Origin of the sequence: Microbacterium sp. 1154 (assembly GCF_031455375.1) — a bacterium.
In the GTDB taxonomy this organism is placed as follows: Bacteria; Actinomycetota; Actinomycetes; order Actinomycetales; family Microbacteriaceae; genus Microbacterium.
Genome location: NZ_JAVDSN010000005.1, coordinates 1 through 54661 on the forward strand (window position 1 = coordinate 1; position 54661 = coordinate 54661).

A 54661-nucleotide genomic window follows, 5' to 3' on the forward strand; every position below is an offset into this window, starting at 1 on the left:
GCGGGGGGCCGCCCCGGCCCCGGGGCCCCCCCCCCCCCCCCGCCGGCGCCCGGCCGCCCCCCCCCCCACAAGCGCTGGCCCAGTGACCACAGGCGGTCCGCGCGCCCCGAGATCGCTTCCGACAGCGCGAACGCCTGCGAATCGGTGAGGGATGCCACGTAGTCCACGATCCCGCGGGATCGCGCGCGCGTCTCGGCCTCGGCATCCGAGGGTCGACGCTCGGCGGGGAGGGTCGCATACTGCTCCCGCGCCAGGGCGATGAGCTCACGCAGGCGGCGGGGCGTGCGGGCGCGGTCGAGGTCGTCGTCGAGCCATTCGCCGAGTGCGCGCACCGACCGCGCGAGAATGCGGCTCATGCCGCGCTGCTGGATCGCCAGGTCGGGGCGGCTCAGCACGAAGCGCTTGTGCACGAACTTCAGCACCTCGACGTGATGCCAGGCCCAGGGCGAGAGCACGACGGGACCGGCGCGGGGAGTGTCCAGGGGCCGCAGCTGCGCCGACTCCTGGAACCGGCGGATCCACCGATCGGTGAAGGCGGCGAGCCGGCGCTCGGCCGTCAGCGAGCCGTCGAAGGGGCGGGCGAGCAGGTCGGTGACCATCTCGGCATCCACGTCGCTAACGGCGGCGAGGAAGGCCTCGTCGTCGGCGATCCACGGGTCGTCGCGGCGCATCTTGCGACGCAGGCGCTCGAGACCGGCCCCGGGCATTAGCTCGGCGCGCACCTCGGCGTCGTCGCGGTCGCGCCACTCGAGCACGTCGTCGAGCCAGCCGCGGAACTCCGCCGCGATGGGCGCGTGGTCCAGGATCCCGGCGCGATAGAAGTCGTCGACGTCGTGCACCGAGTACGCGATGTCGTCGGCGAGGTCCATCACGGCGCCCTCGATGCTCTGGCGCAGGGGCGCGGCATCCACCCCCTGTCGGGCGGCGTCGAGGTCGGCGAGATCGAGGTCGTACGCCGAGTACTTGTGCACCCGGTACGCGCCGTCGGAAGAGCGCCGGATGCCACGGGGCGGGCCGATCCGCTCGACGTCGGCCGCGTCGACCGAGGGCGCCCACGGGTACTTCGCTGAGGCGGCGCGGACGGCCGCGGTGAGGTTGAGTCCGCGCGGAGCGTTCTCGACCACGTCGAGGGCGGTGAGGATGCGATACGTCTGCGCGTTGCCCTCGAAGCCGTCGGGAAGGCCCAGCTCGTCGCGCGCGAGGCGGTCCAGGGTGGATTCGCCGAGGTGACCGAACGGCGGATGGCCGAGGTCGTGGGCGTAGGCGGCGGCCTCGACGACCGTGGCATTGCAGACGTCGCCCTCGCCGGCCTGCCGAGAGCGGGTGTTCAGCTGGAGGGCGACGACACGCGCGATCGCGCTGACCTTGAGGGTGTGCGTGAGCCGGTTGTGGACAGGGGCCCCGCCGATCGAGGGCGACACCACCTGCGTGACGGCCGAGAGGCGCGAGAAGTACGGCGAGAACTGGATGCGCTCAAGATCGATCGACCACGGGTCGGCGCGCGCGTCGTCGTGGTCGGGATGGATCCGGGATGCCGGATTGTCGACGGCGGCGTCTGCGACGGCGTTCAGGTGCTCGGCGCGCGCGTCGGCGGCCGGGGGAGTGGTCTCGTTATGGAGCAAAGCGGTCCTCTCGCGCTGACGTATGTCCACGCTAACGCGCCGTCTCGGCCGCTCGCCCGCCCGTCGGAGCTGGGCGGAGCGTGCGCTCGATGGCGGTGGTCAGGTCGGTCCAGAGATCTTCGACGTTCTCGACGCCGACCGACATGCGGCAGAGCGTCATCGGCACGCCGGCGGCTTCCTCAGCTGCCCATCGGCTGCGGCGCTCGATCAGAGATTCCACGCCGCCAAGGCTCGTTGCGTGAGCGAGCAGGACGAGGTTGGACAGCACCTCGTCGGTTTCTTGCGGGGTGGCGTTCAGCTCGAAGGAGACCATGTTCCCCGACCCGTGGGGGAGAACCCGGGAGGCCTTTTCGTGCTGACTGTCTCCGTCCAGGCCGGGGTAGTTCACCCGAGTCACCGCCGGGTGCTCTCGCAGGCGACGGGCAAGCTCGAGAGCATTCGCTTCGGCGCGGTCGAGGCGAACGTCCAGCGAGCGAAGTCCACGCAAAGCCAAGAACGTCTCGAGTCCGCCCGGGATGGCGCCGTGATCATGGCGGTAGGCGGCCAGGAGTTCCGCATGATCGGCCGATGCGGCCACGGCAACGCCCATGAGCAGGTCCGAGTGCCCTCCGATCAGCTTGGTAGCCGAATGCAAGACGATGTCCGCTCCGTCCGTGAGTGGTCGCTGGCGAAGCGGGGTCGCGAACGTCGCGTCGACGACGGTGACGACGCCCTTTGCGCGTGCGGCGGCGGCGACTGCCGGGATGTCCGTCACCACCAACGTCGGGTTGGCGATCGACTCGACCCACACGACGTCGACTCCATCCAGGGCGGCGATCACGGCATCCGTGTCGTCCGAGTCCACCGTGCGCACGGTGAGTCGGCCGCGCTCTTGCAGTCTGGTGAAGATGTGCGCGACACCGTAGTAGGCCGATACGGGCAGGAGCACGGTCCCCCCGGTCGGGACGAGATCCGCGATCGCTGTTGCCGCGGCCAGGCCGGAGGCGAAGGCGACAGCGTGCCCTCCGTCGAGCGCGCCGAGGGCGGCCTCGAGTGCCCCCCAGCCGTCGTTGCCGTCGCGGCCGTAGGCCTGGGCCGTGTCATGCAGGTAGGTGCTGCTCAATGTGATGGGGACATTCATCGGGGCGCCCGATGTTCGGGCGGGCCGGCCGGCGTGCACCGCGATGGTGTCGGGCCGCCAGGTGCTCCGGGCGGTGGCAGCCGGGGAATGGATCGAGTGATCGTGCATGGTGGATCCTTCGCGATGAGTGGGGGCTGCCGGCGTCAGCGCTTGTTCAGTGCGACCACGTAGCGGCAGGGGGCTGCGGTCGGGTTATGGAAGGTGGAGTCCTGTGGTGGGCCGAACCGCAGAGAGTCGCCGGCTGACAGATCACGCGTGTCCGCGCCCTCGGTCACTCGGAGAGAGCCCGCCAGCACCCAGACGATCTGTTCGATGAACCGGTATGCATCAGCGGGGTAGGACACCGAGGCGCCCGGAGGAAGAGTGACCTCGACCAGTTCCAACGCCGTCTCCGAGGGGCGTGAGACAGCCCTGCGGATGTATCCGGTCGTCGGATCCACCCAGATGTTCTGGTCGTCCGCCCGGGTGAGCCGGTCCACGTCGCCCTCTGCGCGAGCGATGAGCTGGGACAAGGTCATGCCGAGTGCCCCCGAGAGTCGACCCAGCAGCGCTGCCGTGGGCTGAGCAGAGTCGTTCTCGATGCGGGAGATCATCGCGCGCGAAACGCCGGCGCGTTCCGCCAGCATGGCGACGGACAGGCCGCGGCTCGTGCGCGCATCCGCGATCGTTCGTGCCAGGGCAGAACCGAGCTCGTGGGACATGACGCCAGGGTGTCACTATCTGCACGGATTTGTCTACTATGCAAACGAACATCGGGAATGGTTATCCTCGGCACAAGACCGAGCGCAGCGTCTCCAACAGGCAATACCCCACGCCCCTGTCGCTCCACGATGGATGAGGGTGTCGCTCCTCCGACAAGCCGGGGATAGGGAGCCCGCACCTCGACGCACCGGCCACACAACCCGCGAAAGAAGAGTCATGAAGCCCTCCACGGTCCACTCGACGCTGGATGTCGACGACATCCGTTCGCACTTCCCCGCGCTTCGTGGCGGCACCGCCTTCTTCGACAGCCCCGGCGGGACGCAGACTCCGACCAGCGTCGCTGCCGCCATCGGCGAGACGCTTCTCGCGCCGCTCGCCAACCGGGGTCTCGTCACTCAAGCCGAACGCAACGCCACGAGCATCGTCGAGGCGTGCCGGTCCGCACTCGGAGATTTCTTGAACGTCCCGAGCCAGACGGTCGTCTTCGGTCGAAGCGCGACGGCGCTCACGTTCGATCTCTCTCGTGCCATCTCGCGGACGTGGAAGGCCGGTGACGAGGTGGTCGTCACCCGGCTGGACCACAACTCCAATGTGCAGCCCTGGCTGATCGCGGCCGAACGCACCGGAGTGACCGTCCGATGGGTGGACTTCGACCCGGCGACCGGAGAGCTGTCGACGGATGCCGTTCGCGAGCAGCTCTCGGAGCGCACCAGGCTGGTGGCGGTCACCGCCGCATCCAACGTCCTCGGCACCATGCCGGACATCCCCCGGATCGCCGAGGCGGTCCATGGCGTCGGAGCGCTGTTGTACGTCGACGGCGTGCATTACGCCGCACACGCGTTGGTGGATGTCCCCGCGCTCGGTGCGGACTTCTTCGTCTGCTCGCCGTACAAGTTCCTCGGCCCACACTGTGCGGCCGTCACGATGCGATCGGATCTTCTCGGCCAGCTGCAGCCCGACAAGCTGGCGACCTCGCCGAACACCGATCCCGAAAGATACGAGCTCGGCACCCTGCCCTATGAGCTGATGGCCGGCACGACTGCCGCGGTCGATTTCATCGCCGCGATCGGCGGCCCCGAGGGAACCCGCCGCGAACGCCTCGTCCGAGCGGTCGAGGCGATCGACGAGCACGAGACCGATCTGCGAGAAGTCATCGAGACCGGCTTCGCCGCCTTCGACGACCTCACCGTGCACTCGCGTGCCGCGCGTCGGTCTCCGACCCTGTTCGTCTCTGTCGCCGGCGGTCGCGATCAGGAACTCGCCCGTTTTCTCGCCAGCCGCGACATCAATGCCCCGGCCAGTCACTTCTACGCCATCGAGGCCTCACGACGACTCGGACTCGGCGATGGTGGTGCTCTCCGTGTCGGCCTCGCGCCATACAACACGCGGGACGACGCCGACCGGCTCCTGAACGCGACGGCTGACTTCCTGGCATCCCGCCGGCCGTGAAAACCCGAACCCGGCGCCCACGCCGGGCGGCACCGTAGTGACCGTGGCGCTCGCTGGGAAAACGCAGCTCCCTCTTATACGCCTCGATGCTGACCGACGCAATCGTCCGAGTCGCCGAGCGCTCGAAAAGTACCCGGGTTAGCGTTGCGAACATGACGCTGAATCATGTTCGACGCGGGAGTGGCAGCCCACTGCTGCTGGTGCACGGCCTGGGCGCAGGCTGGCGATCCTGGACTCCGATCCTCGATGAGCTGGCCCGGCACCGTGAGGTCATCGCCATCGACCTGCCGGGATTCGGTGAGACACCGCCGCTGCCCGGTGACGTCTCCATTGCCACGCTGACCGACTCCGTCGCGGACTTTATCCGCGAGCAGGGGCTGGACGGAGTCTCAACCGTCGGGCAGTCGATGGGCGGCCGGATCGTGCTCGAGCTTGCGCGCCGCGGAGTCGGCGGCGACACCGTCGCCTTGGACCCTGGCGGGTTCTGGAGTCTCCGCGAGCGTGCTGTCTTCGCCGCCACGTTGCGGCCGTCGATCGTGCTGGTCCGCGCACTGCGCGGCATGCTGCCGGCCTTGCTCGGTAACCCCGTCGGACGGACGGTGCTTCTGGCGCAACTGTCGGCTCGACCCTGGTCCCTCTCGCGAGAAACGGTGCTGCCGGACGTGCGCGGACTGGCCGATTCCCCCTCGGTCGGTGCCGCCATGGACGCCCTCACCAAAGGCCCCCTGCAACAAGGTGCTCCCGCGGGCACGGCGCCCGGCCGTGTCACGATCGGGTGGGGCCGGCGCGATCTGGTGACCGTGCCCAGACAGGCCGATCGCGCCATCCACCTGTTCCCCGACGCTTCGCTGCACTGGTTCGAACGATGCGGCCACTTTCCGCAGTGGGACGTTCCCCACGAAGCGACACGACTCATCCTCGACAGCACCAGCTGAAGCGCGGGGCTGCGTGCGTCACCGGCCGCCACTGCTCGCCGCGCGGTTCCGAGCAGGTGTAAAAACCGGTGCGAGAGCCGATGCGGTGGTCTGTCTCGCACCCCGCCCGCGCCGTCAGCCCCGCCGCACCTCGACCTCGACGATCCGCGCGTCCTCGACGCCCAGCTCGTACGTCGGACCGGTGATCCGCAGTGCCGCCGCCTCGTCGACGTCGGCGCACGAGGACCCGAGCCGCAGCTCCACCTCGCCCGCCTCGATGACGCGCCGCATCGACCGGTCGCTATAGGCCAGCCGCGAGGCGGGCACGGTGAAGCGCACCTCGGCGCTCTCGCCGGGCGCGAGCTCGACCCGCGCGTACGCCACGAGCTGCGCGACCGGTCGGGTCACGCTCGCCACCGCGCGGTGCGCGTACACCTGCACGACGTCCGCCCCGTGCCGCTCTCCGATGTTCGTCACGCGCGCCGACACGGTGAACGCGTCGCCGGCGCGCACCTCGGCAGGAGCTCCGGATGCCGGCACACCGGCGCCCCACTCGGCGCTCAGGCCGACGCCCTCGGCGGGTGCCGCTCCGGCGGACGACACCCCGTCCACCCGCAGCTCCCCACGCGCGAACGACGTGTACGACAGCCCGAACCCGAACGGCCGCACCGGCGTCGAGTCGGTGCTCGTGACCCCCGACGGCCCGCCGAGCAGCGGGTGCAGGTACGAGTACGGCTGCGCGCCGGCGGAGCGGGGGAGCGAGACGGGCAGACGGCCCGAAGGCGTGGCATCCCCCGCCAACAGCGCTGCCAACGCCGGTGCGCCCTCTTCGCCGGGGAAGAACGCCTGCAGCACCGCGGCGGGACCGCCCGCGGTATCGAGCGCCCAGTCCAGCGCATACGGACGCCCGGTCAGCAGTACGAGCACCACGGGCGTACCGGTCGCCACGACCGCCTCGACGAGCTGGCGTTGCACGCCCGGCAGGTCGAGGGAGTCGGCGTCGTTGCCCTCGCCGACGGTTCCGCGCCCGAACAGCCCGGCGCGGTCGCCGACGACGACGATCGCCACCTCGGCGTCGCGGGCGAGGGCGGCCGCCGTATCCAGACCCGAGAGATCGGTCCCCTCGACCGTGCACCCCTCGGCGTACGCGATCTCGCCGAAACGCTCGACGAGGGCTTCGCGCACGGTCGGCAGTGCGAAGCCGAGCGGGACGTCCGGGTGATGCGCGAGCACGTGGTTCGCGAACGAGTAGCAGCCCATCAGCGCCTCCGCGCTGTCGGCGTTGGGCCCGATGAGCGCGATCCGTCCGGGTGCCGCGAGCGGCAGCACGCCCTCGTTGCGCAGCAGCACGACCGACTCCTCCGCGAGGCGGCGAGCGAGCGCCCGGTGTTCGGCATCGTCGAGGTCGACCGTCGTCGGGGGGTGCGAGAAGTCCGCATCCAGCAGTCCGAGGTCTTCCTTCTCGGCCAGTACCCGCGCGACGGCGCGGTCGACGACGGCCTCGGGAAGGGCCCCGGATGCCACCCGCCCGGCCAGGTGCGGATACGCATCGGGCCCGGGCAGCTCGACGTCGATCCCGGCCTCGAGGGCGAGCTGCGCGGCTTCGCCGAGCGAGCCGGCGATCCCGTGCATCGAGCGCAGGAATTCGACGGCGAAGTAGTCGGAGACCACCGTGCCGTCGAAGCCCCACCGGCCCCGGAGCAGGTCGGTGAGCAGCTCGTGCGACGACGCCACCGGCACTCCGTCGATCTCGGTGTACGAGTTCATGACGCTGCGCACCCCGCCGTCTCGCACCGCCATCTCGAACGGCGGCAGGAAGACGTCCTGCAGCTCGCGCCGGCCCGCCGAAACGGGCGCATGGTTGCGCCCGGCGCGAGAGGCGGAGTAGCCGACGAAGTGCTTCAACGTCGCGTGCACGCCCGCACCCTGCAGGCCGCGGACGTAGGCGGTGCCCATGGTCCCGACGACGTACGGGTCCTCGGCGATGCACTCGTCGACCCGGCCCCACCGCGCGTCGCGCACGACATCCAGCACCGGAGCCAGGCCCTGGTGCACACCGACCTCGCGCATGGAGCGACCGATGGCGGATGCCATGAGCTCGACGGCATCCGGATCGAAAGAGGCGCCCCACGCGAGAGGCGTGGGGAAGGTCGCCGCCTTCCACGCCGCGAAGCCGGTGAGGCACTCCTCGTGCACGAGTGCGGGGATGCCCAAGCGCGTCTCGTCCTGCAGGCGCCGCTGCTCGCCCCACAGCCACGCGGCACGCTCGACGGGGTCGACGGGCCGGGTGCCGTAGACGCGCGTGAGGTGCCCGAGGCCGTGCACCGTGGCATCCGTATAGGCGGCGGTCGTGACCTTCTCGCCCGAGAGGGGAGCGACGACCTCGTCACCCTGGTCGACCCAGTAACCGACGAGCTGCGCGAGCTTCTCGTCGAGGGTCATCTCCGACACGAGGGCCTGCACGCGGGCCGAGACGCCGGAAGTCAGGGCAGCACCGACGTCGGTGTTGTGGATGGTCATGGTCGGATCAGCCCTTCACGGCACCGGTCAGGCCGCCGACGATCCGCCGCTCGAAGACGCTGAAGAACAGCAGGGCGGGGATCATCGACAGGGAGGTGAATGCGAGCACGCGCGCCGTGTCGACGGAGTACTGCGAGGCGAACGCCTGCGTCCCCAGCGGCAGCGTGTACGCGGCTTCGTTGTTGAGGATGAACAGCGGGAGCATGTACGAGTTCCAGCTGTTGACGAAGGCCAGGATGCCGACCGTCACCACCGCGGGAACGGCGAGCGGCAGCACCATGCGCCAGAAGAACCCGAGCCGGCCGAGGCCGTCGATCGCGGACGCCTCCTGCAGCTCGTTCGGGATCGCGGCGAGGAACGGCGACAGGATGATGATCGTCAGCGGCAGCGCGAACGCGATCTGCGGCACGATGACGCCGGCGAGCGAGTTCATGAGGCCGAGGTTGCGCACGAGGATGTACAGCGGCGTGATGGCGACCGTCATCGGGAACATCAGTCCCGCGGTGAACAGGGCGTACACCGCGCCGCGTCCGCGGAACCGGTAGCGCGAGAGGGCGTACGCGGCCATGAGACCCAGCGCCACGACGAACACCGTCGTCGCGATGGCGGCGATCGCGGAGTTGCCGACCTGGCCCCAGAAGACTCCGCTCGTGAGCACGTCGGCGTAGTTCTGCCAGTTCCACGTGGTCGGCAGGCCCGCCGGGTCGACCGTGATCTCGGCGTTCGAGCGGAAGCCGCCGAGGATGATGAACACGACGGGCGCGAGCATCATGCCGATGAGCAGCAGCGCGACGAAACCGACGAGCACCGAGCTACCGCGGTTCGCCCCGGCGGGACGCCGGCGCGGGACCCGGGGAGTGACGAGGGTGGCGGTGGCGGTCATTTCGTTCCTCCGGTGAGGGCACCGGCCGTGTCGCGACGAAGCACGAAGCGCTGGTACACGAGGGCGACGGCGAGCGAGATGAGGAACATCACCACGGCGACCGCGCTGCCGTAGCCGAAGCTGCCGGCGTTGCGGCCGTTGGCGACCATGTATGTGGCCATGGTGGAGGTCCCCGCCGTCGAGGCGACGTACTGACCCCAGATGATCCAGACGAGGTCGAACAGCTGCAGTGAGCCGATGATCGACAGGAACGCCCAGATGCGGATCGTCGGACCCATGAGCGGCAGCACGATGTGGCGCTGGATCTGCCAGTACGAGGCGCCGTCGATCGCCGCGGCCTCGCTGAGTTCCTCGGGGATGCCCTGGAGCCCTGCGAGGAAGAGGATCACGGCGAAGCCGATGTACTTCCACGTGATGATGATGAGCAGCGTCCAGATCGCGAGCGCGGGGTCGGAGATCCAGTCGGCGCGGAGCGAACCGAGTCCGATCTTCTCCAGCGCCCCGTTGAGCGCTCCCCCCGACTGCAGCATGAGGCCCCAGCCGAGGCCCACGACGACCTCGGAGATGACGTAGGGCACGAAGATCAGCACACGGATGAGGGATTGCGCCCGCATCTTGCGGTTCAGCAGCAGGGCGAGTCCGAGCGCGAGCGGGCCCTGCAGCACCAGGGACCCGACCACGATGAACGCGTTGTGGCCGAGGGCCTCGTGGAAGGCGGGGTCGGTGAGGATCGTGACGTAGTTGCGGATGCCGACGAAATCGGTGGGAGTGCCGAAACCCGACCACTTGTAGAAGCCGTAGTAGGCCGCGAGGGCGATGGGCAGGATGACGAACGACACGAACACCACCAGGGCGGGGCCCAGGAGGATCGCGAGTTCGCCGCGGATGCGCCAGGCCTCGTGCCGCCGCCGCGGGGGCCGCCCGGCCGAGGGGACGCGCGAGGCGTCCTCCCCGGCCGGGCGGCGCGACCCGGCTTCGGTCGCCGAGGTGGCGAGCTGGGTGGTCATGATCGGTGTCCTCAGCGCGAGGCTGCGGCGTTGACGGCGTCGACGATGCCCTGCGGGCTTCCCTTGCCGGCGAAGAGGTCGACGACGGCGACGTTCAGGGCGTTGCCGACGTTCTGGCCGTAGAGCGTGTCGAGCCAGACCGAGACGTAGGGGGCGTCGGTGTACGCCTTCAGCGCCGACTGCAGGGCGGGGGTGGTCACGGCATCCGTCGCCTCGCTCGAGGCGGGGATGGTCTGGAAGGCGTCGGCGTAGCGCTCCTGGTTCTCCTTCTCGACGACGAAGTTCAAGAAGTCGGTGCAGGGCGCGGGGGCGTTCACCCAGCACGCGTACCCGTCGACGCCGCCCATGATGGCGCCGGGCTCGCCGTCTCCGCCGGAGACCTCGGGGAAGGGGAACCAGCCCAGGTCGGCGAGCGGCTGCTCGTCGGGGGTGAGCGAGGCGATCACGCCGGGGTTCCACGCGCCCATCAGTTCCATCGCGGCCTGGTGGTTGGCCAGCAGGCCCGCCGACGAGCCGGCGCCCTGCTGGGCGGCGGTGGTGAGGAAGCCCTCGTTGAACGGCTGCGTCTCGAGGAACGACTGCAGGTTCTCGCCCGCCTCGAGCCAGCACGGGTCGTCGAACGCGCGGGTCTCGGCCGCGTTGTCGAGCACGTCTTTGGCACAGGCGCGGAGGGCGAAGTTGTAGTACCAGTGGGCGGCGGGCCACGCGTCCTTCGCGCCGACCGCGATCGGGGCGACGCCGGTGGCGCGGATCTTCGCGTTCGCCGCTTCGAGGTCGTCGATCGTCGCGGGTGCGGTGGTGACGCCGGCGGCGGTCAGCAGGTCCTGCGAGGTGAAGATGCCCGAGGGCAGAACGGCGACGGGCATGCCGTAGTTCTTGCCGTCGACCTCGAAGGCGCCGAGCGAGGTGCCGAGGGCGGTCTTGGCATCCGGGGAGATCTTGTCGGTGAGGTCCAAGGCCTGGCCGGCCGCGACGATGTCGGCGAGCTTGCCGCCGCCGCGGGCCATGAACAGGTCGGGGGCGTCGCCGGAGTTGAGGGCGGTCTGGAGCTTGCCGTCCATCTCTTCGTTCTGGACGGCCTGGATCTCGACCGTCACCCCGGGGTTCGCCGCCTCGAATGCCGTGGCGGTGTCTTCCCAGTACTTCTTCCCGTCGCCGGTGGTGGAGTTGTGCCACAGCGTCAGCGTGACCGAACCATCGGCGTTCTGCCCGCCGCCGCCCGCGGCGCAACCGCCGAGAGCGAGTGTTCCGGCGACGGCGAGGGCCGCTCCGGCGAGGATCTTGCGCGTGTTCATGTGATTCCCGTTTCTCTTCGTCGAGGTGCGCCGTGGGACGCGTCGGTGTCGGCTGCTTCGCCGTTCGTGCGCTTCTCGGGGTCTGCTGCCCGCCGAGGTGTGAGCAGTGTCGCCCGGCGTTCGCGGGATCGTCAAACGTTTTCGAAAATGATTTCCACGCTATGGTCGGATGCCATGACCAGGCGAGCCACCATCCACGACGTCGCCGCGGCGGCCGGGGTCTCGGTGGCCACGGTGTCGAAGGCGGTGAACGGCCGCTACGGGGTCTCGCCCGAGACCGTGGGACGGGTCCTGGACGCCGTGAAGACCCTCGGCTACGAATCGAGCCTCGTCGCCAGCAGCATGCGATCGCGCCGCACCGGCGTGATCGGCGTGCTCGTGGCCGACATCGAGCCGTTCTCGGCCGAGATCCTGAAGGGCGTCGGGGGAGCGCTCTCGGACACCGGATACGACCTGCTCGCCTACACCGGTGCGCGCCGCGACGGAGAGGGATGGGAGCGTCGCTCGCTCAGCCGCCTGAGCGGCACCCTCATCGACGCGGCCATCATCGTCACCCCCACGGTCGTCAACGTCTCGGGCGAGGTGCCGATCGTGGCCATCGACCCGCACACGGGTCGCGGAGACCTGCCGACCGTCGAGTCCGACAGCTACACCGGTGCGCAGCAGGCCGTTCACTATCTCGTGCAGCTCGGTCACCGGCGCATCGGCTTCATCGCGGGGCGCCCCGACCTGCGCTCCGCGGTCGCGCGGGCCTCGGGGTACCGCGCCGGACTCGCGGCGGCCGGTATCCCGTTCGACCCGGCGCTGGTCGGCGTCGGGCGTTACGAACAAGACGTCGCCCGCGAAGCCGCCGAGGCGATGCTCTCGCTCGACGACCCGCCCACGGCGGTGTTCGCCGCGAACGACCTCTCGGCGTTGTCGATCATCGAGGTCGCCACCGGGCGGGGGCTGAGCGTGCCCGACGACCTCTCGGTGGTCGGCTTCGACGACGTGCCCGAGGCCGCTCGCGCGCAGCCCGCCCTGACCACGGTCCGCCAACCGATGAAGCGCCTCGGCGCCGAGGCCGTGCGGATGGTGCTGGCGCTCCTCTCCGGCGAGACCCTGCCCGAGACGCACATCGAACTGCCCACGCGTCTCGTCGCGCGGGGGACGACCGCGCCGCCGCGCTCGCGCTGAGCGGCCCGAGTCGCCGGGGTCCCAGCATCCGCACCTGCTCGTATCGAGTGTCCGGAACACGCCGCACGGGCACGCCTCGACGCGGCGTGTTCTGGACACTCCACCGGGGGAGCGCCGCCGGGCGGAGCGAGCGATCGGCGCCGAGTGCGCCGAGGGTGATGCGGCGTCGACGGGAGACCGGCGGACCCTGCCCGCCGCGACGCGAAAACGCCGGCCCCGCCCGTCGCGCGCCGCACCACCCCGCGGCTCGGGTACCGTCGGAGTGTGCCCACCGCCAGCAGTAAAGACGACGAGGTCGACCTCCTCATCGACGCCTGGTCGCAGCTGCTGCCCGACGTCGACCTGACGCCCCTCGATGTGATGTCGCGCCTGCGCCGCGCGGCCTTCCACCTGTCGAAGCTCCGCGCCAAGGCATTCGCCAGCGCCGAGATCGCCGTCTGGGAGTTCGACGTGCTCGCCGTCCTGCGGCGTGCCGGCACCGAGCTCAGCGCCACCCGCCTGATCGCCGCCACGATGATCGGCAGCGCCGCCATGACGAACCGCCTCGACAAGCTCGCCGAGCGCGGACTCGTCAACAGGCGCCCCAACCCGTCGGACGGTCGTGCGATCCTCGTCGCGATCACCGCCGAGGGCATCGAGCGCGTCGACGCCGCGATGACCGAACTCGTCCGCCTCGAGGCCGAGGCCCTGCGCGACGTCAGCCGACAGGACCAGGCCCTGCTCGCGAGCGCGCTGCGCGTGCTGGCCGCGGGCGAGACGCACGAGGCGTGATCGACCTCGCCACGGCTCTAAGGCGGCGACCGGTCGTCCTCGACGGCGGCCTGGGCACCCTGCTCGAGGCGCGCGGCAACGACGTGACGTCCGCGCTGTGGTCGGCCCGGGTGCTGCGCGACGACCCCGGAGAGGTACGAGCGGCCCACGCCGAGTTCGTCGCCGCGGGAGCCGACGTCGTGATCACCGCCTCGTACCAGCTGGGCTTCGGGGGAGTGATCCCGGATGCCGAGGTCGAGGCGCTCCTGCGCCGCTCGGTGTCTCTGGCGCGTGAGGCCGGCGACGTCGTGGTCGCGGCATCCGTCGGTCCGGTGGGCGCGCTTCGTGCCGACGGCAGCGAATACACCGGCGCCTACGGGCTGACCCTCGACGACCTGCGCAGCGCCCATCGCCGTCGCCTGCACGTGCTCGCCGAGTCGGGCGCCGACGTCCTCGCGGTCGAGACGATCCCGTCCCCTCTCGAGGTCGAGGCTCTCGCGCTCGAGCTGGAGGGCCTGGCCGTGCCCGCCTTCGTCAGCGTCTCGGCCGACAGCACCGGCTTCGCGCGCGACGGTTCGCGAGCCGAGGCGCTCCGCACCGCGGCATCCGTCCCGACCGTGCTGGCCGTGGGGGTCAACTGCTGCGCGCCCGCGACCGTGCTTCCCGCGCTCGCCGAAGCTCCCGGCATCCCCCTGCTGGCGTATCCGAACACCGGAGAGCGGTGGGATGCCGCGACGCGCACGTGGCAGGGCGGCGCGGCACCGCTGGCCGATGAGGCCCCCGCATGGGTGGCGGCCGGTGCGCGCGCGGTGGGCGGCTGCTGCCGCTCCACGCCCGCCGACATCGCCGCGATCGCGGCCGCCGTGCGCTGAGGCGCCGGTCCGGCTCGGCGAGGAGCGTCGACGGTGTTCAGACGGTGACCCGCGACCGCCGTCGGGGTGTGGCGTCGGTGACCAGCTCGACCTCTTCGGGACGCCAACCGTAATCCGCGGCCAGGCGTTTGCGCAGCGACGGTACCGCCGACGGCACCGAGGTCTCGACTCCGCGCGGCCCGTCGATGGCCGAGGGGTCGAGATCACGGGCCGCCAGCCGCAGATCGAGAAGCAGAACACGCACGCGCTCGCGACCGAGGGCGGCGGTGGCCAGGTTCCAGTCGCCGATCGAGATCGCCGCCCGTCGGCGGCGTCCGCCGACCGCGTCGCCCGCGGCGGGGAGCCCGACGATCATGATCGAGACGCCCGTCGACAGCATCGCCGCAATGCCGGCCACGATGACGCCGGTGGGCGAGAACACCGGGCCGAGGGAGGCGTCGGCCACCGAGAGGACGCCGCGAACGATCGAGTACAGACCGTAGGCGCCCATCGCGGCGGCGAGCACGAAACGGGTCGCGCGGGGCAGTGATCGCGCCCACACCGCCAGCACGGCGCACAGGGCGCAGATCAGGCTGAGGACGAACGCCTTGATCGACGTGGCCGCGGCGGGCATCAGGAGGAAGCTCAGGGCGGCGCCGGCCGCCACGGCCACCGCGACCGGCAGGGAGCGTGAGAGAAGGCGGTCGGGTGGCACCGCGAGAGCGGCGCACAGCAGCGCGGGAGCCAGGATCATCGCGGTATCGGCCGCCACCTGACACAGATGTCCGGCCCCGTTCGAGGCCATGATGGTCAGCACGCCCGCGCCGACCGAGACCGCTCCCGAGAGGGCACCGACCCGCAGGAACACCCCCAGTGGACCGGTGGTGCCGATGCGCGGGAGGATCACCCACACGACGCCGATCGCCAGTCCGACGCACATCACGGCCACACCGATCGACAGCACCATGGACCCCCTTGGCGTCTCATCATGGCGGGGCGGCCGGGCGCACCGGCCGTCTTGACGAGGGTCACGCGGGCGGCTATTGCGCCGTGCGGCCTCAATCGAAATCGGCCGCCAGGGCGTTGCGGTGGTACTCGAAGATGATGCTCGTGCGGGTGGATGCCACACTGTGCCTCGCCGAGAGATGGTCGACGACGAAGCGACGGACGGCGGAGGAATCATCGACGGCGATGTGCACGAGGAAGTCGTCGGCGCCGCCGAGGAAGAACAGCTGGATGACGTCGGGATGCCGGCGCACGTCATGAGCGAACGCGCGGATGCTCTCCTGGCGCTGCCCCGGGCGCAGGGTCACGCCGACGATCGCCTGCAGGCCGCGGCCGAGTCGGCTCTGATCGACGGCGGCGTGGAAGCCGGTGATGAGCCCGCGGTCGACGAGCGCGCGCAGGCGAGCGTGAGCCGTGGATGCCGCGACCCCGAGCTCTTCGGCGAGGGCGGCGTTCGTCATGCGTGCGTCCTCGGCGAGCAGCTCAATGATGCGCGCATCGAGAGGGTGGAGGTCGTCGGTCATCGTAGATCCTTCGGTTGACGCGGATTTCGCGGTCGATATCTTCCGACATTACGCCCGAGTCGCGGCATACCTTCGAATGATCTTCGGTTTAACGCCACCGAAACACCCGTTTCTGCGATTCTTCCGGCAACGCCGCTGTCGGAGGAGAAACCCATGCGCGTCTCTGTGCCCACCGAGATCAAGAACAACGAGAACCGTGTCGCGATGACGCCGGCCGGTGTCGACGCGCTCGTGCACCGGGGCCACGAGGTGTTCGTGCAGGCAGGCGCGGGCGAGGGCAGCGGCTTCGGCGATGAGCAGTACCGCGCAGCGGGGGCCGAGATCGTCGAGACCGCCGACGAGACGTGGGCGCGCGCCGAGCTGTTGGTCAAGGTCAAAGAGCCCATCGCCCCCGAGTACGGCTTCCTCCGCTCGGATCTCACCCTCTTCACGTACCTGCATCTGGCCGCCGACCGGCCGCTGACCGACGCGCTCATGGCCGCCGGCACCACCGCGGTCGCCTACGAGACCGTGCAGACCGCGGACCGCGCGCTGCCGTTGCTCGCGCCGATGAGCGAGGTCGCCGGCCGGCTGTCGATCATCGAGGGTGCCCACCATCTGCTGCGCGCCTCGGGCGGGCGCGGGCTCCTCCCCGGCGGCGTTCCCGGCACCCCTCGTGCGAAGGTCGTGGTGATCGGCGGTGGCGTCGCGGGAGAGCACGCCGCCGCCAACGCCCTGGGCCTCGGTGCCCGGGTGACGGTCGTCGACATCTCGCTGCCCAAGCTGCGCCAGCTCGAGGAGCGCTTCGGCGGCGCCATCGAGACCCGCGCCTCCACGCGTCTCGAGATCGCCGAGCAGCTCGCCGACGCCGACCTCGTGATCGGGTCGGTGCTGATCCCCGGTGCCGCAGCCCCCAAGCTCGTCACCGACGACATGGTCGCGGCGATGAAGCCGGGTTCGGTGCTCGTCGACATCGCGATCGACCAGGGCGGTTGCTTCGAGGGCTCGCGTCCCACGACTCACGACGACCCCACGTTCCGCGTGCACGATTCGCTGTACTACTGCGTCGCGAACATGCCCGGAGCGGTGCCGCACACCTCGACCCGTGCCCTCTCGAACGCCACCCTGCCGTACATCGGCCGCATCGCCGACCACGGCTGGGAGGCCGCGGCATCCGCCAATCCCGCCCTCGCCAAGGGCCTGAACGTGCGCGCCGGCGTCGTGGTCAACGAGGGCGTCCGCGCCGCCTTCGACCTCTGAGTCCTTCTGCGGTCCCGGATGCCGCGCCCCGGGCCCACCCCTCGGGTGAGTGTCCAGAACACCCGGACACTTTTCTGAAACGTCCGGGTGTTCTGGACACTCAACGGGCATGACGACGCCCGACGCACGCGGAGAGCAGGGCGCAGGACGCTGTGAGCAGGGCGCAGCTGAGAGAGCCCGGCCCTACCCGCGCACCCAGGCGTAGGTGATCTCGGGGCGGCCCTGGCCGCCGTAGCGCGGCACCCGGCGCGCGCGGCCCACGTCGGCGAGGTGCTCGAGATAGCGGCGGGCGGTCACGCGCGACATCCCTTCGCTCTCGCCGACCTCGGCCGACGAAACTGCTTCGGGGGCGGTGCGCACGCGCTCGGCGACCGCCTGCAGCGTCTCGTCGCTCAGGCCCTTCGGCAGGCTCGGTGCGGTCACCGTGCGCAGGGACCCGAGCAGGGCATCGACCTCGGACTGGGTGGCCTCGCCGGCGGCGCGGTCCAATCCCTCGACGTACGAGCGGTACGCCTCGAGCCGCTCGCGGAACGCCGCGAAAGCGAAGGGTTTGATGAGGTACTGCACGACCCCGATCGACACGGCTGCCCGCACGGTCGCGGCGTCGCGCACCGCCGTCACGGCGATGATGTCCACGCGTGATCCGGTCGCGCGCAGGCGCCGCGCCACATCGAGCCCGGAGCCGTCGGGCATGGTCATGTCGAGCAGGACGAGGTCGATCTCGCGTCCGGGGTCGGCCAGGGCGGTGACGGCCGCGCGGGCACCGGCGGCGTGGCCGACGACCTCGAACCCCGGCACGCGCTCCACGTAGGCGCTGTGCAGCTCGAGCGCGAGGGCGTCGTCGTCGACGACGAGCACCCGGATCACGGGACGACCGCCGAGGCTCGGGCGGGAAGGAACACGCGCACGGTCGTGGGGTCTTCGACCACCTGCAGAGTGCCGCCGTGCGCCGCGACGATGTCGCGCACGAGCGCGAGGCCGACGCCCCGACCGCCGGGGGCGTGAGCGGGCTTGGTCGACGCGCCGAAGGCGAAGGGGTCGGCGAGCGCGGGGTCGAAGCCGGACCCGCTGTCGGACACCTCCAGCACCACATCACCCCCGCCCTCACGAAGCCCCGCCCGCACCCAGCGGGGCTCGGCGCCGGCCGCCGCGGCATCCAGAGCGTTGTCGACGAGGTTTCCGACCACCGTGACCGCCTCGGCCACGGCGAGGGGCAGAGCGGGCGTGGGCTCGGCCACGTCGAGGTCGAGACGCACGCCGCGCTCCGCCGCTTCGTCGAGCTTGCCGAGCAGCAGGGCGACCACGACGGCGTCCTCGTCGTCCGAGACCAGGCGGTCTGCGAGCTCCTGACGATCGCCGGTCGAGGCCACGATCAAGCGGCGGGCCTCGTCGATGCGTCCGAGCTCGAGCAGGGCCAACAGGGCGTGCAGGCGGTTGCCGTGCTCGTGGGTCTGCGAGCGCAGGGTGTCGCTGAGGGTACGCACGCCCTCGAGCTCGCCCAGCAGCGCCTGCAGCTCCGACCGGTCGCGCAGCGTCATGACGCGACCGCGTTCGGGAGCGCGCCGGCCGGCCAGATCCCGCGCTTCCTCCTGGTTGACCAGCAGAACCCGCTCACCGTTGACGACGGTCTCCTCGACCATGCGCCGACCGCTCGCGATGGCCTCGGCGAGGCCGGCGTCCATCTCGACGTCCCGGGGATCGAGCGATATCTGGCCGGAGGTGGCCGGGGGCAGTCCCAGCAGGTCGGCGGCCTCGTCGTTGTAGAGCACGATCCGCCCCGAACGGTCGGTCACGACGAGACCCTCGCGCAGCGAGTGCAGCACCGTCTCGTAGCTCTCGACCAGACGCGACAGCTCGGCGGGCGTGTACGAGCCGGTCACCCGTCGCGCACTCCGTCGCACGTAGAAGGCGCCCAGCACGCCCAGCCCGACAATGGCGGCGGATGCCAGGACGATCAGCGGGGCGCGAGCGGCGAGGTCCTGTTGCACGGCGCCGAGCGTGACCCCCACGGCGACGAGGCCCACGATGTCGCCGCTCTCGTCGCCCCCGTCGCGGATGGGCACGATGGTGCGCACCGAGGGACCGAGGGTGCCGTCGTAGACCTCGGTGAAGGTCTGCCCGGCCAGCGCTTCGGCGCGCGAGCCGAGGTACGGCTCGCCGATCTCGGAGCGGTTGCGGTGGGTGAGGCGGATGCCGTCGGGCGTCATGATCGTCACGAACGACAGGTCGGCATCGGGGAGGATCTGCTCGACCATCGGCTGCAGCGCGCCGGAGTCGCCCCGCGCGACGAGGGCGGCGACGTCGGGCTCGTGCGCGAGCGTCTCGGCCACCGAGCGCGTGACCTTCTCGGCTTCGCGCTGACCGGAGTCGCTCAACTGCACCGACAGCAGCGCCGCCAGGACGCCCGCGACGAGCACGACGACGCCGAGCGACACCAACGCCAGTCGGCCACCCACGCTCAGTCTCATCACCCCGCCCTTCGCCGCGCTTGCCGTGAACAATACGACCACAAATCGCCCCGACGTCCCGCGTCGATCAAAGTCGTCACATCAACCGGCGCCCCCGCCGGACTCAACGAAGGCGTTAGAAAAGGGGAAGTCGCTCATGGCACTCTCACTCCGCACCACACGCGACGGCCGGCCGCGTAAGAAGATCGACCGCAATCACTGGCTCTATATCTCCGTCATCGTCGCGGTCGTCGCCGGTGTCATCGTGGGCCTCGTCGCCCCGCAGTTCGCCACCGCCCTCGAGCCCATCGGCAAGGGCTTCGTCAGCCTCATCAAGATGATGATCGCCCCGGTGATCTTCTGCACGATCGTCGTGGGCATCGGCTCGATCGCGAAGGCCTCCACGGTCGGCAAGATCGGTGGCCTGGCGATGGTCTACTTCCTCGTCATGTCGTCGTTCGCCCTGATCATCGGCCTCGTCGTCGGCAACATCATCCACCCGGGTGAGGGCCTGAACATCGCTGGCGCCCAGTACGACGCTCCCGCGGCCGAGGCCACCTCGACGCAGGAATTCATCCTCGGCATCATCCCCACCACCTTCTTCTCGGCCTTCACCGGCGGCAGCATCCTCCAGGTGCTGTTCATCGCCCTGCTCGTCGGCTTCGCGCTGCAGGGCATGGGAGAGCGCGGCGCGCGCATGGTCGAGGGCATCCGCAACTTCCAGGTGCTCGTCTTCCGCATCCTCGGCATGATCCTGTGGCTCGCACCCATCGGTGCCTTCGGAGCCATCGCCGCGGTCGTCGGCAAGACGGGATTCCAGGCCGTGATCAGCCTCGGCATCCTGATGGGCGCCTTCTACATCACGTGCTTCCTCTTCATCGCCGTGGTTCTCGGCACGCTGCTGTTCGTCGTGACCCGCGTCAACATCTTCACGCTGATGAAGTACCTCGGCCGCGAGTACCTGTTGATCGTCGGCACCTCGTCCTCCGAGGCCGCCCTTCCCCGCCTCATCGCCAAGATGGAGCACCTGGGCGTCTCGAAGCCCGTCGTGGGCATCACCGTCCCGACCGGCTACTCGTTCAACCTCGACGGCACGGCCATCTACCTCACGATGGCTTCGCTCTTCATCGCGACCGCCATGGGTTCGCCCATGTCGATCGGCGAGCAGATCGGCCTCATGATCTTCATGATCATCGCGTCGAAGGGCGCCGCCGGGGTCACCGGCGCCGGCCTTGCCACCCTCGCCGGTGGGCTGTCGGCGTACCGCCCCGACCTGGTCGACGGCGTCGGCGTCATCGTCGGCATCGACCGCTTCATGTCCGAGGCCCGCGCCGTGACCAACTTCACCGGCAACGCCGTGGCCACGATGCTCATCGGCGTCTGGACGAAGGAGTACGACGGTCAGCGCGTCCGCGAGGTCCTGGCCGGCAAGATCCCCTTCGACGAGACCCTGCTGACCGGTCACGACCACTCGGCGACTCCCGCGGCGGATGCCAAGGAGCAGGCGTCGGCCGAGGTCGGTGCGGGCCCCGCGGCCACGGTCGACACGCAGTCGCTCGACGCCTTCCGCGCTCAGGCGGAGGCGGAGGCGGCCGCCCGGGGTCGCTCGTGACCCTGACGCACGACACCTCGGCGGGGGCGGCTTCGGCCGTCCCCGCCCCGGCGCGTGTCGACCTCGCCCGGACGTGGATGCTCCGCTCGCCCCTCGCGGGTGGTCTCGAGACGGCGGCCGACGTGCTCGTGCTCGACCTCGAGGACGGCCTCCCAGCCGGTCGGAAGGCCGAGGGCCGCGATCGCGTTCGTCGCGCCGCCGACGAGGCGCCCGTGTGGCTGCGCATCAGCGCCGCCGGGACGCGAGACGGCGAGGCCGACCTCGCCCTGGGCCGCGACCTCGACGACCGTCTCGCGGGCGTCGTGCTGGCCATGTGCGCCGGTCCCGACGACGTCGCGCACGTCGCGGCATCCCTCCCGTCGGGCACCCCGATCGTGGCGATGGTCGAGTCGGCCGCGGCGCTCTTGGTCGCCCCCGCGATCGCCGCCCACCCGGCGACCCGCCGCCTCGCCTTCGGGACCGGCGACTTCCGCCGCGACACCGGCATGGCCGCCGACCGCATCGCCCTGTCGTGGCCGCGTGCCCAGCTGGTGGTCGCCTCAGCGGCGGCCGGCATCGCGGGGCCGATCGACGGTCCGTGCGGGCCGATCGACCAGGCACGGGATGCCGCGCTGCACGCCGCCGCGATGGGGTTCACGGGCACCCTGGCCCTCCGGGATGCCGCTGTGCCCGGCGCCCACGCCGGGTTCACGCCCGCGCCGGCCGACGTCGAGGCCGCTCGGTCGCTGCTGTCCACCACGCCCGACGGGCCGGTCGACGGCTCGTATGCGCCGACGCTGGCTCGGGCGCGAGCGCTGGTCGAGCGCGCGGAGGCGCTGGCGGCGCTCTGACGCTCCGGTGCGGTCGTCCACGGCCCGGTGATCCCGGCGGGCTCGGCCGCTGCAGACCGGTGCGTCGTACCGCCCGAGGTTCAGCGCTCCCGTCGGAACCACCTGCGGCGCCGCGCCGGCGCCGGCACCGCGGCGGCCTCCACACGCGCCCGACGCCTCTCGATCCACGCGGCCACCTCGGCGTCCACGTCCACCGTCGGTGTCACCACCGGCGGACCACCCTGAAGCTGTCGACGGGCCTCGATCACGCGGCGGTTGAAGTCCTCGACCGCCTCGCGCACCTCGGGTTCGTGAGCGATGGCATCCAACCGCTCGGCCATCTCCCTGTGCTCGACGCGCAGGGTCAAGGCCGGCGGGCCGAGGCCGGTCAGCTGCTCGGTCTCGATCTTGCGCCGGATCCACCAGTCGGGGTCGTGAGAGCCGCCGAGGTCGGGCAGGGGCTTACCGGCGCCCGGGAGGTTGTCGAAGTCGCCGCGGCGGATCGCCTGCTGGATCGAGGTCTCGACGAACGCCGCCCGCTCGGCGGCTGTCGATCCCCGCGCGGGACCCTCCGGTTCCGCGGGCTCGGGCTCGAGGCCGGCGTCGCGCAGCTGTCGGTCGAGCCGGTATCGTTCGGCGGCCTGGCGGGCGTCGTCGCTCACGCGGCCTCCCGTCCCTCACGCTCCAGTCGGTTCAGTCTCAGCCGCGCCATGTCTTGGGCGCGCGGACCCGAGCCCAGCGCGCGCTCGGTGACGCGCAGGATCACCCGCGTGAGTGTCAGCACCGGGAGAGGCCAGCGCCGCACCCCGAGCATCTTCCGGTAGCGGCGGGGGATCGTCGCCACCGCGGCGGCGAACAGCACGCGATACGACAGGCCCATCAGCCCGGGGAAAGGGGGCTTGCGCAGGAACGACACCACCTCGGCCACCCGCTCGTCGCCGCGCAACTCACCGCGGTCGGCGAAACCGTCGATCTCGGCACGTAGGGCGTTGCGGGTGAGAGGGGGATCCACGACACGCATGAGCCGGCCCGCGGTGGCCCAGTCGGCGACGTAGGCGTCGGGACCGCCGGGGATGGGCTTGCGCGACACCTCGTGGCCCGCGAGGAACGCGTCGGTGAAGGCGAGGTGCACCCAGCGCACGAGGTCGGTCGCCTCGGCGGTGTACGCGCGTTCGCTGCCGTCCCCGCCGACGTAGTCGCCCTTGACGCGGCGGTGGAATCTGCCGACGCGTGCGGTCTCGGCATCCGCCTGCGTCTTCGATCCGTACGTCAGCGTGATGACCCACCGGACGGTGCCCGTGAGACGGCCGATCGGATCCTCGCGATAGCGCGACCAATCGTGCACGCCGGCGAGAGCTCCCGGGTGCAGGGCTTGAAGGAGCAGAGCCCGGATGCCGGCCACCAGGGTGCCCATTCCGGCGTGCACGGTCCACGCGGGACCGTCCTCGATGAAATAGCCGGTGTCTTCGCCGTCGGCAATGGCGCGGACGTAGGGCGCCATGCCGGTGGGGTCTCCCGCCAGGGCGACGAGGATCTTGCCGCGCAGCGACTGTATCCAGCCGGGGGCGGAGGAGGGGGCGTCGTTCGTCACCCTTCCAGCGTGCCACCGTCGGAACGAGTGGGCGCCGGGAAAAGGCTCAATGTCCCTCGTGCGAGATGACGGGAACGGTGCCGTCGTCGCGCAGCAGTACGGCGTTCTGGGTCGCCCCCAGGGCGGGGGTGACGACCACGGCGATGACCGCGGCGGCGACGAGCAGTCCGACGACGCTCATCGGTTGCGCGGTGCGCGTCGCACCCGGACCGCGGGTCACGCGGCGAAGGTGGACGGCCGCGGTGGCTCCGACGACGACGAGCAGGGCGGATGCCGCGGCGACGCCCAGGATGCTCGTGTGCGCCGGGGCGGCGAACATCAGAGCCGCCGTCAGGGCGAGAGCGACGAGCGCTCCGGCCAGTGCGGTGCGCGGGACGACGAGTCGCCCCGTCGACAGGGTGGCGGCTCCCCAGGCGAGGGAAGCGAGACCGAGGATCACCATCCCGATCCCGAGGCCGCTCGCGACGGCCCCGGAATCGGGACGGATGATCGCACCCGCGCCGAGGGCAGCGGTGATGAGACCGGCCCCCCACGCGGATACGGAGGGCCACGACCTCACGAAGGTCGCAGCAGTCATGGTCAGACCGCCGCGGTACGCGGGACGTTGCGCTCGGTGCCGAGTCCGACACCCAGCAGCACGACGGCGCTGGCGAGGTGGAGGAAGTGGTCGGGCACGTTGAGCGCGAGGATGTTCGCGGCGGTGCCGACCAGGAAGAAGCCCACGATGCCGAGGAGCAGGTAGACGGCGCCGACGGTCGTGTTGACGCCCTTGGCGGCACGAGCGTTGGCGAGACCGGCGACCAGCAGCGCGGCGCCGATCAGAAGGTGGGCGATGTTGTGCAGCGGGTTGACCTCGAAGATACCGAGGAGCAGTCCGCCCTGCGTCGCGATGAAACCGACCCCGCCGGTGACGGCGAAGCCGAGCAGACCGACGAGCAGGTAGACAGCGCCGAAGACGGTGGCCACGAGACGGTTGGGTGATGAGCTCATGATGAACCTCCCAGAGTGTTGGCAGCGACCGTCCGGCCGCCTCAACACATCTTCGGAGACAATGCCTCGATCGGATTGGGCTTTGCGCGCAGCCCGGTTCATCCGCTATGCATCCGGATACGACAGAAGGCCCCCGAGTACTCTCCGAGGCCCTCCGCAACGACTTCGACCATAGGCATCCCCCTCGTGCGGAAAGAGGGGATTGTGTTTCGTCCACTGTTCACCTACTCGGTCGTCTGCCACACTCTGGCCATGCGTTTCGATACCACGCTGCTGCAGATGGGCAACAACACCGGGATCGAGGTCCCGCTCGAGGTGCTCCAGGGACTCGGCGGCGGAAAGCGCGCGGCCGTCGTCGTCGACGTGAACGGGTTCACCTTCCCCAGCACGATCGGGGCGATGGGGGGCAGATCGCTCATCCCCTTCTCCGCCGACAAGCGTGCGGCGACGGGATTGTCGGGAGGGGACGCCATCTCCGTCGAGCTCACCCTCGACACGGCGCCTCGCACGGTGGAGGTGCCCGACGACCTGGCCGCGGCCCTGTCCGCCGCGGGCGTCCGCGAGGCGTTCGATGCCCTCTCCCCGAGCGCACGAAAGGCCCATGTGACGAAGGTCGAGGGGGCGAAGGCCGCCGACACCCGCGCCCGCCGAATCGAAGCCGTCGTCACGACCCTCACCTGAGCGGTCGACGCCCCCGGACGATAGCCTGGACGGGGAGGTCACGTGGGGCGCACGAAAGAGGCCATCGCCGAGGGGCTGTCGATCGCGACAGCCGCGGCGCGCCTCGCTGTGCGCAACCGGATCCTCGTCGACACGATCGCCCGTGGCGGACATTTCGACGGCGAGGTCTTCGCCGAGCTGGCCCGTGAGACGTTGCGCTCACTCGCCGACGAGCAGGACCAGGCCGCCGAGCGTGTGACCCATCAGCGCAAGCGCGCATGGGGGCGCTTCTCGGACTCCTCCGGCACCCACGACTATCGCGACCGTGACACGCGCAACCTCCGTCGTCGCGCGAAGCAGTCCCGCGGAGTCGCCAAGGAGCTGCGCGCGCTCGCCGACGATCCCGAACGCGTGAAGACGCTGGTCGCCGACGCCCGTATCGCGGCGTGGGGCGATGTCGAGGCGAACCTCAGCCAGCGACTCGATGTCGAGGGCATGACGGCCGATGCCGACCCCGAGTACGCCCAGATGCGCAAAGCGCGCATGGACGCGCTCCGCATGGTCGACCTCGCCCGACTGGCGTCCCAGGCGAAGCGCCGCGCGAAGGACCGGGCCGCCGCCGGCGAGGCGGTAGCGCCGAGTGAGGCGCCCGAGCCCGAGCCGGGCAAGGGCGGCAAGAAGAAGAAGTCGGCCGCGCGCTGACCCCGTTTTCGCGCGAGGCCGGAGTAGCCTCGGCGCGAACGGAAGGTGGATGCCATGGCACAGCGACGATCGGGACGCGCGAAGCGGGTCGCCCGGCCGGGGTACGCCCTGGTTTCGGTGAGCGCGAGCGACGCGAACGGATTCGTGCACCACTACGACGAGATCGAGACACCGCTCGGCTCCCTGCACGAGGCGGTTGCGATCCTGCAGCTCCACTCGGCCGCGACGGACGCGGCTCACGCGGAGGAAGCGGCGTCGGCCTGACGTCTCGCGCCCCCGCTGCCGCCCGGATCGCGGTTTCCCGGCTCGGTCCGCGGTCTCACGGCCCCGCCAGGGTCCCGGCATCCGGACAGAGAAAAAGCCCCGGCGGAGTTTCCTCGCGCCGGGGCTTCTCTTACTGTCTCAACACAGTGTGCGCCCGAAGGGACTCGAACCCCTAACCTTCTGATCCGTAGTCAGATGCTCTATCCATTGAGCTACGGGCGCAGGGCCTCCGCGCGAAACGGCGCGCAGGCCGTGGTCCAGCATAGCCGGGACCACCCGAGACGTCTAATCGGCTCGGAACGGCCTGCATCCCGGGCGTGGCGCGGCGGTGACGAGCAGGTGTCGTGCCGGGGCGGGACGTACGCTGGCCGCATGAGCGCATACACCTCCGCGTTCGAGCTGTTCTCCATCGGGATCGGACCCTCGAGCTCCCACACCGTCGGCCCCATGAAGGCCGCCCTCCACTTCGCCACGCGGCTCGAGGGCGACGGCGTCCTCGACACGGTGGCATCCGTTTCGTGCGCCCTGTACGGCTCGCTCGGTGCGACCGGTATCGGCCACGGCACTCCCGACGCGGTCGTCGCGGGCCTGCAGGGGTTGGACCCCGAGACCGTCGACCCGGATGCCGTCCGCCGGGCGTGGTCGGACTGGCCCGAGGGGCAGAGCCTGGCGCTCGCCGGCCGGCACGCGATCCCGTTCGGCAAGGCCGACATCGCTCTCGAGCCGCGCACGCGCCTTCCCGGTCACCCGAACGCGATGACCCTCGTCGCTCGCGACGCCGACGGCGCCGTGGTCGCGGAGGACACGTTCTACTCGATCGGTGGCGGCTTCATCCGCCGCGAGGGTGAGCCGCCACGCGTCACCACGGCTCCGGTTCCGCTGCCCTTCGACGATGCGGCGACCCTCATCGAACTGTGCGACGAGCGCGGCATCACGATCGCCGAGGCGGCGCGTCTGAACGAAGCCGCTCTTCGCTCCGACGAGGAGATCGCGGCGGGACTGGACCGCATCTGGGACGCCATGGCGGCGTGCGTGAACGCCGGACTCGAGAACGACGGCGTGCTTCCCGGAATCCTCAAGGTCAAGAGGCGAGCCGCGGTCATCCGAGGGCAGTTGGATGCCATCGAGGCCGAGGGCCACCGTGAGCTGCCGGGGGAGTGGCTCGGTGCCTTCGCCCTCGCCGTCAACGAAGAGAATGCCGCCGGCGGGCGTGTCGTCACAGCCCCCACGAACGGCGCGGCGGGAATCCTGCCCGCGGTGGCGATGTACTGGTGGAGGTTCCTGGCCGACTCGGGTCTCGGTGCCGGCAACGCGGTCACGCCCTACGGCGAGCTCGTGGGCAGCGCACTGCTCGGGTACGACGGGCATGCCGTGACGCGCGGCGAGGTGGCGCAGTGGGACGACGGCGATGTGGCCGAGGCCAATCGTCGACGCGGCATCCGCCGTTTTCTGCTCACCGCGACGGCGCTCGGCTCGCTCTTCAAGGCGAACGCCTCGATCTCCGGCGCCGAGGGCGGGTGTCAGGCGGAGGTCGGCTCGGCCTGCGCGATGGCCGCCGGTGGCCTCACCGCGGTCATGGGCGGAACGAACCGGCAGATCGAGAACGCTGCTGAGATCGCCATGGAGCACCACCTCGGTCTCACGTGCGACCCGGTCGGCGGTCTCGTGCAGATCCCCTGTATCGAGCGGAACGCGATCGCCGCGTCGACGGCCGTGACGGCGGCGCGGCTCGCCTTGCGAGGCGACGGATCGCACTACGTGTCCCTGGACGCCGTGGTCGAGACGATGCGTCAGACCGGCATCGACATGTCGACGAAGTACAAGGAGACCAGCGAGGGCGGCCTCGCGGTGAACGTCATCGAGTGCTGAGCCGGGTGCGCCGCCCCGGCGTCAGTCCTGTCCGCGCAGCTTCGCGGTGAGGGCGTGGAGCTGCGCGAGTTCGTCGTTGTCGAGGCGGGCCATCCGCTCGGCGATCGAGCGGCCGTGCGCGGCCGCGAGGCGGCGGAAGACGACCGCTCCGGTCTCGGTGGCGGTGACCAGGGAGCCGCGGCCGTCCTCGGGGTCGGCGCACTTGGTCAACAGCCCCCGCGACACCATGCGCTCGACCAGGCGCGAGACGCTGGGCTGGCTGATGAGCATGTTGCCGGTGACGTCGCGCAGGCGTGCCGTCATGCGGGGAGCACGAGTGACGGTGAGGAGCACGTCGTACTCCGCCTGGGTCAGCTCGGTGCTGTCGAAATCCGACCGGATGTCCTCGAAGACCTCGTGCTGAGCGCGGAAGAGGCTCTCCCAGGCCTGCACGGCAAGACGGCGATCGGTCATAGGTTCAGCGTAGGGCCGTCGGCGACCCGTTCGCCCCGCGCGCGGGGCAAGAGTAAGGGCCGGTCGGAGAGGCTTCCGACCGGCCCTTGTCCCTGCACCAAGAGTGTCCTGCAATCACATGTCGGTAGCTGCCACAGCAAAACAACTACCGTGCGAGCACTCTATAACGGTGAGGTAACGGAGGGGAAGAGGTTGTCGTTATATTTTCGTGATCAACCTCGCGAGGCCCGATGTCAGCGGCCGCGGACGTGGTTCCACTGCGTGATGACCTCGCTGCCGTGCTCGAAGCCCAGCTCGCTCACCGCGGAAGTCCCCAGCACGAAGTATCGGCCGCCCGCGGCCGTCAGGCCCAGCCACGTGCCGGCGAGGGCGCGCAGGAAGTGCGAGTGCGAGAAGACCAGCACCTGTTCTCCCGCGCGGACGCGCGGGCGCAGGTCGTCGAGGAGCGACTCCGCGCGCGCCGTGACCTGCTCCACCGTCTCACCGGGGGTGGCCCCGGCGGGGGCGCCCGCCTGCCAGATCGTCCAGGGGCGGCCCAGCTGCTCGACGATCTCGGGCGTGGTCAGACCCTCGTAGGCGCCGTAATCCCACTCGACGAGACGCGGTTCGTGCTGTGCGTCGGGGTAGCCGGCGCGACGGGCGGTCTCGACGGCGCGCTCCAGGGGGCTTGTGAGTACTAGGTCGTAGCGACGGGTCGCCAGGAGAGTGCCAGCCAACTCCGCCTTGTACGCGCCTGTCTCGGTGAGGGGGATGTCGGTGAGCCCGGTGTGCTTGCCGGTGCGGCTCCACTCCGTCTCGCCGTGGCGCACCAGCACGAGGCGTCCGTCGGGTTCGGTCAGATCGTCGTCCTTCACCCCTCTATCCTTCCGCGCCGTGGTTCCGTGGTCGTCGGAATGGACGAAGGGCCGGTCGGGAGATTCCCGACCGGCCCTTTCCTGCACCAGAGTGTCCTGCAATCACATGTCGGTAGCTGCCACAGCAAAACAACTACCGTGCGAGCACTCTATAACGGTGAGGTAACGGTGGGGAAGAGGTCTCGCCGCGTTCTTTCCCGTTTCATAGGTTGCTTCCGCGGTGGGGCCCTCCGTCGAACTCCCCGCGGTCCAGCGGGCGCGACCAGGCCACCTCGTGCTCGAGCTGGCCCGTGATCCGGAACAGGCGCACCTGGTGGGTGTCCGCCAGTGCTGCGGACAGTTCGTCGCGGTCGGCGGGGAAGAATCCGACACCTTGCCAGAACGGCCCCGAACGCCGGCTGAACAACCAGGCGCGCGACGCGCCCTCCTGCGCGGCCCGCGCGAGAGCGAAGCGCGCGAGGTCGGTGCCGCGCCCCCGAGAACGTGCGTCCGGGCTGACGGCGACGCTGCGGATGAGGGCATGGCTGCCGTCGCCGCTCAGTTCGTAGCCGGTGCTCCCCGTCACCGTGCCGGTGGTGTCGCGGTCGATCCAGAGCCGCACCGTCGGTGCATCGAGACCGCTCACGGTCAGGTCGACGGCAGTGAGGAAGTCGGTCAAGGCGTCGATGTCAGCCGGCCGGCACCGCTCGAGACTCATTGCTCGAGTCAACCAGCATCCCCTGTCCGCTGCGGGCCGCAGCCCGGGCCCGCATCTCGGTGACGCGCCTGGAAAGATGGAAACCGTGCCCCACGACATCCGCCTGATCGCCGTCGACATGGACGGCACTCTTCTCGACGGTGAGGGCGCCATCCCCGCGCCCCTCTGGGAGCTCCTGCCGCGTCTGGCGGAGCGCGGTGTCGCCTTCGTTCCGGCCTCGGGGCGGCAGCTCGCCACCCTGCAGCGTCTGTTCGGCGACGCGGCCGGCGAGATGACCTTCATCGCCGAGAACGGCGCCTATGTCGTCCGTCAGGGCATCGAGGTGTCGTCCGACAGCATCGACCGCGATGTCGTCGAACGGGTCATCCGCCACCTTCGCGACCTCGGTCAGCGGGGGTACGACCTGGGTGTCGTGCTGTGCGGAAAGCGTTCGGCGTACATCGAGCGGACGGACGAGGCCTTCCGTGCTGAGGCCGACGCGTATTACGCGGCCCTCGAAGCCGTCGACGACGTGCTCGCGGTCGACGACGACGTTCTCAAGATCGCGATCTACGACTTCGCCGTCGCCGAGCACAGCGTCGCACCCGCCCTCGACGAGACCGCACGCACCCACCGCGTCGTCGTGTCGGGGCGCCACTGGGTCGACATCATGAACCTCGACGTCGACAAGGGCGCGGCCCTTCGCCGCCTTCAGAAGGCCCTCGACGTCACATCGGCGCAGACGGCGGCGTTCGGCGACTACCTCAACGACCTCGAGATGCTGGATGCCGCGGATTGGTCGTACGCGATGCGTGAGGCCCACCCCGAGGTCGTCGCCCGGGCCCGCTACCGCGCTCCCTCCCACCTCGACCACGGCGTACTGACCACCATCGACGAGTTGTTCCCCGACGCCTGAGCGGCGCGAAACGACGCCCACGGGACGCAAAACGCAGGGCGATGTCCGTCGAGGCGTCGTCGCCCGCCATGATGACCTCTGAGGTGCGCGGGGGCGCACCCGAACGGCGACATCGGCGTCGCCGCAACACAGGGGGAAGAACATGACGCAATCGAGCCTGCCCGCAGCCGGGTGGTATCCCGCCGCACACGCGAACGGGGAGCAGCGCTACTGGGACGGCGCCGCGTGGATCGAGCCGACCGCACCCGTGCCGGTACCCGGACAGAAGCAGGGCTTCTTCACCCGGTCGGTCACGCGGCGTACGGGAGCCATCGTGGCGGGCTCCGCGCTGGTGCTCGGGCTGCTGCTGGGCGCCGGCATGGGGTCGACCACCGCCCAGACGCAGGTGGCGTCCCTGGCATCCGAAGTGTCCTCGCTCCAGACCGAGGTCGCCGAAGCCGCCGAGACCGTCACCGATGCCGGTGCCGACGTCCAAGCCGCTGCCGCGCAGGTGGCGGAGGCGAAAGCCGAGGTGGAGAAGGTGAAGGGGCAGCTGGCCGCCTCGACGTCGAAGATCACCGAGATGGAGACGGCCGCCACGGCGGCGCAAGCCGAGCTCGACTCGCGCGCCTCGCAGATAGCGGACCTGCAGGGCAAGGTATCGGCGCAATCGGCACCCGCACCCGCGCCCGCTCAGCCGGTCGCCCCGAGCGCCGTCTCCTACAAGAACTGCAGCGAGGCGCGCGCCGCCGGCGCGGCTCCCGTGCGCCGAGGGGATCCCGGGTACGGCAAGCACCTCGACCGGGACGGCGACGGGATCGGGTGCGAGTGAGCGCTCCCGACGCCTGAGCTCAGACCCCCGACGCCTCCAACGCCGCCGCGAGATCGGCGAGGAGGTCGTCGGGGTCTTCGAGCCCGATGGACAGGCGCAGGTGCCCGTACCGCCGGAACTCCTCCGGGTAGGTCGCCGTTCGCGGTCCGTCGGCGGCGGTGTGCACGATCAGACTGTCGTCGTGCCCGAGCGAGAAGCCCGAGGTGATCAACCTCAGATGTGCGACGAAACGGTTTTGGGCCTCGGGGCCGCCGTCGATGGCGAAGGCCAGCATGCCGCCGTATCCCCTTCCGCCGAACTGGCGTCGGGCTATCTCATGTCCCGGATGAGACGCCAGCCCCGGGTAGGCGACGAACGCCACGCGCGGGTCGGCGTCGAGGAACGCGGCCACGCGCTCCGCCGACGACAGGTGTTGGCGCAGGCGCAGGGGGAGGGTGACCGATCCGCGCTCGATCATCCACGCGTTGAAGGGCGAGATGACCCCGCCGACGTCGACCATCGCGTCGGCCTTGATCGGCTCGATCAGCTCGGATCTTCCGATCACCGCTCCGCCCATCGCATCGCCGTGGCCGTTGATGTACTTCGTCAGGGAGTGCACGACCAGGTCGGCGCCGTCGGACAGCGGTCGATACAACGGCGGCGGGGTGAACGTCGAATCCACCATGAGCAGGGCCCCGGCGGCATGGGCGATCTCGGCGACGGCCGCGACATCCGTCACTTTCGTCGTCGGGTTCGCGATCGCCTCGACGCAGACGAGCCGCGTCTCGGGACGCATAGCCGCGCGGACGGCACTCGGATCCGAGATGTCCACGAAGGTGGCCTGGATGCCGTAGCGCCGAGGAAGCAGTTCCGTCCACAGCCGCCACGTGGCTTCGTAGACGACGTCGCTCACGACGACGTGATCGCCCGCGCTCACGTGCGTGAAGAACACCGCGTGCAGCGCGGCGACCCCCGAGGCGAGAGCCACGGCCTCTTCGCCGCCCTCGAGAGCGGCCAGCTTCCGTTCGAGGGCGAGCTGGTTGACGCCAGTGTTGCGCGTGTACAGCCCGGGGGCCGTTGCCGACCAGCTGATCTCGCTCGGATCCTCGGGCAGCTCGTACGAGTTCGACATGACCAGCGGCGTGCGCAGCGCCCGCGTGCTGTCGAGCTGTTTGCCCGCGTGGACGGCGAGGCTCGCCTCGGCGAGAGTGCCACTGTCGGTGCGGTCGGGGCGATCCGCCATCTCGACATCCTTCCTGCGGCACCGGCGAACGCGGTGCGCGCACCGGGGTCAGCGTAGCCCGCGGTCATGAACTACTCTGACCTGCGGTCGCCCGCAACGCGCGGGCTCGACGACGAATGCGAGAAGCTCATGAACCGACCCTCGGGTCCCTCCGTCGAGACCACCGGAGCGTCTGAGCCACGGCAGCTCCGCCGGGCGATGAGCGCGCGGCACCTCGTCATGATCGCGCTCGGGGGCGTCATCGGGTCGGGGCTCTTCCTCAGCTCCGGGTACACGATCGCGCAGGCGGGTCCGCTCGGCGCCGTGCTCGCGTACCTGCTGGGTGCCTTCGTGGTGTGGCTGGTCATGGTGTGCCTGGGCGAACTCGCGGTCACCTACCCCGTGTCGGGCTCGATCCACATCTACGCTGCCCGCACCATGGGCCCCGCGACCGGTTTCGCCACGGCCTGGCTGTACTGGCTGTGCTGGGTCGTCGCCCTCGGCTCGGAGTTCACGGCATCCGGGATTCTGATGCAGCGGTGGTTCCCGAGCGTCGACGTGTGGGTGTGGTGCGTGGTCTTCGCCGCCATCCTGTTCACCCTCAACGCCATCTCGGCCCGCGTCTTCGGCGAGACGGAGTTCTGGTTCGCCCTCATCAAGGTCCTGGCGATCGTGGCGCTCATCGTGCTCGGCGGCATGGCCATCTTCGGCTTCACGCCGCTGTCGTCCGAGCCGCACGAAGCGGTGCTCTTCAGCAACTTCGTCACGCCCGAGGGGCTGCTGCCCGCGGGCCTCGGCGGGGTGCTCATCACCTCGCTGGCCGTCTTCTACGCCTTCAGCGGCGCCGAGATCGTCGGTGTCGCCGCGGGGGAGACGAAGGATCCGGCCCGCAACATCCCGCGGGCCCTGCGCTCGACTGTGCTGCGCCTGCTCGTGCTGTTCGTCGGCTCGATCGTCGTCATCGCCGCGCTGCTGCCGTACGACCAGGCGGGTGTGAGCGAGAGCCCGTTCGTCGAGGTCTTCGACATCGTCGGCGTGCCCTACGCCGCCGACATCATGAACTTCGTCGTCATCACCGCCCTGCTCTCGGTGGGAAACAGCGGGCTGTATTCCTGCGCGCGCATGCTGTTCTCGCTCGCCGAGGAGGGGTACGCGCCCCGCGCTTTCACGAAGCTGACCCGCCGTGGCATCCCGATGGTGGCGCTGCTGGTCAGCCTCGCGATCGGACTCGTCTCGCTCGTCACCAGCGTCGTCGCCGCCGAGACCGTGTACATCGTGCTCGTCTCGATCGCCGGGTTCGCGGCGGTGGCGGTGTGGATGGCGATCGTCGCCGCGCAGTTCTTCCACCGTCGCGCGTTCCTGCGCGAGGGCGGCGACCTCTCGACCCTCGCCTACCGCACGCCGATGTATCCGCTCGTGCCGATCCTCGCGTTCGTCCTGCTCACCGCGTCGATCGTGGCGATCGCGTTCGACCCGAACCAGGTCGCGGCGCTGTACTTCGGCATCCCGTTCGTGGGTCTGTGCTACCTGTTCTTCTGGCTGCGGTACGGGCGCAAGGGGCTCACTCCGGCGCGACGCGACGAAGAGGCGCCCGTCGCCTGAGCGGTTGAAGGCTGTACGCCGCGTCTAGCCGACCCCCTCCCGCGCGCCAGAGTGGCGGATGCCGGGACCCCGCCGCCCGCAGTAGCGTCGCCGCAACACCGAGCACGCGGGAGGACCCATGGACACCGTCGACACCGTCGTGGTCGGGGCGGGGATCTCGGGACTCGCCGCCGCGCGCCTGATCGCGCGGGGCGGGCGCCGGGTCGTCGTGCTCGAGGCCCGTGACCGCGTGGGCGGCCGCGTCTTCACCGACCGCTCCGGCGGGCGTATCACCGACCGGGGCGCCTCGTGGATCCACGGGATCACCGACAGCCCGGTCGCCGAAGCCGCCCGCGCCTTCGGCATGCCGATGGTCGAGTTCACCGTCGGCGGGTACCAGCCCGACTCTCGGCCCCTCGCCTACTTCGACGCCCGTGGGCAGCGACTCGGCTCCGACGCGGTGCGGCAGTACGCCGCCGACATCCGCACGCTCAATGCGACGCTGACCGAGGTCATCGCCCGGGCCGAGCCCGAGGCGACCTACGCCGAAGCGGTCGAGCGCGCTCTCGCCGAGCAGGACTGGGATTCCGAGCGCGCGGAACGCGTGCGCGAGTACAACGACCGCCGGGCGCAGGAGCAGTACGGCATCGGCATGAGCGAGCTCGGCGCGCACGGCCTCGACGACGACACCGTCGACGGTGACGAGGTGGTCTTCCCTCGCGGCTATGACGAGCTCGCGACGAACCTCGCCGCGGGCCTCGACGTGCGCTTGGAGCACGTGGTGTCGCGCGTCGAGCGTTCGCCCGCCGGCGTCATCGTCGAGACCGATCGCGGAACCTTCGCGGCGCGCGAGGCAGTGGTGACGGTCCCCGTCGGGGTCCTCCACGCGGGCGATCTGTCGATCGAGCCCCCTCTTCCCGAGGCGCACCAGCGCGCCCTCGGCCTGCTCCGCATGAACGCGTTCGAGAAGGTCGTGCTGCGCTTCGCCGAACGATTCTGGGATGCCGGGGTCTACGGCATCCGTCAGCTCGGCGACGAGGGGGAGTGGTGGCACTCCTGGTACGACCTCGGACGACTCCACGACGAGCCGGCGCTGCTCACCTTCGCGGCCGGCCCCGCCGCGGTCGCCACGCGCACCTGGAGCGACGAGCAGATCGTCGCCTCGACGCTGACGCAACTGCGGCGGCTGTACGGAACGGCCGTGCCCGACCCGACGAGCGCGATCGTCACCCGCTGGCAGGACGATCCGTTCTCGCGGGGCTCGTACGCGTTCATGCTCCCCGGTTCGATCGGCGCCGACCACGACGATCTCGCGGAGCCCGTCGACGGCGTCCTGCACCTCGCCGGTGAGGCGACGTGGGGCGACGATCCCGCGACCGTCCCCGGCGCCCTGCTGTCGGGGCACCGGGCGGCGCAGAACGTCCTGGGCGCGGAGATCCCCGTCAGCGACCTCTGGGCCTAGACCGTCACCGCGGCTCGGGTCCCGTCGCCACGGGCAGCTCAGGGTGGTTCGACCATTGGCTCCACGACCCCGGGAACAGCGTCGCTTCGAAGCCGGCGAGGGTGAGCGCGACGGCCTGGTGCGCGGCTGTCACCCCCGACCCGCAGTAGACGCCGACGCTCATACCGTCGTCAGCGCCGAGCATGCGGAAGCGTGAACGCAGGTCTTCGGGCGAGCGGAACCGCCCGTCGTCGCCCACGTTCTCGGTGGTCGGCGCGCTCACGGCTCCCGGCACGTGACCGGCGCGCGGATCGATCGGCTCGGTCTCGCCGCGATAGCGCTCGCCGGCCCGCGCGTCGAGCAGCAAGCCGTCTTCCGCGAATCCGGCGACGTCGTCGAGCGCGAGCGACGGGAGCGCCCGGTAGGAGAGTTCGACCGATCCGGGCGCCGGGGTCTCGGCATCCCCTTCCTCTGTCTCGTAACCCGCGTCACTCCACGCGCGCAGGGCACCGTCGAGCAGACGCACATCGGCGAACCCCGCGTAGCGCAGGAGCCACCACGCCCGGGCGCTCGCCATGTTCTTCGCGTCGTCGTAGACCACGACGGTGTCGCCGTCGTCGATGCCCCAGCGGCGAGCGGCGGCCTGCAGGTCGTCGATCGACGGAAGCGGATGCCGACCTTCGGTGACGGGAGCGTCATGGGAGGCGAGGTCATGGTCCAGGGCGACGTACTGGGCCCCGGGGATGTGGCCCGAGCGATAATCGGGGCGTCCGTCGGGGCGGTCGAGGCGCCACCGCACGTCGAGCAGGCGGATGGGCCCGCCGTCGTCGTAACGGCCCTCGGACAGGGCGTGGTGCAGCTCTTCGGCGGTGGTGAGGATCGAGGCCATGCCCTCAGTCTGTCGCCTCGGCGACCGCGGTGCGGCCTGTGGTGCGTCCGTCGGCGGCCCGGGCGCGTGCCCGGTCGTGACGCGAGGCGACGGGCACGATGGACGTCGCCTTCGGGAGCCCCATCGGCGGGGTCGCGACGTAGATCGACTCGGCACGCTCGACGACGTGCGTCTCGTGCCAGATCCCCACGGCGCCCGGTGCGTTACGAGCGCGCTTGTTGAAACGCGTCCACGCGGGGCGATGCTCGTGCGACGGGGCCGAGGCATAGGCGTAGAGCTTGTCGAGCGACGACCAGTACTGCACCAGATAGGGCCCGCGGGAGCCGAGGAGCATCGTGAATCCCAGCAGCCCCGAGTCGGGGTCGGTCGCCAGCTCGGTCAGCATCTTTGGCATGTCGCTCATCAACGGCATCCACTGGTCCGGCCGCCACCATTTGTTGATCGTCGTGCCGATGTGGAAGACGACGAGTTCGCCGTTCCACTGGTGGGTCATTCGTCCGGGGGTGATGCTCGCCATGGCTCGTCCTCACTCGATAGTGTCACTATCCAGTGTTGGATAGTATTGCTATCGAGTCAAGAGGGCGGCATGCGTATTTCAGAACTGGCGGAACGCAGCGGCGTGCCCGTCGCCACGATCAAGTACTACCTGCGCGAGAAGGTCCTGCCCGAGGGGGAGCGGTCGTCGCCGACCCAGGCGTCGTACGGCGAGGCGCACGTTCAGCGTCTCGGCGTCATCCGTGCCCTGGTTGATGCCGGGGTGGGGATCTCGGGGGTGCGCAAGGTCGTCGCTCTGCTCGAGGACCCGCCCGAGAACCCGTACGACCTGCTCGGCGCCGCCAACGCCGCGGTCACTCCGGTCGTCCCGGAGGGCATCGACCTCACCGACGCGAACATCCTGCTGACGCGCATGGGCGGATCCCCCGAGGCGTGCTTCCCCGACCAGGTCGCGGCCGTCGCCCAGGCGCTCTCCGCGCTGGATCGTGCGGGCTTCACCGTTCCGCCGGCCGTGATGGACGCCTATCTCGAGCACCTGTCCGCACTCGCCGAGGCCGAACTCGCCGCCACCCCCGACGCATCGATCGAGGACGCCGTGCGCTACGTCGTGCTGGGCACGGCGCTCGTCGAGCCGCTCATCCTCGCTCTGCGCCGCGTGGCGGAGCAGGTCGCGGCCTCGCGACGCTTCGGCGCGCCCGGCGACTGAGGGTTCGGGTTCGACGCGGCACCGTCGAGCCACAGTGCGTCGCTCTTGTCGCCGTGTGCGCCGGGGCGGCCGACGTGAGCACCGCCGATCTGCGGCCCCTCGTCGGAGGCTCGGAAGCAGCGCGGGCGGCGCTGTACGGTCGAAGGATGCCCGTCTCCGTCCACCGTTCACCCGTCGCCGACATCGCCCCGCTGACCCTGTACCGCATCCTGTGGATGCGCGTGGCTGTCTTCGTCGTCGAGCAGGAGGCCGCCTACCCCGAGATCGACGGGCGCGACATAGAACCCGGTGCGGAGCTCTTCTGGGCCGCCGACGGAGACGACGTGCTCGCCACCCTGCGCGTCCTGCGGGAGCCCGGCAACACCCGCATCGGTCGCGTCGCCACCGCTCCCCAGGCTCGGGGCCGCGGCATCGCCGCCGACCTCATGCGGGCGGCGATCGCACTGTTGGATGCCGAGGCCCCCGGCATCCCGATCCTGCTCGACGCCCAGGCCCACCTCGCACCCTGGTACGGGCGTTTCGGCTTCGTCGTCTCGGGAGCGCCCTTCGCCGAGGACGGGATCCCGCACGTGCCCATGCGGCGCACACGCCTCGCCACGGAGCGTCTGGTGCTGCGGGAGTGGACGCGCTCCGATGACGACCGCGCCTTCCTCTTCGACATGTACCGGCGTCCCGAGGTGCGGCAGTACCTCGGCAACGGCCAGGTCATGACGGATCCGGCCGAGGTCGACGCCCTGCTCGACCGTTGGCAGGAGCTGGGCGAGGGCATCCTCGGAGTGCGCGCCGTCGAGACCGCGGCTGGCGAGCGGATCGGGTCGGTGCTGCTCAAGCGCATTCCGTGGTCCGCCCACGTCGCGGACGGTCGCGACGACGAGATCGAGATCGGCTGGCATTTCCATCCCCACTCCTGGCGGCACGGGTACGCGACCGAGGCGGCGGCGGCGGTGCTCGCCCTGGCCGGTCAGCAGGGGATCGAACGCGTCGTCGCGGTGACCAACCCGGCGAACACCGCCTCCGGTGCCGTGGCCGAGCGCATCGGCATGCGGGCCGAAGGGCGGACCCGCGACTACTACGACGTCGAGTGCGAGCTGTACATCGCGGACGAGCGCGTCTGAGGGGTCCCGCGGCGGATCGGTCTCAGTGCGGAGCGTGGTACTCGGCCGTGCCGCGCTTCCAGTAGCCCTTCACGACGGTGGCCGAGGGGTCTCCCGTCCAGCGGTCGAGCAGCAGTGATCGACCGGCGCGGACGACCGACTGCTCGGCCGCGACGAACCCGAAGACGCACCCGTCGGGTCTCTCCTCGACGTCCAGGGCGTCGAGCCAGTCGGAGAGCTCCTCGCCGGCGCGCCGTCCGTCACGGTGGAGCTGCACCACCTCCACCCCGGAAGGGGCGGCGATGGGCAGGTCGTGGGCCGCATCAGGCACCTCGATCGTGATCCGCCCCACCGCGTGCTCGTCCATCATCGCGGCGAAACGGCGGATCGCCGGCACCGCCGTCTCGTCGCCGGCCAGGAGCCAGGCGTCGGGGCGACCGACGAGCACCATCGACCCGCGCGGACCGCCGATGCCCACCGGGGCTCCGATCGGCGCCGACCGCGCCCATCGGCTTCCGACTCCCGCTCCGTGCAGAGCGACGTCGATGTCGAGCCAGCCCTTCACGGCATCCCACTCGACCGGCGTGTACTCGCGGTTGGGTGCGGAGCGGATCTCGTCGATCGAGGCACCCGTGATGCTCGCGTCGGGGAAGAAGACCCGGATGTGATCGTCCGCGCCGGGCGAGTCGAAACCGCGGAGCTCCGCCCCCTCGAGGCGCAGTCGGACGAACGCGGGGGTGAGGAAGGTGCGCTGCGCGAGGGTCGCCGACCGGAACAGCAACTCGTGTCGGCGGGGTTCGAGGCGGGTACCGAGGGTCGGGTTCGACATCTTCACATAGCTAAGGCTAACCTAACTTCGCGACCGCCCGGAAGGTGAGCGGTCGTCACCCGCACATACAGCACTGGAGAGATCTCGCATGAGTACACGTCTGTTCCGCCCCCTCGCCGCCGCATCCCTGGCGGCTGCGCTCGCCCTCACCGGATGCGCCTCGGCCGCCTCGGCTCCCGCGGACGAAGCCGCCGCGCTGGCGACCGTCACGGTGGAGGACAACCACGGTCCGATCGAGGTGCCGGTGTCGCCCGAGCGCGTCGTCGCCCTCGACAACACGACCTTCCAGACGCTCAGCGACTGGGGCGTGAGGCTCGTCGCGGCCCCCAAGCCGCTCATGTACGACCTTTGGCCCTCGCTCTCGGGCGGCGACGAGGTGCTCGACGTGGGCCTTCACCGCGAGCCCGACATCGAAGCCGTGCTGTCGGCCGACCCCGATCTCATCGTCGGTGGATACCGGTTCCGCGAGATCTACGATCAGCTGAAAGACATTCAGCCGGCCACGATCGAGACCAGCCCCCGCGACGGGGAAGAGCACACCTCCGAGCTGAAGCGCCAGACGACGATCCTCGGCCAGGTGTTCGACAAGAACGCCGAGGCCGCGGCACTGAACGCCGGCCTGGATGAGGCCATCTCCGACGCGAAGGCGGCCTACGACCCCTCGCAGACGGTCATGGGCCTGATCGCCTCGGGCGGCAAGATCTCCTACGCGGCCCCGGGAGAGGGACGGGGTGTGGGGCACCTCTTCCCGACCCTCGGTCTCACCCCCGCGCTCGACCGCGCCGCCGAGGACGCCTCGCACGGCGACGACATCAGCGTCGAAGCCATCGCCGCAGCGAACCCCGAATGGCTCTTCGTTCTCGATCGTGATGCGCAGTTCGGCGAGGACGGATACGTGTCGGCGAAGGACCTCGTCGAGAACGCCGAGGCCCTGAAGAACGTCCCCGCCATTCAGAAGGGACAGGTCGTGTACCTCGACGGCAGTTTCTACCTCGACGAGGGCATCCAGGCCTACACGAAGCTGTACCGCTCGGCCGCCGAGGCCTTCGCCTCTTGATCCGACTCCATCCGCCCGTGCGCGCCCCTCGCGCACGGGCGGCACGGATGCCATGACCTCCGCAATCCCTCGCCCCCGTGCCCGCCTCGCCCTGCCCATGGCTGTCGCCGGAGTCGCCGCCCTCGTCGTGCTCTCGTTGTTCGTGGGCGCCTACGACCTGGGTGTCGATGACTTCGGCGCGGAGATGTTCTTCATCTCCCGCGTCCCGCGCACACTCGCCCTCGTCCTCGCCGGCTGCGCGATGGCCGTCTCGGGCCTGATCATGCAGTTGCTGACGCAGAACCGCTTCGTCGAGCCGTCGACGACGGGTACCTCGGAGTGGGCCGCTCTCGGCCTGCTGGTCACGGTGCTCGTCGCCCCGGCGGCTCCCCTCCCGGTGCGCATGGTGGTGGCGTCGGTCGCCGCCTTCGTCGGCACGATGGTGTTCATCGGCATCCTGCAGCGCATCTCGTTGCGCTCCTCGCTCGTCGTTCCGCTCATCGGGATCATGCTCGGGGCGGTCGTCTCGGCATTCACGACCTACCTCGCGGTCTCGACGAACTCCCTGCAGATGCTGGGCACGTGGTTCATGGGCAGCTTCACCTCGATCGTCCGCGGTCGCTACGAGGTGCTGTGGGTCGTCGCCCTCGTCGTCCTGCTCGTCTTCCTCTACGCCGACCGCATCACGGTCGCCGGTCTCGGACGTGACATCGCCACCTCGGTCGGTCTCGATCACACCCGGGTCCTGTTGATCGGCACGGGCCTGGTCGCGGTGGCGACGGGCGTGACGACCGTCGTCGTGGGCTTCCTTCCGTTCCTGGGTCTCGTCGTGCCCAACCTCGTCTCGATGTGGCGCGGCGACAATGCGCGCGCGAACCTGCCCTGGGTGTGTCTGGGCGGGGTTGCGATCGTCGTCGTCTGCGACGTCGTGGGACGCGTCGTCCGGATGCCGTTCGAAGTCCCCGTCTCGATGATCCTCGGGGTGGTCGGTTCCGCGGTGTTCATCACCCTGCTGCTGAGGATGCGCGCTCATGGCTGAGGTCCTGACGCGCTCCGCCCCGGTCGACACGGCCCATCGCCCGCGGATCGCCGTTCGATTCGGCATCCTGGCCCTCGTCGTCGTGCTCGCCGCGGTCGGTGTGCTGACCTGGAACGTGCCGGGCGAGCCCGGTTCGCGCGCGTTCTGGATCGCCGTGGACCTGCGCGTGGTCAGTGTCGCCACGATCGCCCTCGTGGCCTGTTGCCAGGCGGTGGCGACGGTGCTGTTCCACACGGCCACCGCCAATCGCATCCTGACACCCTCGATCATGGGTTTCGACGCGTTGTACGTCGTGATGCAGACCGCCCTGGTGTTCTTCTTCGGCAGCGCGGCGCTGTCGGCGACCGACGGGCTGCTCAAGGTGGCGGTGCAGAGCGTCCTCATGGTCGGCTTCGCAACGCTCCTGTACGGATGGCTGTTCGCGGGTCGCCGCGGAAACCTCCACATCATGCTGCTGGTGGGGGTCGTGCTCGGTGTCGGTTTCGGTTCGCTCTCGACCGTCATGCAGCGCCTGCTCACGCCCAGTGACTTCGACATCCTGTCGGCGCGGCTGTTCGGAAACCTCTCGAACTCGGATGCCGAGTATCTGCCGTGGGCGGCGCTCGTGGTCGCCGCAGTGCTCGCGGTCGTGTGGCGGTCGCGGCACCGGCTCGACGTGCTCGCGCTCGGGCGCGACACCTCGCTCAACCTGGGCCTGTCCTACCGCCGCGAGGTGATCGTGATGCTGGTGCTCGTGGCCGTGCTGATCTCGGTCTCGACGACGATGGTGGGTCCGATGACGTTCTTCGGCTTCATCGTCGCGACCCTGGCCTATCAGCTGGCCGGCTCGTCGCAGCACCGCGTCGTCCTGCCGTTCGCCGCTCTTCTCGGTATGGCCGCGCTCCTGGGCGGCTACTTCGTGCTGCGCCACGTCTTCTACGCCGCGGGGATGCTCTCGATCATCATCGAATTCATCGGCGGCGTCTTATTCCTCGTCTACCTTCTCCGAAAGGGGTCTCTGTGATCTCGCTCACCGACGTCACCATGACCTACGGCGACCTCACGGTGCTCGGGCCCGTCACCCTCGACATCCCCGCCGGCGGGGTGACCGCGCTGGTCGGCCCGAACGGTGCCGGCAAGTCGACCCTGCTCACGATCGTCGGGCGCCTCGCCACAGCCACCTCCGGGCGGGTCACGGTCGGCGGATGGGACGTGCACGCGACGCCCGGGCGTGCTCTCGCGAAGGTCGTGTCGATCCTGCGTCAGGAGAATCATTTCGTCACGCGCCTGACGGTGCGCGAGCTCGTCGGCTTCGGTCGCTTCCCGCATTCCCAGGGCCGACTCACCACCCTCGACGAGGCGAAGATCGACGAGGCCATCGCCTTCCTCGACCTCACGGAGCTGTCGGGGCGGTACCTCGACCAGCTCTCGGGCGGTCAGCGTCAGCGCGCCTATGTCGCGATGGTCTTGGCCCAGGACACCGACTACATCCTGCTCGACGAGCCCCTCAACAATCTCGACATGAAGCACGCGGTCGCGATGATGGGCCAGTTGCGCCGCGCCGCCGACGAACTCGGCAAGACGGTCGTCATCGTCGTGCACGACATCAACTTCGCCGCGGCCTACGCCGATCGCATCGTGGCGCTCGCCGGGGGGAGGGTGGTGCACGTCGGCACGCCGGACGAGCTCATGACGTCGTCGACGCTCGAAGAGGTCTTCGGAACCCCGGTCGAGGTCCGCGGCGACGGACCATACCCTCTGGCGGTGTACTACCGGTGATCGTCAGAGGTGGATGCCGTTGTCTTCGTCGTTCACGCCCACGTTGCGGCCGCGGCTCGATTCGTAAGCGATCAGCCATCCCACCGACACGGCGGCGGCGATGACGACACCGAGCCACACGTTCTGCCAGACCAGGCCGAACAGCACGCCGAGGCCGAGCAGCAGCACACTCCCGAGGATCCAATAGGTGCGTCCGCGCGGCCAGCCCGTACCCGTCTGCGTCATGCGCCCAGCCTAGGGGGCGGACTCAGTCGACCTCACCGATCGCCACCATCCACGCGACCCCGAAGCGATCGACCAGCGTTCCGTACAGCCCGCCCCACGGCGGGACGTCGATCGGCATCTCGATCCGACCGCCCTCCGCCAGTCCGGCGAACCACTCGCGCAGGGTGTCCTCCTCGTCGCCGGTGAGAGCCAGGGAGAACCCACCGACCGCGGAGACGTCCATGCCGGAGGGGGTGTCGGATGCCATGATCACGAAGCCGCGCGGCGTTCGTAGGCGCGCGTGCATGACCAGGTGGCCCTCGCCCTCGCCGACGGGCATCTGGAAGTCGTCGAAACTCGCGATGTCCAGTTCCCCGCCGAAGACCGAGTGGTAGAACTCCATCGCGTCGCGGGTGGTGGAGCGGAACTGCAGATACGCCACGAGTGCGGTTGCCATGTCGCCAGTGTGCACCTCCGGCGCCGCCGTGTCACCCGTGAGAAAGGGTCAGCGGTCCCGATGGTCCTCGGGGTGCAGGCGCGGGCCGCGTCGCGGCTCGAGCGCCGAACCGGCGTAGATCAGGCGGATGACGCGCTGGCGGTGCCCCGCGAAGGGTTCGAGCAGTTCGAGCATGCCGTCGTCGTCGGTGCGGTGCCCGGTGAGGGCGAAACCCACCTGGTGAGCGAGGTGGTAGTCGCCGACGCTCACGGCATCCGGATCGCCGAATGCGCGGATGCGCGTCTCGGCACTCGTCCAGATGCCGACGCCGCGGAGACCGATGAAGACGCGGTCGCGGCCCTCGCCGTCGGTCGCGGCGCTCGCCGCGCGCACGATCGACGTACCTCGCCGGGCCGTCTCGACGATGGTGCGGGATTGCGGCGGTTCGAGACCCGCGCGGTGCCACGCCCACGAGGGGACGAGCCGCCAGCCGTCGACGCTCGGGGGAGCGAACATCGGGCGCGGGGTCGGTCCCGGTGCGCGCTCGCCGTACCAGGTGACGATGCTGCGCCACGCCGAGAAGGCCTGCATGCTCGTGACCTTCTGCTCCATGATCGCGCTGACCAGGGCGTCGAAGACGAGGTCGGTGCGGCCGATGCGCAGGTCGGGATGGCGGCGGTGCCACTCGGCGACGGATGGATGCCGCGACGCGTCGAACCCGTCGGAGTCGTCGTCGCGGCCGCACAGCGCGGGCAACTGGTCGAGGGCCCACTCGGCCCCCGGCCCCCAGGCTGCGGCGCGGATGACTCCGCCGGCGGTCTGACGGAGTGCGAGCGTGGCCACGCCCACCGGCGTACGACTGGCCCGCCAGACGATGCCCCCGGCGGACAACGGGGCCGACGCGGTGAACGTGGGGTCGTTGCGCCCGTGACGCTGAGCCAGGACGGCGCGACCGACGTCGGTGGGCACCGCCGGTCGGTACTCGGACTCGATCGGCTTCTCGATCGGGGCGGCGAGCTCGCGCGGCAGCTGCCGCGTGCGCACCCCGGTCGATCTCATGCCGACACCCTACGTCGACCCACCGACATCGCGGCATCCGCGGTCGGTCCGACCGCCCGGTGGGGTGCGCTCAGAAGCGATCGGGCGAGGGGGTGCCGTGTCCGTAGCGGATCGAGACGTCGGCGTGACGGTCGAAGCGGTACCCCACGCCACGCACGGTGCGCACGATGTCCTCGTAGACGCCGAGCTTCGCGCGCAGACGTCGCACGTGCACGTCGATGGTGCGCTCGCCCGGGGCGTCGTCGTCGGTCGAACCCTCCCACAGCGATGCCACGAGCTCGGTGCGCTCGATCGTGCGGCCCTCGCGGAGCACGAGGTACTGCAGCAGCTCGAACTCCTTGAACGTGAAGGCGGCCGACTCGCCGTCGATGAGCACGCGCTTGCGCGAGATGTCGACCACGACGCCGCCGGGCGCGCGGTCCTCTTCGACGGGTTCGTCCTTCGTGCGGGCGACAGCGGACGGCTCGTGCAGTGCGAGGCGCACGACGTCGACGTCGCGGCCGCCCGAGCCGACGGGGGCCAGCGCGACGGTGGCGTAGGTCTCGGCGGCGGGGGCAAGCTCGCCGAGGGTGCGGCGGAGAGCCTCGACGAGGGTGCCGAGGCTGACGCCCGCGGCAGCGGCCTTCGCCTCGTCGATGCCGACGTAGAGGGCGAAACCGCGCGGGGCGGTCGTCGCGGGAGCGGCGGGACCTGCCGCGGGGGCGGCGGGAGCGGTCGCTGCCGGGGCGGCGGCGCGGGGAGTCGCGGCGGGACGGACGGTGGTGGTCGCGGGGCGGTCGAGAACGGCGGAGATCGACATGAGGAGAAAGTCCTTGAGTGTGTGAACCCGGGTGTCAACGAGAGCGGGGTTCGACGGGAGGTAGAGGCCGAAGGCCGGAGTGCGGTGCCGGGGCGCGCGTGATCGACGCGGGCGTCAGGCAACCGGGGGACGACGTCGGTATTCAGAAACCGAGGTGGTCCGAGCGAGGGTCGCTGTTAGCGGCACATTCGACAACACATCGCAACGCGGCCGGGCATCATCATGCCGGCAGTCCTGTTCGCCTCCCGGGCGGACAGAGAACGCGCGTTGAGAGTCATGGGGGGATTATGACGCAGCATGTCGGATGGAGTCAAGTCGACCGGGACGCCGCGGCCCGATCATTCTGCGCTGTTCCTCGCGTGTCGAAGGGGGTCCCTTTGTGCACTCTGCAAGATCGGAGCCGGGATGCCGTCATCGGCGTAGCCTCTCGGTCATGGCCGACCTGCTTTTCGCCGACGACAAGACCGCGTCCCGCTACACCCTGCACAACGGCGACGACCTCGTCTCCGTCCTGGACTACCGCGACGACGGTCGCACCGTGGCCCTGACGCGCGCCTTCACCATTCCCACCTTCCGCGGACACGGGTATGCCGGGGTGATCACGGAACGGGCAGTCGATGCGATCGAGGCGGCGGGCGATCGCGAGATCCTGGCCGTCTGCTGGTACGTGGGGGAGTGGTTCGACGCCCACCCGGAGCGCTCGGGCCTTCTGCATCGGCGCCCTGCCTCCTGAGACCGTCGCCTAGGCAACGCGCGCTCGGGCGTCAACCCCTGCCTGAGCGGATGTCGACGCGACGAAGCTGAAGACGTCGAAAGGGGAAGTCATGACAGACGACCGCGACCTGCCCGAAGGCGTCATCGACGCCGATCCTCCCGGCGGCTGGGAAAGCGGCGCCGTCGCTGACGGCGAGACCGCAGAGCAGAACGAGCACGCGAAGGGTTCGTCGCGTCTGAACGACGCAGAGCCCTCGGACCCCATCGAAGGCGATGCCGCCAGCCAAGGCATCGACCCAGACCTGAGCACGGAGGACTGACATGACGGATGACACTCGGGCGCCTCAGCCCACCAGCGGGCCCGACGGAGGAGCGGACGCCGCGGATTCGGTGGGCGGCGCCGTCCACCAGGATCGCAAGCTCTCGGGCCCTGACGAGCAGTCGGAACCCGCGATGGACACCCACCCCACCGACGACGAGGCCCGGATCGCGGGCGTCGTCGTCCAGACGCGTGCCGACGTCGGGGACAAGAGCGAGGAGCGCATCGCCGACGTGCTGCGTCAGCGCTTCAACGACATCGGTCTGAACCTGGGCGACGACCGCATCCGCGCCCTCGCGGCCGAGGTCGCCGGATCCTGACCCACCGGGAACGCCCCGCACCGGAAAGACCCGGCGGCGGGGCGTTTTCGCATCCGAAACCGGTGCCTGCCGGGCGTTTGCTGCACGCCGATGTCGGAGGGGCGACGTACCGTGTCTGCATGCGGATCCTGCACACCTCCGACTGGCACATCGGGCGCTCCTTCCACGGGCACTCGACGCTCGACGCCCTCGGGGGCGTTCTCGAGGTTCTCGTCGCGCAGGTGCGCGAGCACGCGGTCGATGTGGTGATCGTCGCGGGTGACGTGTTCGACTCCGCGGCCCCCTCGGCAGCCTGCTACCCGGTGCTCTCGACCACCCTGGCGGCGCTCGCCGACGCCGGCGCCCGGGTCGTCGTCACCAGCGGCAACCACGATTCCGCAGCCCGCCTCGGCTTCCAGTCCGCTCTTCTGCGCGACGAGATCACGGTCATCACCGATCCCCGTGCCGTCGGCACCCCGCTGACCGTCGTCGACGAGCACGGTCCCGTCCACATCTACGGCATCCCCTACCTCGAGCCCGCCATCGTTCGACACCTGTGGGACGGCGTCGAGCTGCGCAGCCAGGCGCAGACCGTGCAGCACGCGCTAGACCTCGTCCGCGCCGACCTCGCGAAGCGAGGCGGACGCTCGGTGGTCGCGGCGCACTGCTTCGCCGCGGGCGTCGATGCCACGCCGGGTGTCGAGCGCGAGATCCGGCAGGGAGGCCTCGACGTCGTCCCGCTCCCCGCGTTCGACGGCCCTGATTACGTCGCCCTCGGCCACATCCACGGTCGTCAGCAGGTGTCCCCGCGCGTCCGTTACGCCGGGGCTCCGGTCCACTACAGCTTCGGAGAGGCGGGAAAGCCCCGCGGTTCGTGGCTCGTCGACCTCGATGCCGAGGGGCTCGCCGACGTGACCTGGCTCGAACTGCCCGTGCCCCGCCCGCTCGTGACGCTTCGCGGCCGCCTCGATGAGCTGCTCACCGACGAGCGTTTCGCCCCACACGACGAGCACTGGGTGCGTGCCGAGTACACGGATTCCACGCCGCAGCCCGATCCCATGCGCCGTCTGCAGGCGCGCTTCCCCTGGTGTGCAACAGTGGTCCACCTGCCCGCCGAGACGCGCGCCGACGACCGGATCGGCTATGCGCAACGCGTGCGTTCAGCCCGCGACGATTCCGAGATCATCGACACGTTCCTCGCGCACGTGCGCGAGGGAGAGGGCGCGTCCGAGGTCGAGCGGGAGCTCATCCGCGACGTGCTCGACGCTCGGTCCGTCGCGGAGGCGAACGTATGAAGCTCCACAGCCTCGTACTCGAGGGGTTCGGCCCGTTCCTCGAGGCGCAGACGGTCGACTTCGACGCGTTCGCGCCGGACGGCATCTTCCTCATCACGGGTCGCACCGGCGCGGGCAAGTCCAGCGTGCTCGACGGTGTCTGCTATGCCCTGTACGGAGGCGTACCGCGCTACGACGGCGCCGAGCGCCGCTTGCGCAGTGATCACTGCGAACCCGATGACCCCACCCGCGTCACGCTCGAGTTCAGCGCCGAGGGCGAGCGGTGGCGCGTGACTCGCTCGCCGGAGTTCGAACGACCTAAACGGCGCGGCGGGGGGACCACGAAAGAACCGCATCGCGCCCTGCTCGAGATCCTCGCCCCCGAGGGCTGGACCGGTGTGGCCGCACGCCCGGTCGACGTCGCCGCACGCCTCGACGAGATCCTCGGCCTCAGCCAGCAGCAGTTCCTGCAGGTCATCCTGCTCGCGCAGAACAGGTTCGCCCGGTTCCTGCTCGCCAAGAACGACGAGCGGCTGAGCCTGCTGCGGACGCTCTTCGGTACGCGCTCCTTCGAGCACTACGCGGCCGACCTCGACGAGCGGCGTAAGAACGCGGCGCAACGTCTCGCCGCCGAGGGTGTCGAAGTCGCGACGCTCCTCGACGAGGCCGAGCGTCTCGCCGCCGAGCTGGAGGCCGAGGGGGGCTCGGCTCCCGCCGACGTCGGCGAGCCCGCGGTGGGGGCGCCGCTCGGCGTGAGCGACCGGCTGGGTCGCATCGTCCGAGCCGTGGAACGCGCGGACTATCGCGTCGAGACCGCACTGCGCGAGCGAGAAGACAGCGACGCGCGCGTCGACCAGGCCCTGGCCGCCCACCGCGAAGCGACCACTCTGCACGAACGCCAGCAGGATCGCGCGAGACTGCGCGATCGTCTGAGGGCCCTCGACGCCGACGAGGCGCAGATCGCCGCCGCGCGCGAGGAGTCACGCGCCGCGGCCGAGGCCGAGACGATGCGCGCCGCCATCGATGCGGCCGAGGCGGCACGCGCCGCGCTCGCCTCGGCTCGACTCACCGCCGACAGTGCGAGAGACAAAGCCCGCCGGCTCTCGGAGCCGAGCGGCGCCGGCGCTGCCGTCGGACGCCCGGAGAACGCGGACGTCGCCACGAGACCCGACGACGGCTTCGCCGATCGCGCCCTGCTCGTCGCGCGCGACGACGATCTCACCGCGCTTCTCGCGCGCGGGGAGTCCGCGCTCCGCGCCGAGGCCGAGCTCGGCGAGCTCGAGGTCGAGCTCGACCGGCTCGCAGCCCTCGTCGCCCGCACCGCCGCCGACCGCGACGCCCTCGTCGAGGGACGCGCCGAGGTTCCCGAGCTCCTGCAGGCTCTCGACGAACGCCTGGAGCAACTCGCCGGCGCCGAGACCCGGAAGGCCACCGCGACCACGGCACGTGACGATCTGGTTCGGCGGGTGGAGGCCGCGCGTCGGGCGGCACGCCTGCAAGAAGAGCGCGACCAGGCCGATCTCGCCTCGCTCGTCCGCGCCGACGAGGTGCAGCGCGCTGTCGACGCCTGGACGAGCCTCCTGCGTCGGCGCCTCGCCGGCGCGGCCGTCGAGCTCGCCCACGACCTCGTCGACGGAGAGCCGTGCGCCGTGTGCGGTGCCCGGGAACACCCCGCCCCCGCTCGCGGCGACGAAGACCCGGTGACCGATGACGAGATCACCGCCGCCGAAGACCGCAAGAACGCAGCGGTCGAGCACGACCGACTCGCCTCCGACGCTGCACGCGTCGCACGCGACGCTCACGCGCTCGCCGCAGCCCTCGCGGGAGGCGAGAGCGTCGACGCGCTCGAGGCACGTCTGGTCGAGACCGAGAAGATGCTCGCCGCAGCCCTGGCCGATGTCGCCGAGCTCGACACCGTCCGCTCCGAACGCTCGCGCGCTGTCGACCTCGATGCAGCCATCGTGGAGCGCATCGACCACCTCGCGAACACGCTCGCGAGCGCGCGACAGGATCTCGCTCTCGCCGAGCAGAGGGTGACGAGCCTGCGGTCCGAGGTCGCTTCCGCACGTGCAGGCTTCGATAGCGTGGCCGCGCGCCAGCGCGATCTGCGGTCCCGACGAGATGCGGTGCGCGAGCTGGTCGTCGCGCAGGACGCCGTTCGTGCCGCGACCGCCCGCGACCGCGAGGCAGCGGACACCGTGGCGACCCTCGTGCGCGAGAGCTCCTTCTCCGACGTCGATACCGTCGTGCGAGCCCTCCGTCCCGCCTCCGAGCGGCGCCGTCTCGACACGGCCATCGCCGAGCACGATGCGGCGGTCGCTTCCGTCCGCCAACGGCTGCTCGAACTCGAACTCGTCCTCGTCGACGCCCCCGACGAACCGGTGGACCCCGCCCCGTACGCCGACGCCGTCTCTCTCGCGCGCGAGCAGCTGCAGCGCGCCACGGCTGAGCATGCGTCGGCTCGTGCCCTGGCGGATCGCTTACGGGGACTCGCTCAGCGCGCCGATGCCGCCCACGCGTCGGTGGCGACGCTGACCGACGAGCATGCGGTTGTCGCTCGTCTCGCCGACACCGTCGCCGGGCGCGCCCCGAACACGCGTCGCATGACCCTCGAGACCTTCGTGCTCGCCGCGGAACTCGAAGAGATCGTGGCCGCTGCCAACCTGCGCCTCGACCACATGTCGTCCGGTCGGTACCGTCTCCAGCACACCGACGCGCTGGCCGCTCGCGGAGCGGCCAGCGGACTCGGGCTCGAGGTGGTCGACGCCTTCACGGGGCAGAGTCGACCCCCGCAGTCGCTGTCGGGTGGCGAGACGTTCCTCACCTCGCTCGCCCTGGCCCTCGGTCTCGCCGAGGTCGTGACGGCGCGGGCTGGGGGCATCCGGCTCGACACGCTTTTCATCGACGAGGGCTTCGGCTCGCTCGACGACGACACGCTCGACCTCGCGATGCGGACCCTCGACGAGCTGCGACAGGGCGGGCGCACGGTCGGCGTCATCAGCCATGTCGCGGCGATGAAAGACCAGCTCCCCGCGCAGTTGCACGTCGCGGCCACGCCGAGGGGTCCGAGCGTGATCCGGCAGGACGCCCCGGCGCTGATCGGCTGAAAGAGGCGGTCCGGCCGGGGCGCGGGCGCGCGAAGCTCGTCGTCCCGCGCCGTCTGACAGACTCCCGCTCTAGGCTGGTCTCATGCGCAAGAGCACCCTGTGGACCGTCCTCGGCGTCGTCGTCGCCGTGATCATCGCGTGGGTGCTCGTGAACATCCTCTTCTCGCTCATCGCGTTCGTCTTCCGCCTGCTCGCCGTCGCGGTGGTCGCGCTGATCGTCTTCTTCGTGCTGAGGGCGGTCTTCGCCCGCCGAGAAGTCGACTGACGCTCTCGATCACGGGGGCGATCCCGCGCCCTCGCGCAAGCCCGAATCCGGTGTCCGAGCCCCGGAGTACCGTCGGCAGCGATGACTCCTCCCTCTTCCGCGCCCACGGACTCCGCCCACCCGCCCACCCGTGACATCGTGCTGTCACCGAAGCATCGATGGCGCGCGTACTGGGTGGCGGTGGCGGTCGCCGCGCTGACGATCCTCGACCTCACCAAGGTCAACGTCGCTCTGCCCTCGATCGAGGCGGCGCTCGGTGCCGGGCCGACCGAGCTGCAGCTCGTGGTCTCGGGATACATCCTCACCTTCGGCCTCGTGCTCGTTCCGGCCGGGCGCCTGGGTGACTTCCGCTCGCGGCGCATGCTCTTCCTCGTCGGCCTGTCGCTGTTCCTCGTCACGAGCCTCGCGTGCGCCCTCGCGCCGAACACGACCGTGCTCCTCGTCGCCCGCCTGCTGCAGGGCGTGGCGGCAGGCATTCAGATGCCCCAGGTGCTCGGTCTCGTTCAGCAGCTGTTCCAGGGCAAAGAACGAGGCCGTGCCTTCGGCCTGTTCGGTGCGACGATCGGCATCGCGACGGCCTTCGGCCCGACCCTGGGCGGTCTGCTCATCGCCCTGGGCGGAGACACCGACGGCTGGCGGCTCATCTTCTGGATCAACGTCCCGCTCGTCGCCATCGTCATCGCCCTGGCGGCGTGGTTCCTTCCTGACACCCGCACCAGATCGCACCGGAAGCTGGATCTCGATCCGGTCGGCGTGGTGCTCTTCGCACTCACGATCCTGTCGCTGATGTGGCCGTTCCTGTTCACCACGGGCAGCCCTGACGACGACCCGAACCGCTGGTGGTTCCTGGTGGCGTCCCTCGTCTTCGCGGCGGGATTCGTGTTCTGGGAGCGTCGTTACGCAGAGCGGGGACGGATGCCGCTCATGCCGTTCTCGATCTTCTCGCTCTCGTCCTACCGCAACGGCGTGCTCATCTCGACCGCCTACTTCTCCGCCGTCCCCGCCATGTTCCTGCTCGGGACGCTCTTCCTGCAGGGTGGTCTGGGTCTGGAACCGGTGTTCGCGGGGATGGTCACGATCGGTTTCGCCGTGGCATCCGCGTGGAGTTCGTGGATCGGCGGAAACCTCGTCACCCGACTCGGGCGCCCTCTCGTGGTGTGGGGCATCGCGGGCATGGTCGTCACGGCCGGCGGCCTCGTCCTGGTCGCCCTCTTCACGCCCCCGGAGTGGACCCCGTGGGCGATGGCGGCCGTCATGACCCTCGGCGGCTTCGCGGGCGGTCTCGTCATCTCGCCCAATCAGACCCTCACCCTCGCCGATATCCCGGTAAAGAGCGGCGGTGTCGCCGGATCGGTGGGTCAACTGGGACAGCGGATCGGCACCGCGGTCGGTACGGCCGTCGCTCTCGCCCTGTTCTACGCGACGGTCTACCGCGAACAGGGGAGCGTCGACGATACGGCGGTGCTGTACCACGACGCCTACGCGTCGGGAATGATCACGGTCGGCGTCTTCTTGGCGCTCGCCCTCATCGTGGGGGTCACCGACCTCGCGGGTCGTGCGCGGTCGGGCTCGCAGACGCCCTAGGTGCGTCCGGGCCCGGCCGGCTCAGACGCCGTATCGGGCGCGGATCTCGGCGCGCAGTTCGTGGCTGCACCGTTCGACGACGTCATCCCACAGCTCGGTGGCGCCGTCCTGTGCGCGGTCCGAGACCGCGCGGAGGATACGGATGGGCACGCCGAACTGCTGCGCGACCCAGATGAGCGCGTAGGACTCCATGTCGACCAGGCGTGCGCCGAGACCCCGGATCAGGCGCACAGCCTCTGCGTCGTCGACGAAGTGGTCGCCGGTCGCGATGACCATACCCTCCGAGCCGGTCTCGACGCGGGAGGGAAGCGACACGTGCTCGCCGAAGGTGCCGTCCAGGCCCTTCACGTCGTGCTGGATCGCCGCGGAGATGTCGTAGATGCCGCCGGCGACCTCATCGTCGATCGCCCCGGCCGTGCCGACAACGACGATCTCGTCGTACTCGCCCCCGCACAGAGCCCGGGTGAGCGCGTACGCGGCGGGGATCTTCCCCACCCCGGTGAGCAGGCGCTCGAAACCGGGGATCTCCGCCTCGAAAGCGGTCAATTCGGACGCATGGGCGGCGACGAGGAGCTTCACCCCCTCATTCTCGCCGAACTCGCGCGACCGTCATGCCGAGTCCGCGCGCGAGGAGCACCCGCAGCGGGCACTCCTCGCGCGAACGACGGCGTCAGGCCTGTGCGGACTCGGATGCGGCCGACAGGCGCGCGATCTCGTCACCCGTCAGCTCAAGGCTGGCGCTGGCGAGAAGGTCCGCGACCTGCTCCACCTTCGACGCGCTCGCGATGGGCGCGGCCACGGTCGGCTGGGCCCGCAGCCAC

57 protein-coding genes and 1 tRNA gene (1 of these 58 cut by a window edge) are annotated in these 54661 nt (G+C 70.4%); 29 read left to right on the forward strand and 29 right to left on the reverse strand.

The annotated features are described in order from the left end of the window. From J2X55_RS14520 to J2X55_RS14530, 3 genes are all read right to left on the reverse strand, one after another. On the reverse strand, positions 1-1622 hold a 1622-nt coding region (locus J2X55_RS14520; protein ID WP_309824264.1), incomplete at its 3' end, for a dGTP triphosphohydrolase. 31 nt (positions 1623-1653) lie between these two features. Continuing rightward, positions 1654-2850 (reverse strand): PLP-dependent transferase, encoded by a 1197-nt coding sequence (locus tag J2X55_RS14525; RefSeq protein WP_115919818.1) that lies wholly within the window; start codon positions 2848-2850, stop codon positions 1654-1656. 35 nt (positions 2851-2885) lie between these two features. Then, on the reverse strand, positions 2886-3443 hold the full coding sequence (locus J2X55_RS14530; protein WP_115919816.1) for a helix-turn-helix domain-containing protein: 558 nt from the start codon (positions 3441-3443) through the stop codon (positions 2886-2888). A 217-nt stretch (positions 3444-3660) separates the two neighbouring features. On the opposite strand from J2X55_RS14530, the gene J2X55_RS14535 reads away from it, so the two are divergent. Both J2X55_RS14535 and J2X55_RS14540 read left to right on the forward strand, forming a co-directional pair. Next, positions 3661-4893 (forward strand): cysteine desulfurase-like protein, encoded by a 1233-nt coding sequence (locus tag J2X55_RS14535; RefSeq protein WP_115919814.1) that lies wholly within the window; start codon positions 3661-3663, stop codon positions 4891-4893. A 152-nt stretch (positions 4894-5045) separates the two neighbouring features. Further along, positions 5046-5828: an alpha/beta fold hydrolase gene (locus J2X55_RS14540; protein ID WP_115919812.1), complete on the forward strand. Its 783-nt coding sequence runs from the start codon at positions 5046-5048 to the stop codon at positions 5826-5828. A 114-nt stretch (positions 5829-5942) separates the two neighbouring features. On the opposite strand, the gene J2X55_RS14545 is transcribed toward J2X55_RS14540, so the two are convergent. Genes J2X55_RS14545 through J2X55_RS14560 form a run of 4 tightly spaced genes read right to left on the reverse strand, consistent with a single transcriptional unit; the run spans position 5943 to position 11512 of the window. After that, positions 5943-8327, reverse strand: a complete 2385-nt coding sequence (locus J2X55_RS14545) for a glycoside hydrolase family 3 N-terminal domain-containing protein (RefSeq protein ID WP_309824270.1) — start codon at positions 8325-8327, stop codon at positions 5943-5945. A 7-nt stretch (positions 8328-8334) separates the two neighbouring features. Continuing rightward, on the reverse strand, positions 8335-9210 hold the full coding sequence (locus tag J2X55_RS14550; RefSeq protein WP_309824272.1) for a carbohydrate ABC transporter permease: 876 nt from the start codon (positions 9208-9210) through the stop codon (positions 8335-8337). Further along, positions 9207-10217: a sugar ABC transporter permease gene (locus J2X55_RS14555; protein WP_309824274.1), complete on the reverse strand. Its 1011-nt coding sequence runs from the start codon at positions 10215-10217 to the stop codon at positions 9207-9209. The genes J2X55_RS14550 and J2X55_RS14555 overlap by 4 nt, the downstream gene beginning before the upstream one ends. An 11-nt stretch (positions 10218-10228) precedes the next feature. Next, on the reverse strand, positions 10229-11512 hold the full coding sequence (locus J2X55_RS14560) for an extracellular solute-binding protein (RefSeq protein ID WP_309824276.1): 1284 nt from the start codon (positions 11510-11512) through the stop codon (positions 10229-10231). A gap of 174 nt (positions 11513-11686) precedes the next feature. Between J2X55_RS14560 and J2X55_RS14565 the strand changes: the two genes are divergently transcribed. The 3 genes from J2X55_RS14565 (at position 11687) to mmuM (ending at position 14310) form a co-directional block, all read left to right on the forward strand. Continuing rightward, entirely contained in the window at positions 11687-12688 is a 1002-nt protein-coding gene (locus J2X55_RS14565) for a LacI family DNA-binding transcriptional regulator (protein ID WP_309824278.1), read from the forward strand. A gap of 264 nt (positions 12689-12952) precedes the next feature. Next, positions 12953-13459 carry a MarR family transcriptional regulator gene (locus tag J2X55_RS14570; protein WP_115919799.1) on the forward strand — a complete coding sequence of 169 codons (507 nt, stop codon included), beginning with the start codon at positions 12953-12955 and terminating at the stop codon, positions 13457-13459. After that, positions 13456-14310, forward strand: a complete 855-nt coding sequence (gene mmuM, locus J2X55_RS14575; protein ID WP_309824281.1) for a homocysteine S-methyltransferase — start codon at positions 13456-13458, stop codon at positions 14308-14310. The genes J2X55_RS14570 and mmuM overlap by 4 nt, the downstream gene beginning before the upstream one ends. 37 nt (positions 14311-14347) lie before the next feature. On the opposite strand, the gene J2X55_RS14580 is transcribed toward mmuM, so the two are convergent. Continuing rightward, positions 14348-15256 carry a hypothetical protein gene (locus J2X55_RS14580; RefSeq protein ID WP_309824283.1) on the reverse strand — a complete coding sequence of 303 codons (909 nt, stop codon included), beginning with the start codon at positions 15254-15256 and terminating at the stop codon, positions 14348-14350. A 91-nt stretch (positions 15257-15347) separates the two neighbouring features. Then, positions 15348-15818 (reverse strand): Lrp/AsnC family transcriptional regulator, encoded by a 471-nt coding sequence (locus tag J2X55_RS14585; RefSeq protein WP_309824285.1) that lies wholly within the window; start codon positions 15816-15818, stop codon positions 15348-15350. 153 nt (positions 15819-15971) lie between these two features. Between J2X55_RS14585 and ald the strand changes: the two genes are divergently transcribed. Continuing rightward, entirely contained in the window at positions 15972-17057 is a 1086-nt protein-coding gene (gene ald, locus J2X55_RS14590; protein WP_309824287.1) for an alanine dehydrogenase, read from the forward strand. Positions 17058-17240: 183 nt separating this feature from the next. On the opposite strand, the gene J2X55_RS14595 is transcribed toward ald, so the two are convergent. Both J2X55_RS14595 and J2X55_RS14600 read right to left on the reverse strand, forming a co-directional pair. After that, on the reverse strand, positions 17241-17924 hold the full coding sequence (locus tag J2X55_RS14595) for a response regulator (RefSeq protein ID WP_115919789.1): 684 nt from the start codon (positions 17922-17924) through the stop codon (positions 17241-17243). Beyond that, positions 17921-19525, reverse strand: a complete 1605-nt coding sequence (locus tag J2X55_RS14600) for an ATP-binding protein (protein WP_309824289.1) — start codon at positions 19523-19525, stop codon at positions 17921-17923. Before J2X55_RS14600 ends, J2X55_RS14595 begins: the two co-directional genes overlap by 4 nt. Positions 19526-19661: 136 nt before the next feature. On the opposite strand from J2X55_RS14600, the gene J2X55_RS14605 reads away from it, so the two are divergent. Both J2X55_RS14605 and J2X55_RS14610 read left to right on the forward strand, forming a co-directional pair. Further along, on the forward strand, positions 19662-21116 hold the full coding sequence (locus tag J2X55_RS14605) for a cation:dicarboxylate symporter family transporter (RefSeq protein WP_309824291.1): 1455 nt from the start codon (positions 19662-19664) through the stop codon (positions 21114-21116). Beyond that, positions 21113-21946, forward strand: coding sequence for an aldolase/citrate lyase family protein (locus J2X55_RS14610; protein WP_309824293.1), 834 nt, complete (start codon positions 21113-21115; stop codon positions 21944-21946). Before J2X55_RS14605 ends, J2X55_RS14610 begins: the two co-directional genes overlap by 4 nt. An 80-nt stretch (positions 21947-22026) precedes the next feature. On the opposite strand, the gene J2X55_RS14615 is transcribed toward J2X55_RS14610, so the two are convergent. Genes J2X55_RS14615 through J2X55_RS14630 form a run of 4 tightly spaced genes read right to left on the reverse strand, consistent with a single transcriptional unit; the run spans position 22027 to position 24506 of the window. Beyond that, positions 22027-22587: a DUF1992 domain-containing protein gene (locus tag J2X55_RS14615; protein ID WP_115919781.1), complete on the reverse strand. Its 561-nt coding sequence runs from the start codon at positions 22585-22587 to the stop codon at positions 22027-22029. Then, the gene (locus J2X55_RS14620) at positions 22584-23516 is read right to left on the reverse strand and encodes an oxygenase MpaB family protein (protein ID WP_309824295.1); all 933 of its coding nucleotides are present in this window, start codon (positions 23514-23516) and stop codon (positions 22584-22586) included. Before J2X55_RS14620 ends, J2X55_RS14615 begins: the two co-directional genes overlap by 4 nt. Before the next feature lie 46 nt (positions 23517-23562). Further along, positions 23563-24093, reverse strand: a complete 531-nt coding sequence (locus J2X55_RS14625) for a hypothetical protein (RefSeq protein WP_115919777.1) — start codon at positions 24091-24093, stop codon at positions 23563-23565. 2 nt (positions 24094-24095) lie between these two features. Beyond that, positions 24096-24506, reverse strand: coding sequence for a DUF4383 domain-containing protein (locus J2X55_RS14630; RefSeq protein WP_103205818.1), 411 nt, complete (start codon positions 24504-24506; stop codon positions 24096-24098). 252 nt (positions 24507-24758) lie between these two features. On the opposite strand from J2X55_RS14630, the gene J2X55_RS14635 reads away from it, so the two are divergent. From J2X55_RS14635 to J2X55_RS14645, 3 genes are read left to right on the forward strand one after another with little or no spacing between them, the layout of a single operon-like run. After that, on the forward strand, positions 24759-25187 hold the full coding sequence (locus J2X55_RS14635) for a YdeI/OmpD-associated family protein (protein WP_309824297.1): 429 nt from the start codon (positions 24759-24761) through the stop codon (positions 25185-25187). A 42-nt stretch (positions 25188-25229) separates the two neighbouring features. Next, entirely contained in the window at positions 25230-25868 is a 639-nt protein-coding gene (locus tag J2X55_RS14640; RefSeq protein ID WP_115919775.1) for an asparagine synthase, read from the forward strand. Positions 25869-25922: 54 nt separating this feature from the next. Next, positions 25923-26132 carry a hypothetical protein gene (locus J2X55_RS14645; protein WP_115919773.1) on the forward strand — a complete coding sequence of 70 codons (210 nt, stop codon included), beginning with the start codon at positions 25923-25925 and terminating at the stop codon, positions 26130-26132. A 149-nt stretch (positions 26133-26281) separates the two neighbouring features. Here J2X55_RS14645 and J2X55_RS14650 read toward each other — a convergent pair. Further along, positions 26282-26354, reverse strand: a tRNA-Arg gene (locus J2X55_RS14650). 150 nt (positions 26355-26504) lie between these two features. Between J2X55_RS14650 and J2X55_RS14655 the strand changes: the two genes are divergently transcribed. Continuing rightward, on the forward strand, positions 26505-28001 hold the full coding sequence (locus tag J2X55_RS14655) for an L-serine ammonia-lyase, iron-sulfur-dependent, subunit alpha (protein ID WP_309824299.1): 1497 nt from the start codon (positions 26505-26507) through the stop codon (positions 27999-28001). A 21-nt stretch (positions 28002-28022) separates the two neighbouring features. Here the strand turns inward: J2X55_RS14655 and J2X55_RS14660 are convergent, their stop codons facing one another. The 3 genes from J2X55_RS14660 to J2X55_RS14670 form a co-directional block, all read right to left on the reverse strand. Beyond that, a complete protein-coding gene (locus tag J2X55_RS14660) occupies positions 28023-28454 on the reverse strand; it encodes a MarR family transcriptional regulator (protein WP_115919769.1) in 432 nt (143 codons plus the stop codon). 233 nt (positions 28455-28687) lie between these two features. Next, complete coding sequence (locus J2X55_RS14665) at positions 28688-29308, reverse strand: histidine phosphatase family protein (protein WP_115919767.1); 621 nt, start codon at positions 29306-29308, stop codon at positions 28688-28690. A gap of 202 nt (positions 29309-29510) precedes the next feature. Further along, positions 29511-30005 (reverse strand): GNAT family N-acetyltransferase, encoded by a 495-nt coding sequence (locus J2X55_RS14670; protein WP_115919765.1) that lies wholly within the window; start codon positions 30003-30005, stop codon positions 29511-29513. A 76-nt stretch (positions 30006-30081) separates the two neighbouring features. Here J2X55_RS14670 and J2X55_RS14675 point away from each other — a divergent pair, with 76 nt between their 5' ends. Beyond that, positions 30082-30900: a Cof-type HAD-IIB family hydrolase gene (locus J2X55_RS14675; RefSeq protein WP_115919763.1), complete on the forward strand. Its 819-nt coding sequence runs from the start codon at positions 30082-30084 to the stop codon at positions 30898-30900. A gap of 142 nt (positions 30901-31042) precedes the next feature. Beyond that, on the forward strand, positions 31043-31711 hold the full coding sequence (locus J2X55_RS14680) for an excalibur calcium-binding domain-containing protein (RefSeq protein WP_115919761.1): 669 nt from the start codon (positions 31043-31045) through the stop codon (positions 31709-31711). Between the two features lie 19 nt (positions 31712-31730). Here J2X55_RS14680 and J2X55_RS14685 read toward each other — a convergent pair whose 3' ends face one another. Beyond that, entirely contained in the window at positions 31731-32933 is a 1203-nt protein-coding gene (locus J2X55_RS14685; RefSeq protein WP_115919759.1) for an aminotransferase class V-fold PLP-dependent enzyme, read from the reverse strand. Between the two features lie 129 nt (positions 32934-33062). Here J2X55_RS14685 and J2X55_RS14690 point away from each other — a divergent pair, with 129 nt between their 5' ends. Both J2X55_RS14690 and J2X55_RS14695 read left to right on the forward strand, forming a co-directional pair. Next, the gene (locus J2X55_RS14690) at positions 33063-34514 is read left to right on the forward strand and encodes an amino acid permease (protein WP_115920016.1); all 1452 of its coding nucleotides are present in this window, start codon (positions 33063-33065) and stop codon (positions 34512-34514) included. 118 nt (positions 34515-34632) lie between these two features. Continuing rightward, entirely contained in the window at positions 34633-35955 is a 1323-nt protein-coding gene (locus J2X55_RS14695) for an NAD(P)/FAD-dependent oxidoreductase (protein WP_309824305.1), read from the forward strand. A 4-nt stretch (positions 35956-35959) separates the two neighbouring features. Here J2X55_RS14695 and J2X55_RS14700 read toward each other — a convergent pair whose 3' ends face one another. Together J2X55_RS14700 and J2X55_RS14705 are read right to left on the reverse strand one after the other, a co-directional pair. Further along, positions 35960-36823: a sulfurtransferase gene (locus J2X55_RS14700; RefSeq protein WP_309824306.1), complete on the reverse strand. Its 864-nt coding sequence runs from the start codon at positions 36821-36823 to the stop codon at positions 35960-35962. 4 nt (positions 36824-36827) lie between these two features. Further along, entirely contained in the window at positions 36828-37340 is a 513-nt protein-coding gene (locus J2X55_RS14705) for a DUF4188 domain-containing protein (protein ID WP_309824307.1), read from the reverse strand. A gap of 69 nt (positions 37341-37409) precedes the next feature. Here J2X55_RS14705 and J2X55_RS14710 point away from each other — a divergent pair, with 69 nt between their 5' ends. Further along, positions 37410-38024 (forward strand): MerR family transcriptional regulator, encoded by a 615-nt coding sequence (locus J2X55_RS14710; protein ID WP_115919751.1) that lies wholly within the window; start codon positions 37410-37412, stop codon positions 38022-38024. 146 nt (positions 38025-38170) lie between these two features. Beyond that, on the forward strand, positions 38171-39139 hold the full coding sequence (locus tag J2X55_RS14715; RefSeq protein WP_309824309.1) for a GNAT family N-acetyltransferase: 969 nt from the start codon (positions 38171-38173) through the stop codon (positions 39137-39139). Positions 39140-39161: 22 nt separating this feature from the next. Here the strand turns inward: J2X55_RS14715 and J2X55_RS14720 are convergent, their stop codons facing one another. Further along, positions 39162-39947: a siderophore-interacting protein gene (locus J2X55_RS14720; protein WP_309824470.1), complete on the reverse strand. Its 786-nt coding sequence runs from the start codon at positions 39945-39947 to the stop codon at positions 39162-39164. Positions 39948-40035: 88 nt separating this feature from the next. Between J2X55_RS14720 and J2X55_RS14725 the strand changes: the two genes are divergently transcribed. From J2X55_RS14725 to J2X55_RS14740, 4 genes are read left to right on the forward strand one after another with little or no spacing between them, the layout of a single operon-like run. Further along, on the forward strand, positions 40036-41004 hold the full coding sequence (locus J2X55_RS14725; RefSeq protein ID WP_309824310.1) for an ABC transporter substrate-binding protein: 969 nt from the start codon (positions 40036-40038) through the stop codon (positions 41002-41004). A 52-nt stretch (positions 41005-41056) separates the two neighbouring features. Next, entirely contained in the window at positions 41057-42022 is a 966-nt protein-coding gene (locus J2X55_RS14730) for an iron chelate uptake ABC transporter family permease subunit (RefSeq protein ID WP_309824312.1), read from the forward strand. After that, the gene (locus J2X55_RS14735) at positions 42015-43025 is read left to right on the forward strand and encodes an iron chelate uptake ABC transporter family permease subunit (protein WP_309824313.1); all 1011 of its coding nucleotides are present in this window, start codon (positions 42015-42017) and stop codon (positions 43023-43025) included. The genes J2X55_RS14730 and J2X55_RS14735 overlap by 8 nt, the downstream gene beginning before the upstream one ends. Further along, a complete protein-coding gene (locus J2X55_RS14740; RefSeq protein ID WP_309824315.1) occupies positions 43022-43780 on the forward strand; it encodes an ATP-binding cassette domain-containing protein in 759 nt (252 codons plus the stop codon). Before J2X55_RS14735 ends, J2X55_RS14740 begins: the two co-directional genes overlap by 4 nt. Before the next feature lie 3 nt (positions 43781-43783). Here the strand turns inward: J2X55_RS14740 and J2X55_RS14745 are convergent, their stop codons facing one another. The 4 genes from J2X55_RS14745 to J2X55_RS14760 form a co-directional block, all read right to left on the reverse strand. Further along, positions 43784-44005, reverse strand: a complete 222-nt coding sequence (locus tag J2X55_RS14745) for a hypothetical protein (RefSeq protein WP_115919739.1) — start codon at positions 44003-44005, stop codon at positions 43784-43786. 22 nt (positions 44006-44027) lie between these two features. Further along, the gene (locus J2X55_RS14750) at positions 44028-44441 is read right to left on the reverse strand and encodes a VOC family protein (RefSeq protein ID WP_309824317.1); all 414 of its coding nucleotides are present in this window, start codon (positions 44439-44441) and stop codon (positions 44028-44030) included. A 48-nt stretch (positions 44442-44489) separates the two neighbouring features. Continuing rightward, a complete protein-coding gene (locus J2X55_RS14755; RefSeq protein ID WP_309824318.1) occupies positions 44490-45479 on the reverse strand; it encodes a DNA-3-methyladenine glycosylase 2 family protein in 990 nt (329 codons plus the stop codon). A 70-nt stretch (positions 45480-45549) separates the two neighbouring features. Further along, positions 45550-46278, reverse strand: coding sequence for a winged helix-turn-helix domain-containing protein (locus J2X55_RS14760; RefSeq protein ID WP_115919733.1), 729 nt, complete (start codon positions 46276-46278; stop codon positions 45550-45552). 433 nt (positions 46279-46711) lie between these two features. On the opposite strand from J2X55_RS14760, the gene J2X55_RS14765 reads away from it, so the two are divergent. The 7 genes from J2X55_RS14765 to J2X55_RS14795 all read left to right on the forward strand — a co-directional run bounded on the left by J2X55_RS14765 (position 46712) and on the right by J2X55_RS14795 (position 53840). Continuing rightward, positions 46712-47011, forward strand: coding sequence for a GNAT family N-acetyltransferase (locus J2X55_RS14765; protein WP_115919731.1), 300 nt, complete (start codon positions 46712-46714; stop codon positions 47009-47011). Between the two features lie 91 nt (positions 47012-47102). Then, positions 47103-47312 (forward strand): hypothetical protein, encoded by a 210-nt coding sequence (locus J2X55_RS14770; RefSeq protein WP_115919729.1) that lies wholly within the window; start codon positions 47103-47105, stop codon positions 47310-47312. Position 47313: 1 nt separating this feature from the next. Next, complete coding sequence (locus J2X55_RS14775) at positions 47314-47631, forward strand: hypothetical protein (RefSeq protein ID WP_115919727.1); 318 nt, start codon at positions 47314-47316, stop codon at positions 47629-47631. 119 nt (positions 47632-47750) lie between these two features. Then, a complete protein-coding gene (locus J2X55_RS14780) occupies positions 47751-48905 on the forward strand; it encodes an exonuclease SbcCD subunit D (protein ID WP_309824322.1) in 1155 nt (384 codons plus the stop codon). Then, positions 48902-51991, forward strand: coding sequence for an SMC family ATPase (locus J2X55_RS14785; protein WP_309824324.1), 3090 nt, complete (start codon positions 48902-48904; stop codon positions 51989-51991). The genes J2X55_RS14780 and J2X55_RS14785 overlap by 4 nt, the downstream gene beginning before the upstream one ends. 82 nt (positions 51992-52073) lie before the next feature. After that, entirely contained in the window at positions 52074-52256 is a 183-nt protein-coding gene (locus tag J2X55_RS14790) for a hypothetical protein (protein WP_115919721.1), read from the forward strand. A gap of 81 nt (positions 52257-52337) precedes the next feature. Continuing rightward, on the forward strand, positions 52338-53840 hold the full coding sequence (locus tag J2X55_RS14795) for an MFS transporter (protein WP_309824326.1): 1503 nt from the start codon (positions 52338-52340) through the stop codon (positions 53838-53840). Between the two features lie 21 nt (positions 53841-53861). Here the strand turns inward: J2X55_RS14795 and J2X55_RS14800 are convergent, their stop codons facing one another. Together J2X55_RS14800 and J2X55_RS14805 are read right to left on the reverse strand one after the other, a co-directional pair. Then, a complete protein-coding gene (locus tag J2X55_RS14800; RefSeq protein ID WP_115919719.1) occupies positions 53862-54419 on the reverse strand; it encodes a nucleosidase in 558 nt (185 codons plus the stop codon). A 91-nt stretch (positions 54420-54510) separates the two neighbouring features. Next, positions 54511-54661: the end of an aldo/keto reductase gene (locus J2X55_RS14805; protein ID WP_115919717.1), read on the reverse strand. The gene runs 794 nt beyond the window's last position; the window shows 151 of its 945 coding nt (coding positions 795-945); its start codon lies beyond the right edge, outside the window — the gene reads right to left on this strand; the stop codon is at positions 54511-54513.

Coding starts and splice junctions, on each gene's coding strand:
- J2X55_RS14745 (WP_115919739.1), bottom strand. CDS start 44,005: ATGACGCAGACGGGTACGGGCTGGCCGCGCGGACGCACCTATTGGATC.
- J2X55_RS14540 (WP_115919812.1), top strand. CDS start 5,046: ATGACGCTGAATCATGTTCGACGCGGGAGTGGCAGCCCACTGCTGCTG.
- J2X55_RS14635 (WP_309824297.1), top strand. CDS start 24,759: ATGCGTTTCGATACCACGCTGCTGCAGATGGGCAACAACACCGGGATC.
- J2X55_RS14750 (WP_309824317.1), bottom strand. CDS start 44,441: ATGGCAACCGCACTCGTGGCGTATCTGCAGTTCCGCTCCACCACCCGC.
- J2X55_RS14775 (WP_115919727.1), top strand. CDS start 47,314: ATGACGGATGACACTCGGGCGCCTCAGCCCACCAGCGGGCCCGACGGA.
- J2X55_RS14680 (WP_115919761.1), top strand. CDS start 31,043: ATGACGCAATCGAGCCTGCCCGCAGCCGGGTGGTATCCCGCCGCACAC.
- J2X55_RS14765 (WP_115919731.1), top strand. CDS start 46,712: ATGGCCGACCTGCTTTTCGCCGACGACAAGACCGCGTCCCGCTACACC.
- J2X55_RS14760 (WP_115919733.1), bottom strand. CDS start 46,278: ATGTCGATCTCCGCCGTTCTCGACCGCCCCGCGACCACCACCGTCCGT.
- J2X55_RS14735 (WP_309824313.1), top strand. CDS start 42,015: ATGGCTGAGGTCCTGACGCGCTCCGCCCCGGTCGACACGGCCCATCGC.
- J2X55_RS14645 (WP_115919773.1), top strand. CDS start 25,923: ATGGCACAGCGACGATCGGGACGCGCGAAGCGGGTCGCCCGGCCGGGG.
- J2X55_RS14580 (WP_309824283.1), bottom strand. CDS start 15,256: ATGGTGCTGTCGATCGGTGTGGCCGTGATGTGCGTCGGACTGGCGATC.
- J2X55_RS14715 (WP_309824309.1), top strand. CDS start 38,171: ATGCCCGTCTCCGTCCACCGTTCACCCGTCGCCGACATCGCCCCGCTG.
- J2X55_RS14780 (WP_309824322.1), top strand. CDS start 47,751: ATGCGGATCCTGCACACCTCCGACTGGCACATCGGGCGCTCCTTCCAC.
- J2X55_RS14525 (WP_115919818.1), bottom strand. CDS start 2,850: ATGCACGATCACTCGATCCATTCCCCGGCTGCCACCGCCCGGAGCACC.
- J2X55_RS14720 (WP_309824470.1), bottom strand. CDS start 39,947: ATGTCGAACCCGACCCTCGGTACCCGCCTCGAACCCCGCCGACACGAG.
- J2X55_RS14605 (WP_309824291.1), top strand. CDS start 19,662: ATGGCACTCTCACTCCGCACCACACGCGACGGCCGGCCGCGTAAGAAG.
- J2X55_RS14790 (WP_115919721.1), top strand. CDS start 52,074: ATGCGCAAGAGCACCCTGTGGACCGTCCTCGGCGTCGTCGTCGCCGTG.
- J2X55_RS14700 (WP_309824306.1), bottom strand. CDS start 36,823: ATGGCCTCGATCCTCACCACCGCCGAAGAGCTGCACCACGCCCTGTCC.
- J2X55_RS14550 (WP_309824272.1), bottom strand. CDS start 9,210: ATGACCGCCACCGCCACCCTCGTCACTCCCCGGGTCCCGCGCCGGCGT.
- J2X55_RS14630 (WP_103205818.1), bottom strand. CDS start 24,506: ATGAGCTCATCACCCAACCGTCTCGTGGCCACCGTCTTCGGCGCTGTC.
- J2X55_RS14530 (WP_115919816.1), bottom strand. CDS start 3,443: ATGTCCCACGAGCTCGGTTCTGCCCTGGCACGAACGATCGCGGATGCG.
- J2X55_RS14660 (WP_115919769.1), bottom strand. CDS start 28,454: ATGACCGATCGCCGTCTTGCCGTGCAGGCCTGGGAGAGCCTCTTCCGC.
- J2X55_RS14730 (WP_309824312.1), top strand. CDS start 41,057: ATGACCTCCGCAATCCCTCGCCCCCGTGCCCGCCTCGCCCTGCCCATG.
- J2X55_RS14690 (WP_115920016.1), top strand. CDS start 33,063: ATGAACCGACCCTCGGGTCCCTCCGTCGAGACCACCGGAGCGTCTGAG.
- J2X55_RS14695 (WP_309824305.1), top strand. CDS start 34,633: ATGGACACCGTCGACACCGTCGTGGTCGGGGCGGGGATCTCGGGACTC.
- J2X55_RS14670 (WP_115919765.1), bottom strand. CDS start 30,005: ATGAGTCTCGAGCGGTGCCGGCCGGCTGACATCGACGCCTTGACCGAC.
- J2X55_RS14770 (WP_115919729.1), top strand. CDS start 47,103: ATGACAGACGACCGCGACCTGCCCGAAGGCGTCATCGACGCCGATCCT.
- J2X55_RS14785 (WP_309824324.1), top strand. CDS start 48,902: ATGAAGCTCCACAGCCTCGTACTCGAGGGGTTCGGCCCGTTCCTCGAG.
- ald (WP_309824287.1), top strand. CDS start 15,972: ATGCGCGTCTCTGTGCCCACCGAGATCAAGAACAACGAGAACCGTGTC.
- J2X55_RS14535 (WP_115919814.1), top strand. CDS start 3,661: ATGAAGCCCTCCACGGTCCACTCGACGCTGGATGTCGACGACATCCGT.
- J2X55_RS14655 (WP_309824299.1), top strand. CDS start 26,505: ATGAGCGCATACACCTCCGCGTTCGAGCTGTTCTCCATCGGGATCGGA.
- J2X55_RS14675 (WP_115919763.1), top strand. CDS start 30,082: ATGGAAACCGTGCCCCACGACATCCGCCTGATCGCCGTCGACATGGAC.
- J2X55_RS14545 (WP_309824270.1), bottom strand. CDS start 8,327: ATGACCATCCACAACACCGACGTCGGTGCTGCCCTGACTTCCGGCGTC.
- J2X55_RS14685 (WP_115919759.1), bottom strand. CDS start 32,933: ATGGCGGATCGCCCCGACCGCACCGACAGTGGCACTCTCGCCGAGGCG.
- J2X55_RS14710 (WP_115919751.1), top strand. CDS start 37,410: ATGCGTATTTCAGAACTGGCGGAACGCAGCGGCGTGCCCGTCGCCACG.
- J2X55_RS14565 (WP_309824278.1), top strand. CDS start 11,687: ATGACCAGGCGAGCCACCATCCACGACGTCGCCGCGGCGGCCGGGGTC.
- J2X55_RS14585 (WP_309824285.1), bottom strand. CDS start 15,818: ATGACCGACGACCTCCACCCTCTCGATGCGCGCATCATTGAGCTGCTC.
- J2X55_RS14795 (WP_309824326.1), top strand. CDS start 52,338: ATGACTCCTCCCTCTTCCGCGCCCACGGACTCCGCCCACCCGCCCACC.
- J2X55_RS14625 (WP_115919777.1), bottom strand. CDS start 24,093: ATGACTGCTGCGACCTTCGTGAGGTCGTGGCCCTCCGTATCCGCGTGG.
- J2X55_RS14600 (WP_309824289.1), bottom strand. CDS start 19,525: ATGAGACTGAGCGTGGGTGGCCGACTGGCGTTGGTGTCGCTCGGCGTC.
- J2X55_RS14560 (WP_309824276.1), bottom strand. CDS start 11,512: ATGAACACGCGCAAGATCCTCGCCGGAGCGGCCCTCGCCGTCGCCGGA.
- J2X55_RS14725 (WP_309824310.1), top strand. CDS start 40,036: ATGAGTACACGTCTGTTCCGCCCCCTCGCCGCCGCATCCCTGGCGGCT.
- J2X55_RS14555 (WP_309824274.1), bottom strand. CDS start 10,217: ATGACCACCCAGCTCGCCACCTCGGCGACCGAAGCCGGGTCGCGCCGC.
- J2X55_RS14705 (WP_309824307.1), bottom strand. CDS start 37,340: ATGGCGAGCATCACCCCCGGACGAATGACCCACCAGTGGAACGGCGAA.
- J2X55_RS14755 (WP_309824318.1), bottom strand. CDS start 45,479: ATGAGATCGACCGGGGTGCGCACGCGGCAGCTGCCGCGCGAGCTCGCC.